The sequence below is a fragment of the Longimicrobium sp. genome (assembly GCA_036389795.1).
In the GTDB taxonomy this organism is placed as follows: domain Bacteria; phylum Gemmatimonadota; class Gemmatimonadetes; order Longimicrobiales; family Longimicrobiaceae; genus Longimicrobium.
Genome location: DASVWD010000139.1, coordinates 56,891 through 100,882, shown reverse-complemented (window position 1 = coordinate 100,882; position 43,992 = coordinate 56,891). Strand labels below are relative to the sequence as shown.

Sequence of the window (43,992 nt, the reverse complement as noted above, 5' to 3'; positions counted from 1 at the left end):
TTCGTTCGATAAGGCGGTAGCTCAAGTCGGAGCGCGGCTCGAACGCGCCGGCGTACCGCTCCAGTGCGAAACCCTGCCCGCGCTGGGGCAGCGGACGACCGTCGCCAAGGCTGTCTTGCATCCCTGATAATCTCTAGTTATTAGACTTTCCGACGGCGGGGCTCGTGGTGGGAGGAATTTAAAGATGTCGTCTAGATCACGCTACAGGCGACACCGAAGTACGTATCGGATTACTCCGGCAGCGGAAATTGTCGCCGCGGAGGCTTGCTCCTCAGGAGGCGTCTCTGCGCTTCGGACGACAGACGAGTATATAGTTCCGTCGTCCGGATCGAGCGGTGTCCGAGCAGGATCTGGCGGATGTCCACGCTTTCCTCGAGGAGAAGCGTGGCCACGATGTGCCGGATCATGTGCGGAGTCACGGACTCGCGGAGCCCGGCTTCCGTCGCGGAGCGTTTCAGGATCGAGCGAGCCAACTCTTCACGGTCGCGATCGTGCTGTACTGCGGCGCCACCGACCATGGCGCCGGGGCCGAGCTCTGGGTCACCAATCGATCCCTGCGGCCCGGGCGGTAGCGCGTGACAGCGGGCGCGCCCGGCCGCGGACGGGGAGGCCGGACGAAGACATCCGCTGGATCCTGGCATTCGTCGCAGCGGCCACATGGGTGGGTCCTCGAGTTCGCGCGCCCGGCACGGTTGCTAGCGGCTCAGCGCAGGCGGGCGCTGTCGGGGATCGAACTGCCCAGGTACCGCTCGCACCCGATGCGGTCGCCGTCGGCGTCCAACCGATAGGGATCGGGGCCGTCGACTCAGACGGCGTAGCCCAGGTCGCGGCAGTCGACGTCGCTGCCGCCGAGCGCGGGGTAGCGGCCCAGCGGCAGGGAAGACGGAGCGTCGCGAGCTGGACCGTCCTCCCGGTCCCCGACGCGACCGTAGACGGCCAGCAGCAGGGCCGCCGCACAACCGAGCACCAGGCTTCGCACGGTCCAGGAACGGCGTGTCTTCGAGTGCATCGCCCACCTCTGCGCGGGGCCGTCATCGGGCATGTCCGGATGGATTTTCATCTCGATGATGGGCCTTCTGGAGTTTTACTCCCCCCGCCGCCCGCGCGCCGGGTCCGGAGTGGCCGCTTCATCCTCATCCCCGGCGAGCGCCCCGACCCGGAGCACCAGGTCGCCCGAAGCTCCCTCCGTGAGCCCGTCGACCAATCCGGCCGCCACCTCCGGCTCCCGGAACGTCCGCCGCGCGGCCGAGAGCCGGGCGACGAAGTCGTCCCATCGCCGCGGTATGCGTTGCAGCGGACGTTCGGCGAGCAGGTCCAGCGCGTAGACCGCGAACAGCGCCGCCTCGGTTTCCCGGCTCGCGGGCGTTCCCGCGGCCTGGGCTGGATGGGGCGGAAGGCGCCCCAGGCGATCCAGTGGGGGGATGTCGGCCGGCGCGGCGCGGTAGGGCCTGCCGAGCAGCGTACCCAGGGGGGCGGCCAGCGCCACCGCGTGCAGCGCGCCGGGCGACCCGGGCGGCCCCCCGGCCACGCGATACCCGATGGTCGCGGGGTGGTACATCCCCAGGCCGAGTCCAAGCACCGAGAGCTCGCGCCACAGCCGCGCCGCCGCGGCGACCAGCGCGCGGGGATCCTGGTCGCGCCACGCCCGCAGCGAGGCGGACGACGCGAGGGGCAGGGCCACGGGCGGCGCGTAGAGATAGCCCGGCTCCCGTGCGGGGCGGCCCAGGCACCGCGGCGAGCGCCCCGTGGTCCGCGTTTCCAGCGCGCGGAAGAAGGCGTGCTCGTGCTGCACCGCGCGCTCTCCGGCTTCGGTGGAGGCGGTGCGCAGCCAGCCGTGCGTCAGGTCGCGCAGGGGGAGCGGAACCACCCGCGTCTCCCAGCCGAACGCCTGCTCGGTGCGGACGGGCTCTCCGGTCGCGAGCACCGCGTCGCAGGCGACCGCGCCGGCGGGAGCGAGGATGCGGACCGACGTCCGCGACCGCCGCGGCAGGCGCTCCCAGGCGGGGGTCGCTCCCGCCCGCAGGGTGCCCCGCGCCACCACCTCGGCCAGCCACCGGTCGGCGGAGATGCGGGCAAAGGGGACGACGACGGCCGGGGTGCCGGTTTCCAGCCAGCGGCCCCCCGGGTCGGCCGGAAGGTCGAAGAGCGGCCCCGCCCAGGCCCCGGGGTCCACGCTCACCGCGTCGGCCCCCGGAGGGACGGCGGCCACGCACTCGGCCCGCACGCCGCAACGCACCCCGCGCCCCCGCACCTGCACCGGCCAGCCGTCGCCCCTCCGGATGAGGACGTAGGGACCGAAGAGCGGGACCACGTACAGGGTGGCTGCGGGGGCCGCCGCGCGAGGCTCCGCCGCCGGTGCGGGAGCAGGGGAGGGAGCCCGGTTGCGCGACGCGTGGCGGAGGAGGACGCCCCACGCGTCGAGGTCGGCGCCGGCGGGCGCGAGTCCCGCGTCCACCACCGCCACCGACTCGCGGGCGGCGATCTCGTCGAGCGCGCGGACCGGGCGTGCCGCTCCCGGGCGTCCGCGCAGGCGCGCCAGGTGCCGCGCGGCAAGGCTCCGCAGCGCCTCGGCCCGGCCGGGCGACGCGCCCGCCGCGCGGGACGGGTCGGCCTCTTCCACCGCCGCCGCGAGCTCCGCGCGCGATACCGCGTCGGGCCAGCGCTTCGCCTCCAGCGGCTCGTCCACGCGCGCGGGAAGCCGGCGCTCGGCTGCGGCGAGCTCCTCCTCCACCCGCTCCAGCCGCGCGCGGCGGGCCCGCAGCCACGCGGATTCGCGGGTGCGGAGCGAGCCCTCGTCCACGCCGGCCACCTCCAGCGCGCGCGCCAGGTGCCAGGGGAGCCGCTCGGAGAACCGGTCGCGGAGGCGGCGCAGCACGCGTTCCACCTCCACCGCCGCGTCGTGGCGCTGGATCGCGCGGGTGGCGCGCCCCCGGACCGCGTTCCAGGCGTGGTCGAGCGACCTGCGGGCCAGCCCCCCCGCGTCGAGGTCGGCGCCCCGCCGCCCGAAGGCGCGCAGCAGCGGGCTCTTCGCGCCGTCCAGGAAGCGCGCGAGGTCGGCGGCCGACGCGGCCAGCGCCGGGTTATCGCCGCCGGCCCGGCGCGCGTCGATCCCGGCCAGGAGCTCGCGGGCCTCGCCCTCCACCCGGACCAGGTGCCGGCGCGCCTCGTCGGACACGTCGAGGCGGCCGCGCAGGGCGGCGGCCGAGCGGGGGGCGGCGGTGCTCACCGGCGGCCTTCGACACAGGCCTCGCGCCGGTGCCGCTGCACGGTGTCGCCCGGGAGCCGCGGGCGGATTTCCAGCTCGATGCGGCGGTCGGCGGGGTTGGCCCCCGCGCCCGCCCGGGCGAGGTCGGGACGCACCGGGTAGTAGTGGCTGCGCCCCAGCGCCGACACGCGGCAGGCGGGGACGCCGGCGCTGTCGATCAGGAAGAGCGCCACGGTCGCGGCGCGCGCCGCGCTCAGCACCCAGTTGCGCTCGTCGCTCCCCTCGCTGCTGGTGTGGCCGACCACCTGCACCTGGTCGATCTCGTCCACCAGCCCCCCGGAGAGGAAGCGCCCGAAGTCGTGCAGGATCTTCTTCCCCTCGGGCTTCAGGCGGGCGAGGGCGTGCTCGTTCCTGGGAAAGGTGGCCTCCTCGGCGATGCGCACCAGCACGTAGTCTCCCACGCGCTGCACGCTCACGCGGCGGTCGGCGGCCCCGGCGAGCACGGAGTCGATCCGCGCCAGGTTCGACGCCTGGGCGTCGGCCTGGTGGGCGCGCTGGATGGCCGGCACGGCGAGCGCCGCGAACAGGATCAGGAAGAGGAGGGTGGTGGCGGCCAGCAGGTCGGCGAACGCCGGCCACGGCCCGCCGCCGCCCTCCTCGTCTCCCACGCCGGACCGCATCGCTCCTAGCTCCCGAGGCCGAGGAGCGGGAGCAGGGCCCGGCCGGCCAGGTACAGGCCGTATCCAAGCCCCAGCCCGGCGAGCGTGCCGGCGGCCTGCGCCGCCGCCAGCTGCCCCGGCGTGGGCCCGCGCTCCCCCTCCAGCGCCGCGGCGATGCGGCGCAGGAGGGCGCTCACCTCGGGGTCGCGCGGCGCCCCGTCGTGCGCCGCCGCGAGTGTCGGCGCCGCGGCGCGGGCGCCGGCCGCCTTCAGCGCCTCGACGGCCGCGGACAGGCGGCCGTTCACGCTCTCCGCCGCCTGGGCCCACGCGGCCGCGGCGCGCTCGTCCACGCTGGAGACGCGCTCGGCCACCCGCTGCAGCATCACGTCGACCGTGTCGATGGCCGGCTGCGCGCGTCCCACCGCGTCGGCCACAGCCTCCATCCGCGCGACCACCGCCTCGCTCCCCTCCCTGAGCGCGGCGAGCGTCTGCTGGACCCCCGCGGCGGTGCGCTCGGCGCCTGCCTGGTAGCCGCCCAGGGAGCGGAGCGCGTCGTGCAGCGCGAGGGCGCTCTGCCGCATCAGGTCGATGGCCTGCTCCGAGGCCTGGGAGCGCTCCTGCACCGTGTCGACGATCCCGTGGTAGGCCCGGGCGACGCTCTCGACCATCTCGGCGAGCGTGCCCACCCGGCGCTGCAGCTCGCGCAGCTCGCTCCCGGTCTTCTCGTGCAGCGCCTCGTCCTGCTGCGCGGCGAGCTCCACCAGCCGCTCGTTCAGCCGCTCGAACGCCTCGTGGAAGCTTTCCGACAGCCCGTTCATCCCGGACTCGAGCCCCTCGATGGCGCGCCCCGTGTCGCGGACCGACGCCGCGGTCTCGCGCAGCTCGCGGACGGCCTCGGTGAGCGGATCGACCGAGCCGCCGGCGTGCAGGCCGCCGTAGAGGAACTCGGTGGAAACGAGCTCCAGCCGCTCCAGCAGGTTCCGCCGCCCGGTAGCCAGCCCCTGCGCCATCAGCCCCACGGCGATGGCGCCCACCAGCGCCAGGGCGTTGCCGCCGAAGGCGTCGGCCACGGCGCGCAGCGGCGCGGCGATGTCGGCGGCGCCCGGCTGCGTCCCGCCCGTCCGCGACACCGCGTCGATCAGCCCGGGGAGCGCCGTCTTCACCCCGGCGAAGGTGCCCAGCACGGCCAGGAGGAGGAGGAGCGACGAGGCGTAGCGGGCGAACACGCCGTAGCGCGCGGTGCGCGTCTCCGCGATCCCCCGTAGCTCTTCGGGCGAGACGCGGAGGTAGGGATCGCGGGCCTTCTCCAGGATCCGCCGGACGCGGTCGTCGATCAGCGTCTCGACGCGGCCGCCCGCCTCGGCGTCGTACTCGCGGGCGCCCTCGCGGAAGAGCGCCTCGCGCTGCGCCGCGGGGGCGAACACCAGCCCCAGCCCCTCGCGCCCGTGCCGGTTGACCCACTCCACGTCCTCTTCCTCGGCGGCCATCTCGGCCCGGTCCTGGCGCACGCTCCACCAGGCCCGCAGCACCAGCATGAATCCCAGCACGATCAGGCCGGTGAGGGCGAAGTTGGGCTCGTGGCCCAGCCCCACCAGCCCGAGCACCGCCGCCGCCGTCGCGCCCTCCTCGCGCGCGAGCAGCACGCCGAACAGGGCCGCGCTCGCGACCAGGTAGAAGAGCACCCCGAGCCACTCGTAGACCGCGGCCGACCGGCTCCCGCGCGGCGGGAGGGCCAGGCGCCCGAGGGTCTTCGGCGCGGCCGGGCGCGGCGGCGGGGCCGGGGCGGCGTGGGGCGGGGGCGCGGGCGTCGACTCACTCATAGCGGCCTCGCCACGCCCTTGCGCAGCACGCTGCCGCCGCTGGCGGACCACGTCACCACCGCGGGCCGGTCGGCCTGGTACCGGGCGCCCGGCTCCCGCCGCTCCCAGTCGAAGAAGGTGCTCCAGCGCTGCAGCGCCGGGTCGGTGAGCGCCACCCGCGGGTTCAGCCACACCTCGCCTTCACCCCCCCTGCGCTCCAGCCACGCCTCGGGCGGGTGGCGCACGCTGGGAACCACGGCGTCGTTGCTGGCCTCCACGGACACCGCGTCGGGCGAGGGCTCACGCGGCTGCGCGAAGGTGTGTGCGGACCAGGCTGCGGCGCCGGGGATCGGCGAGGGTTCTGGCGAGGTCTCCCGGACCGGCTCCCGGAACGCGTCGCGCGTCGATCCATCCGCCGGCTCCGGCCGCGACGCGATCACGCGCGTTCGCTGGAACGCCATCGTTTCCTCGAGGAGCCGCTCGAGCAGGCCGGCGATGTGCCTGAGGTCGCCGCGGACGACGTGCAGGCCCTGGATGTCGTCGCGGATCGCCCTGAGATCGTCGTGGGCGAGGCGCACGCGCCCCCCGTCGGCGGCACCCGGCTCGTTCTCCGGCCGTCGGCGCCCGAAGGGGACCAGGCCGCTGCGGACCAGCACCAGCGCGGCGCCCAGGCCGACCAGGGCGCCCGCCGCGGCCCACGCGAGAGGGCTCATCCCTCACCTCGCGCGTACGAGGCGAAGAACGCGTCCATCAGGTGGTCGAGTACGGCCGCGGCCTCGACCATGAACAGGGAGCCGGGAGCGCCGTGGGTCTCCCGCAGCAGCCTCTCCAGCCGTCCGCGCGTGGCCTGCTGGATCCCCTCGGTGCCCATCCCCCGCAGCGCCTGCTCCAGGTGGTCGGGGAAGGCGGGCCACGGTCCGCCCACCCCCGCCAGGCGCTCGCGGGCGGCCGCGGCGAGCGCGGCGTGGAAGCGGTCGATCTCCATCGGGCCGCTCTCCCAGCGGATGCCGCTGATGGTGTCGGGGGTGGCCTTCAGGTGCGACGCGATGCGCGAGGTCGCGGCGTAGCGCACCGGCTCGCCGCCGGGACGCTCGATGCGCACCGACTCGCCCACCACCGAACCCCGGGCGTCGGCGGCCAGCGCGAGCTTCGTGGCGTCGACCCCGGCGACCAGCCCCAGCGCCACCTCGTGCTTGGGGGCGATGCTCGGCACCACGCGCGGCGCCCTGGCCTGCGGCACCCCGCGCGCGGCCGCCAGCACGGACAGCAGCACGTCGCGGAAGGGGTTGGAGACCGTCTCTCCCCACTCGCGCTGCAGCCACTCCAGGAAGCGGCTCCCGTTCCCCGCCAGCACCACCGCGTCCAGGCGCAGGTCGGGGTGCGCGGCGTCGAGCGCGCGCAGCAGCAGCCCGGTGTGGTGGAAGGCGGCCGCGAAGAAGTACAGCACCACGCCGCGGAAGGCGCCGTACTCCGGGCTCTCGCGGAAGCGGAGCGCGCCGTCGGCGCGGTACCAGGGGCTGCGCAGCAGGTAGCCCAGCGCCAGGGCGTCGTGCCCCTCCTTCTCGAACTTTCGCAGCGGCTCCAGCTGCGAGCCGGGGAGCCCGTTCAGCTCGGCCCACCCGGCGAACGCGCGCACGAAGGGGTTGGTGAATCCCGTCACGCCGGCCTGGCGCACCCGCGCGCTCACCAGGTCGCGTCCGCCCCAGCGCAGCGAGTCGAGCACGAGGGCGGTGCCGCGCGCGTACACGGCCAGGTCGGTCGTTCCCCCGCCCACATCCATGATCACCGACGCGTCACCGGTTACGGCCACCGATCCGCGGCCCAGGAAGTACTGGAGCGCGCTCTGCCCCTCGTCGAGCGGGGCGGCGAGCCGCGGCGAGCCGGGTGCGCCCGCGCCGTCGGACGCGCCCAGCACCCCGCGCCAGCGGGCCTGCAGGTCGCTCAGCCGGTCGGTCTCGAAGGCGCGGGGGTAGGCGTACGCGAAGGTGACGTTCTCCGGCCGCACCCCGGCCTCGCGGGCGCTCGCGAGCGCCAGCGCGGCCACGTTGCGGAGGAACACCGCGGCCAGGAACTCCTCGCGGTCGTTGGTGGACCACTTCAGGTCGTCGGCCACGCGGTTGCGCGCGTCGTCCTTCACCCACCCGGCGAAGGGAACGTTCACCCGCAGCGCGACCGGCTCGCGGCCCGGCGCGTTGAACGACGGGAGGGCGCTCACGTGCACCACCGCGCTGTTGAACGGCTCGGGCGAGATCTTCTCGGGGAAGAAGAACGAGTCGGTGTAGAAGGGCAGGTCGGCCCCCGCCCGCGTGATCGGGAGGAGGAGCCGCTCGTGCTGGAGCACCGCCGGCTCCTGCACGCCGTCCCTGCGCATGGCCACCACGGTGTTCGAGGTGCCGAAGTCCACCCCCACCGTCCAGCGGTCGGCGGAGGGCGGCGGGGCGGCGCGGTAGCGGGGAAGGAGCACGCCCAGCGCCTGCGGCGGCAGCCCGGGCCCGCTGTCGGTCTCGAAGGCGAGCACCGTGGGGGCGCGGCCGAAGGCGTACGTTGACGCCTCGCCCGAGCGTTGCGCCTGCCCGTCCTCGGGGAGCTCCGCGCCGTCGGCGAACGCCTTCAGCCGGAGCGTGGTGGAGGGGTGGATCGGCCCCGGGGCGGGGTCGAGGCGGAAGACCGCGTAGTGGGGCCAGTCGTCGGCCAGGAAGGCGGGCCACACCACCACCTCGGGCCCTCCCTGGTCCTGCCGGATCTGGGCCGCGGTGTAGCGCAGGGTGACGCGGAGCTCCTCGGGGTGCTCGCTCCCCACCGGGATGGTGAGCGTCACGCGCACCTCGCCGGGGCGCGGCACGTCGATCCTCAGCCACCGCTCCACCTCGGCCGGCTGGAACCAGCGGAAGAAGTCGGGCTTGAGCGGAAGGGCGATCTGCGGCTGCGCGAACGGCGCCTGGGTCACCGAGGAGTCGGGGTGATAGCACCCGTGCCCGTACGCCCCCTCGGGGTCCAGGGGATAGCTCAGGATCACCAGCGCGTCGGCCAGCCAGTCCGTCTCGGGAAGCACCCAGCGGCGCCGGTGCGAGGTGCCGGGAAGGACCTCGCGGTCGCGGATCCGCTCCAGCCCCGCCGGTAGCTCCACCCGGGGCAGCCCTTCGCCGTACACGCCGTCGAAGGTGCCGGGAACCAGCACCAGGGGCCGCGGCTCGGGGCCGGCGGTGGCCCGCAGCGTCCACCGGCTGGGGAGGTGCCCCGGCGCGCCGGTGTACAGGGTGACTCCCGCGAAGGCGTGCTCGCCGGCGTGGCGCAGGGACAGCCTGCGAACCTGCGCCTCGATGCTCTCGGGGGTGGCCAGCTCGCCCTGCCGCGGCCCGGCGGCCCGCCGCGCGTCGGCCACCGCATCGGCCAGCCAGTTGGCCACCCCCCGGCGCACGGCGTCGCCGTCCACGTGCTCCGAGGGCGCGGGGCGGGGCGCCAGCATCTGCGGGAGCACCACCGTGGCCACGTAGCGCTGGAACGAGAACTCGCGCTCGCGCAGGGGGCGGGCGGGCTGCCCCGCGGCGTAGCGGAAGAGGTAGGGATAGTCTTCGTGGGCGGCGTCTTCGGCGGTGAAGAGCACGGTGTACGGCGAGGAGGCGAAGACCGGCCGCCCGTCGACCGTGGCGAGGGTGATCACGGGGAGCGCGCTGGCCTCGCGGGTCTCGTGCTGCGCCGTCCGCGGCGCCAGGTCGACCAGCGCCGACGCGTAGTCGCGCACCCGCGCGGTCACCTCGCTCCCCACCAGGTCGGGGACGCGCACCTGCGCCGTCTCCAGCCGCAGCGACTGGGGCCCGGACACCCAGGCCAGCTCCAGCGCGTCGAGGAGTTCGTTCTCCACCAGCGCCCGGGCCGGGTGGTTGGGGTCGAGCATGGCGTCGCGGAAGAGGAAGAGCCGCGCCCACGGGCTGGGGACCGACTGGACGCGCGTGCGGAACGCCCCGCTGTCGTCGTCGCGGGGCACCTCCAGCTTGCCCAGCTCGGCGGGAGCCTCCACCACGCTCCAGCGGCCGGGGGGAAGGTCGGGAACGTTGGTCTGCGGACGGAAGCGCGGCAGCAGCCGGCGGGCGCGTGCGGGCGTGGCCATCTCAGTCCTCCTCCTGGCCGGGCTGTTCGGCTTCGGGGAAACGGTCTTCGGCAAAGCGCTCGCTCCCGGCGCGCAGCACCTCCACGAAGGCGCCGAACCCGCCGTTCCTGCGGCGCGCGGCCTCGGTGTTCCAGGCGCGGAACACGCTGAACACGTCGTCGGGGCGCCGCCCCCGCTGGCCGCCGCGCCCGAAGCCTTCGATCAGCGCGTGGGTGGGCACCCGGGTGGGCTGGTCGGTGGTGGCGGCGGCCAGGCGCAGCGCGGGGGTGGAGCGCCGCAGCTCGCGGAGCCACTCCCAGGTGCTCATCCAGCTCTGCCCCACGGCGTCGAGCGCGTCGGAGCGGTCGGACCAGGTGGTGGGGGGCAGGCGCAGGAGCCCCGCCCAGGTCACGCCGTGCAGCGCCGCCGCGAGGTCCTCCGGCGAGCCGCCGTTGGGACGGAAGAAGGAGAGGAAGGTGTGCAGGGCGACCAGCGCCCCCTTGAGCGCGCGCCGGGTCCCCCGGTCCACCGGGAGGTCGCCCCACCCCGGCTCGTCGCTCCCCACGCCGGTGGCCCGGTAGATGGGGAGCCGGTCCTCGCGCTCCTCGCCCCCGCGCGCGGTGAAGTCGAGCGCGGCCAGCGCCGCGAAGAGCTCCACGTAGTGCGCCGCGTTGGCCTGCGCGTCGCCGCCCAGCTCGTTGCGCGCCTGCTCGCGCGGGAGGCTGTCGCCCACCAGGTAGTACGCCCCGTAGCCGGGGTCGCGCTCGCGATCCAGGTACGTGGGGAGGGCGCCCGCCGCGTTGTGCGCGAAGAGCGCGTTCTCGGGGCGGGGCCCTCCGTCGGCCGGGGCGCCGCCCGGGGTGGGAAGGGTGAAGTAGGGGAGGAGGAGCGCCGCGCCCAGCCGGGCGCGCGCGGCGCCGCGGATGGCCGACGCGCCGGGCCGCGGCTGCACCCCGTCGCGCAGCGCCCGGCCGACCACGGGAAGCGCGGCCGCGCCGGTGCCGCCGAACACCGACCCGGCGGCGAAGAACACGGTGGCGCCCGCGGCTCCGTGGTACTGCGAGAGGAGCTGCGCGAAGAACGCCTCGTCGCGCAGGCGGTTCATGAACACGGTACCCACCGAGGGAACGCCGCGGAACCCCATCGCCAGGTCCATCTCCCGCACCCGGCGCGAGTTGAGCAGGTCGAACAGCACGCCCAGCTCGGGCGCGTCGGCGTCCATCACCTGCCGGTCCACCCCCGCGGCGAAGCGCGTGTCGGGCATGTAGCCGTCGTCGGCGATGGGCGACCACACGCGCGACTCGGGGAGCACGTCCACCACCTCGGTGCGGAAGAAGCTGCTCGCGGCGCCGGCGTCGGCCAGCCGCTCGCGCGCGGCGCGGTACTGGTCCAGCACGCGGCCCACGCGGGTGATCGCGGCGTTCCCCTGGTCGGGGTCGACCAGGAGCACCCGGAGCTGCGCCGGCCCCAGCCCCAGCGCGCACAGGTGCAGCAGCGGCTCCAGCGCGCGGGCGCCGCTGCCGCCCAGGGCCAGGTACACCAGGGTGCGCCGGCGGTAGTCGGCGGAGAGGAGGTTGGCGCTCATGGCTCACCCCTGGCCCGGGTTCCACCGCGGCCACGGGCAGCCGCGGTAGTGGAAGAAGCCGCCCGCGCCGGACCACCGCCCCAGGAGCCAGGTCGCGAGCAGCGAGGCGGCGGCGAACGCGAGGAGCCCCCACACCAGCCCCGCGAGCATCCGGGGGAACAGCAGGTCGAACGGGAGGTCGACCAGGTACGCCGCGGGGCGCGTGCTGCAGCTGCCGGCGCGCGCGTGCACGGGCGCGTACATTCCCACCGCGAGCGGGACGAACAGGCACAGCCCTCCCGACACGGCCAGGGTGACCCACCAGCGGACCACGAAGCCGCGGTTCAGGCTGGCGCGCGGGAGGAGGTAGCAGCCCAGCAGGAGCAGCGCGACCAGGGCGATCGAGACGCCCGCCATCATCTGCCAGCGGGCCGCGATCTCGGCCGCGTCGTAGAGGCCGCCGGGGTCGGGCGGATCGCCCGCGTGCGGAGGAGGGCATTCGAGGTGGGCGTCGACCGGCGGCTGCGCCCAGAGGTGGAGGAGCCAGAGCAACATGGCGGTCTCGTGGCGGTGGGAGTGGATGCCGGCCGCTTCCACGGCGCGGCGACGACGGAAGCAGGCGCCCGGGTCAACGGACGAGCAGATAGGTCCTGGCCAGCGGCGGCGCGGTGGCCGCCAGCGGGAGGAACGGCTCGAACAGCCGCCCCAGCCCAAAGGTGCGCTCCGCGTCGGCCGCCTCGCGCGCCTCGAAGCGGGCGAGCCACGGAGGAGCGCCCGGCGCGCGCGCCTCGATGCGGTAGAGGGTGCCGCAGGGCTCGCCCTGGCCGACGGAGACGCAGTCGTCGCCGCCGGGGCTGAACACGTCGACGCCCGTTCCGCCCGCTCCGGCGCGCACGGGACCCGTGCCGCCGTCCTGGCGCTTCCACGGCGGGGCGGCGGAGTCGGCCGTAACCGGCCGGGCGAAGAGCTCCAGGCGCGCGCCGTCGGCGAGCAGCCGGGCCAGGAGCCTCCCCGCCGGAGCGGAGGTGTCGGCCGCGACCAGGCTCGCGTGGAAGGGGCGGGTGGCGGGTGACTCCGCCGCGAGCCTGGGGACCGGCGGGGAGTCGGAGAGCCAGGCGGCGTCGTATTCCACGCCCGGGTCCGGCGCCGCCCCGCCCGGCCGCAGCACGACGGCGTCGAGCGGAGCGGTGGGGAGGGGATGGCCCCACACGTGCTCGAAGAGGCCGGCGAGCTCGGCCGCGATCCGAACCCCATCCCCCGGCGCGGCGAAGACGAAGGCATAGAGGGGACACTGGCGAGCGGAGTCGCCCTGCTCGCCCGCCGAGGCGGCGTGGCAGCCGGACGGGTCTCCCTGGACGGGCCGAAACGGCGCGCGCGAGACCGCGACGAGGAAAGTCCCCCGTGCCCGGCTCCACCGCAGCGCCAGCTCGCGCATCCTGATGAACTGGCGGTGGGCCAGGTCGGGGTCGCTGCGGCGCGCGTCGCCGATCACCACGTGGCTCCAGGCGAGCAGCGTGTCGCGGGCGACGCTGTCGAGCGCCTCCTCCATCTCGGTGTCGCCGTCGCCGTAGAACTCGCGGCTCCCGAGCACGTCGAGCCCGGCGTTCGGCTCCAAGCGGATGCTGCTCCCGAACCCGTACACGCGGCGAGGCGCCAGCCGGGCCTGCAGCCCGTCGATCACCGAGCGGTAGTCGACGCGCGTGGGGTACGCCGGATCGAGGAAGCCGCGCATGCTGCGGCTGCGGTCGGCGTAGACGGCCACGGGATGCGCCAGCGCACCCGTCCGCCACCCGGCGCTGTCCGGCGCTTCGACCCAGGTGCGGACCACGTCCTGGGTGCGCGCTTCGCGATCGGCCGGGGGCGGGCACGCGGCCAGCGCCACCACGCCGGCGAGGAGCGCTTTCCTGGCGCGAGGAGACAGGCGCGAGTCGGGGAGGCGGGAGAGGTCCATGTTCATACGGAACATGACTGCAATGTCGGAGAAGACACGTTCACCATTGCGTGACGTGGGAGCCCTACCGGGGCGGTCGAGACGGGCCGATCGATCCAGGGATCCGGTCGACGCTTGCCGGCCCGAACGAATGTCGGGGCGCGGCGGCCTAATCGGCGGACCGCTGCTCTGTCGTGGCGTTTCTTTGGCACTGCCGCGCGAGGTCGCTGCAAGACCCATCCGCGTGCGCGATGCGAAGCCGGCACTCGCGTAACGCCGCTGCCGGCGCCGCGTTCTGCCCCGCCGAGATCCTTTGTCGGCCCCGTCTCCCCGTTTTCCCCGGACCCTCCCGCCAGGGTTTCGGACGGGACGGCCCATTGCACCTGACGGGTTGCCGAATGCGTTCGCGCAGACCAACTTCAAGGTCGCCGCAAGCCCCTCCGCCGCAGTCGGCCACCCGCTGGTCTCCGGCCGCAAAGACCGCCTCCGCATCTGCGGAACCGATCGGAACCTTGAACTCGCCGTCGTTTGCCCAGCACGGCGGCAGGGTGTCGCACCGCGTCTCGAATCACCGGATGGATCATCATGGAAAAGGTCAAAATCCTCTTCTTTTCCGCCGACCCGAATTCCGCCCCGCCTCACGGCCGCAATCGAAGGCTTCTGCTGGACGAGGAGGTGCGGGAGATCCATGAGAAGGTGCGCAAGGCCAGGTACCGCGACGACCTGGACCTCGATACGCGCTGGGCCACGCGCGCGGGCGACCTGCTGCCGGCCCTGAACGAGGCCAGTCCGCAGGTGGTGCACTTCAGCGGGCACGGCGGGGATGGCGGCCTGGTGCTGGTGGGTTCGGACCCGTCGCGCGCGCACGCGGTGGACGCGGCGCAGCTCGCACGGCTGTTCGAGGTTTTCCGCGGCGACATCCGCCTGGTCGTGCTGAACGCCTGCTTTTCCCTTCCGCAGGCGGAGGCGGTCGCCGCGGTCGTGGGGTGCGCCATCGGCACGCGCACCGGGATTTCGGACGCGGCTGCCATCATCTTCAGCTCCTGGTTCTACTGGGCGATCGCATCCGGCTGCTCGGTCGGGGCGGCATTCGAACAGGCTCGTATGGAGCTGGAATGGGATCTGGAGCACCGCGAGGAACGGGATTGTCTGCAGCTGGTGTCCGGGCCAGGCGTGGACCCCGCGGAGCTGTACCTGATTCCGCAGGGAGGCTCGGGCGCGGGCGAAAGACAGACGGGTGAGGGTCAGGTGGGGGATACGGATGCGGGACGGCGCTCGACGAAGGGGCCGAGGCGGGCGTGGATCACGGCCGGCGGGCTCGCACTCGTCGGCATGGTGGCGGTCGCGCTGCAGCTGAGTGAACGGCCTCCCACCGCCGGGACAGCACTCTGCGATTCGGCCGGAGCACCCCACGCGCTCATGGCACCGGCCGGGTTTTCGACAGCGGGCGCGTCAGGAGTACGGTCGGATCTCGATCGAGCGAAGGTGGACTACGAGGCGGGGCGGTATGCCGCGGCGTTGCCCCGCTTCAGGCGGTTTGCGCAGAGCGGGAACCCCGAGGCAATGGGATATCTCGGAATCATGTTCTTGCGCGGACGGGGAACGAGGGCAGAGCCCGACTCGGGGATCTACTGGCTGCGCAAGGCGGCATACAAGCGCGATCCAGAAGCCATGACCGAGCTGGCCTCCGCATACCAGTACGGCGACGGAGTGGACCGCAGCCCGGGCCTGGCTCGTGAGTGGTACCACAAGGCCGCAGACAAGGGCTCGGCGGAGGCGATGCGCAGGCTGGGGACGCTCCATCGCGACGAGAAAGACCACGCCACCGCGCTCACCTGGTTCCAGAATGCCGTGAAGGCGGGATCGCTCGAGGCCCGCATCGATGCCGGCGAGCTGTACGAGCAGGGCCGGGGGACCCCTCAGGACCTGAAGGCGGCATTCTGCCTCTATCGCACGGCCGCGGAGGCAGGTTCGCCTCGCGGGATGCTCACGATGGGCCGGATCTACCAGGACGGGATCGGCGTGCCTCGTCGAGACTACGACAGGGCGGCGGAGTGGTACCGGAAAGCCGCGGCCAAAGGCTCTCCCGAAGGGATGCGCGCGCTGGGCGAGCTGTACCTGGACGGCCTGGGCGTGCCGCGCGACACCGCCCGGGCGGAGCTGTGGTTCGGAAGGGCGAGGGACGCGGGTCGGCGCATCGCGGACGCCGGCCCCGTCGCCCCGGGCGCAGACTGATCGTCCGTCGCCGGGTGCGTTCCGGCGCCCGGCGCGGCCTTTCACCCGCACCGGCGCCGGTTCACCACGTCCGCGCTGGAGCCAGCGCGTCCGGCGAGGCTTCGCTGGCGGACAGCGTGGAGCCGTCCGCCAGCACCAGCCACGTCTCTCCATACCGGCAGAGGATGCCGTATCCCGGCCTGCAGGTACGGTACCTCTCCCGTAGCGCCCGCAGGCCCTCCGCCAGCCCCTCTTCCTTGGCGGCGCGGTATACGTACCGGGAGCAGCTCTCGCGGTAGAGGCAGCTGCGCCTCCACCGTGCCGGCCAGACGGCCCAGTAGATCCGGATGCCGAGGATCAGCGCCCATCTCACTGCCGGAACACCGCCATCGACAGGGAGCGGGTGAACGGGGGCGTTGCGCCGATCCCGAAGCAGCCGCTGGTCCCGGCGACGTGGGTTTCCACCTGTTCCAGCCGCACGTACTCCCAGCCCTCGGCCGCGAGCGACGCGATCATGTGCTGCAGCTGGCCCGCGGCCGTGTCTGCGCCTTCGCTGCTGCCGATGTTGGCGGTGAACGGAATGACGCGGTATTGCATGGTCGTCCTCCCCTGATGAAGTGATGGATGAGCCGCGGGACACCGCGGCCGAACGTGCAGCCGGGCGCCGACGGTCGTGCGGCCGTCCGGCTCCCCGGACCGGTCACACCCGCACCGACGCGGCGAAGGCGCGCATCCCGCGGTCGTCGCCGGTGAACTCGGGCCTGGCGAGCAGGTTCAGCAGGGGATCGCGCAGGACGCCCTCGTGGGTGCGCGCCAGGGCTTCGAAGAGGCTCCGCATAGCGGCGGCGTGCTCGGGAACCGGGAGCGCGTCGCGCACCCAGTCCGCCAGGTGTGCCTGCAGGCTCTCCAGGCAGTAGCGCTGCAGGTGCGGCGAGGCCGCGAACGGCGTCCGCAGGCTCTCGTACAGCTCGCCGAGGAAGCGCGACGTCTGCCGGACCTCGGCCTCCCCCTCGGCCAGGCACGCCACCAGCGGGTTGCACGACGCGGCGGCACCGCCGGCGGCGGCGCCGGTCTCCACGCGCGACTCCTTGAGCTGCTCGGCGATCCCGCGCGAGTCCAGGAACATCAGCGCCACGACCACCCCCGCCGTCCACCCGCCCTCGACGATCCACCTGCGCAGCTCCGTGAGAACGGGCACCGGGCTGCGCGTGACGCACAGCGACGCCACGGAGAACTGCACCCCCAGGAACGCGCCGCCGTGGTCGGCGTAGACGTGCTCCACCACGTCGCGCAGCATCGCGTGGCACGAGCGCAGCACCGCCGCTCCGCGCGCGGACGGCTTCTGCCCGGCGGCGCGCTCCACCTGCCCGAGCAGGCGCTGGATCTCCTGCATGTCCGCGATCATCGGGGCCAGGCGCTCGCGCGCGATGGCGCCCAGCTCGCGCATGGCGAAAGGGAGGTCGTGGTCGCCCACCCACGACCAGGCCGCGATCACGGCCGGCAGGTGCGCGTCGGGGTCCTCGCCCGACGACGCGGCGCGCTGCAGCGCCTGCAGGTGGCGCAGGCACGCGTCCCGGTAGCGCTCGGCCCGGCTGGCCAGCACCCCGTCGAGCAGCGGGCCCAGGGCGGCCTCGCGGTGCTCGCTTCCGGAGTGCGCCCACCGGTCCATCAGGGGAAGCGTGATGCGGGCCGCGTCCATCTCGCCGATGCGGCCCAGGATGCGCGCGGCGAGCACGCGCAGCGTCTGCAGCTCCTGGTCGCCCCGCTCGGCCAGGCCGCGCAGCCCGGGGACCACGGTGAGCAGCGCGCGGCGGTGGCGGGCGAACATCGCCTTCCACATCCCTTCCAGCGGCGCGCCGTCGCGGAAGCGCACGGTGTGCGACGGCGCGCCCGTGTCCACCTCGGCGTGGGCGCGCTTGAGCAGGCGCGTGTCGGAGAACTCCAGCCGCGTGTCGGCGTCGGCGCAGGCGTCCACGTCGGCGCCCGGCGCGTCGGCGTAGCGCAGGTTCAGGTCGCGCCGCAGCCACTGGCGCACGTGCCGGTGCAGCCGGTCCACGTCGACCCACGCCACCCCGCCCGCCTCGCCCCCGCACTGCGCCAGCGCCAGGGTGAACGCGAAGCTCCACCCCTCGAAGTCGCCGTCCAGGTCCTGGAGGATCCGCCCGTCGGCGTTCTCCATGCGGCGGCGCGCCTCCTCCAGCCCCAGCCCGGCGATCCCCATCTCCACGTACCGGTCGATGAACTCGACCACCTGCGGCGCGTAGCGGAAGGCGTCGAGCATCCAGGCGCGTCCGGCCCGCAGCGTCTCCAGCAGCTCGGGCTCGGCGCCGTCGACGCCCTCCATCGCCTCCAGCTTGCGCTCCAGCTCGCCGGCCAGCAGGTCGGGCGGGTGCGGACAGAGCCGGCGGTGCACGCCCTGCAGCCCCTCCATCGGCCCTGCGTCGGCCGGATCGGTGAACACCAGGTAGGCGCCGCGCGCGCGGAGCTGCTCGGCCAGCGCCTGCCAGCCGGACCGGCCGGTGGTCTCGAACAGGCGCGTGACCTCGGGGTCGGCCCGCGAGAAGGCGTTGGGAAAGATCACGAGCCGGTTCTTGAGGCCCGGGTCGCGGGCGGCGAGGTGGCGCACGTCGATCCGGACCCTGCGGTCCAGCGGCTCCGCGAGCAGCGTCGCGTCCACGCAGCGCCCTTTCTGGCGCAGGTGCCAGCCCAGGTACAGCGCCACGCGCACCTTGCCGGCGCCGCGCTCCGCCGTGAGCAGGAGCACGCGCCGCTCCTCCAGGTGCTCGAGGAGCGCGTCGACCTCCGCGTCGGCCCCGCGGAAGCCGAGCGCGCTCTCCTGCTCCCACCGCGGCGGCACCCGCTGCCCCTCTTCGCAGGAGAAGCGCTGGATGGCCGCGCGGGCCTGGTAGAGCTGGACGATCTGGCTTTCGACGTTGACGCCGATGCTGCGCTGGTCGAAGGTGGGATCCTCCAGCTTCGTTTCGCCATTGAAGTGGTTGATCAGGGTCGGGCCGCCGGAGGCCCGGCTGCCGTCGCCTTCCGCCGCCCCTCCCGCCCCGGCGGACGAGGAGAGCGAGGAAGCGGAAGCGGAGGTGTCCGCCGCGGCGGTGGACGAATCGGACATCGTGGGGATCTCCATCCTGTGGGGGGAGCGCGGCCGGCCTCATCCGCGCAGCGACCGTTCGAGCTCCACCGGGTCGGACAGGGCGCGCAGGGCGTCGAGCTCGTGCGGCACGAGGGTGCGCTCCAGCGACGCGGAGAGCTGGCGCGCGCGCTCGGCGTACCGCGCGCGGACCGCCGGCTCGCCCAGGTCTTCGAGGAGCACCTCGGCGACCAGGTGCAGCAGCGCCGAGCGCAGCTCCAGGCGCCTTCCCGAGCCGCTGACGTTCTGCGTGGCCGAGACGACCTGCTGCAGCAGCGCCCACAGCCCGCCGGCTCCCGCCGTGAGCGCGGCGGCGGGCGAAGCGCCGGGCCCGGGGAGGATGCCGGGCGTCGCGCCGGGGGCGCCCCCGGGGTGGATGCGTCCCGGGAACATCGCCCTGAGCTCATCGGGGGTGGTGACCTGCCCTCCGACCGTCTTGACCGCGTCGATATACGTGTCCACCGTGGCGGCGCGGACGCGTGCGGCGTCGCGCACACTCTGTGCGGCCTCGTCCATCTCGGCGCCGCCGAGGGTGTGCAGGTTCTCCGCGTCGCCGATGCGCCGCGCGGATTCCATCCTCGCCATCCCGACCCGCTCGTCGCGGCTGATCCGGTCGAGGTCCGCCTCGGTCTGGCGCGCGCCCCTGGTGGCCTCTTCGGGAAGCAGCCTCCCGATCTCCACCGACCGGAGGGCGATCCCGTACCCGACGGCGAAGGCCCTCAGCTCCGGCAGCCTGTGCCGCAGAACCTCCTGCGCGCAGGCCGCGAATCCGAACACGATCTCGGTCCACTGCAGCTGCTTCACGTCGCGGCCGATCACCTGGCGCGCGCGCTCGGCGACCTGTCCGAGCGGATCGCGGTTGCGGAGGCTGGCCAGCAGGTGCGGGTCGCCCACCGAGTAGTACAGGTCCAGGAGGAGGTCGAAGCGGTGCGCCTCCTCGTCTTCGAGCACCACGTGCTGGCCGACGTCCAGGTGCAGGTCCGGCGACGCGTCCACGGCGACGGCGAAGAACCGCCCCTGCGGCCAGAGCCGCTCCAGCAGCCCCCGTTTCAGCGGCGTGCCGGGGGGAAGGATGGTCCGGAACTTCTCGCCCGACTCGCCCACCCGCTCGAACACCACCACGTTGTGCCCCTCCAGCGGCTCGGCGGGGTGATCCCTCACCAGGCGCTCCTCGAAGGTCAGATTGCTCATCGTCTTCTTCGGTGGATGAAGTCAGTGGACGCCTCTCGAACGGCCCTCGCTCCCTCCAGTCCCGGGAGGCGCCCCCGCGTCCAGCAGGGCGAGCGCGCGGTCCACGCGGTCGCGCTGCGCGGCCACCCGGCGCATCCCCGCCTCCACCCGCGAGCGCCAGAGCGCGGCGGTGGCCGACGCCCACGCCTCCGGGCCCGCCGCCGCCCCGCGCAGCACGGCGTCGTCGCCGGGGCCCAGGGCGCCGGCGCGGCGCAGCTCGCGGTGCAGCCGGCCGCGCGCCGCCAGCGAGAACGCCAGCTCGTCGGCCATCCGCTCCGCCAGCGCGACGAGGCCGTCGCGCGCGAGCGCCGCCACCCGGTCCAGGCTGCCGTCCGCCGCGGGATCGGCCTCGTCCGCGCCCGCCAGGGCCCGCGTGTCGGCGCAGAGCGAGCGGACCCCGCCGATGCGCGCCTCCAGCGCCTCCCGGCGCGGGGCCGCCGCGCGCTCGCGCCGCTCGAGCGGCGAGGATTCGGCGAGCGACGCGCCCGCCAGGTACCCGGCCTGGGCGTAGCGCTTCCCCGCCATGCGCGCGCGGGCCGCCGCCAGCAGCTCCGCGGGTGCCTGGACGCAGGGAAGGACGCGCAGCCGGGGCGTCCGCGCGTGGTCGTGCAGCCTCCCCACGGCCTCGGCCGCCCGGTCGATCTTCGCGGCCGCCCGTACCAGCGCCCGCATGGCCGCCAGCGTCCTGCGCCCGCGGAGGATCTCGTCCAGCGCGGCGCGGAAGCGCTCGCCGCGGAGCGCGTCGTCGGCGCGGGCGCGGAACGCGTCGCGGGCGGCCAGCAGCGCCGGGTCGTGCCGGCGCACCGCGAGCGCGCCGGGCTCCAGCGCGGCGAAGTCGCGGGTGGCGCGCAGGTACGCCGCCCGGAAGAGCCGCTTGATCCGGCGGTCGGACAGGTGCCCGTACTCGAAGCGCCAGAGCGCGCGGCGCAGCGCGGTGTCGTCCGTGCGCGCCTCCGCGGCCACGCTCACGGCGCGCCCCGCGCGGCGGGGAGGCGGCCGGAGAAGTAGATGCGGAGCTCGATGCGCCGGTTGCGGCTGCGCCGCTCGCTCACCGGGCGGTTCTGGGCGTAGCCGTTCACCGACATCCGCCGCTCCTCCAGCGGCCGGGCGCCGCGCGTCAGGAAGCGCATGACGGCGGTGGCGCGCGCGGTGGAGAGCTCCCAGTTGTCGCGCGGGTAGGCGGGGCGCCGGAAGGGGAGGTCGTCGGTGTGGCCCTCGATCTGGACCTGCTCGTACAGGAGGCCGGCCCCCCGGCCGTCCACCCGGTGGAACACGTCGCGCAGCCGCCGCAGCAGCGCGGCTCCGCGCGGGTGCAGCCGGTAGCTGCCGGGCTCGAACAGCACCCCGTCGCCGAAGCGGATCTGCAGCAGGTTCAGGTCGGCGGAATCGGCCACCTGCCCCGCCGCGATCTCGGCCGCGAACTCCTGGTGCAGCACGGACACGAACAGCGCCTGCTTCTGCCGGGCGATCGCCAGCTGCGCGCTCGCCGAGCCGAAGTTGCTCTCCACGAAGTAGACGAGCAGGAAGAACATCAGCATCGACGTGAGCATGTCGATGAGGCCCGGCCAGTAGTGGACGCGGGTGTTCACCAGGCTCGCCGCGGGCGCGCGCTTCATCGCCGGCGCTCCGGGTCAGAAGAGGAGGACGAACAGGGCCGCCAGCGCCCCCGCGCCCACGAGCGCGGAGAGCGGGTTGCGCCGCACGATGGAGAGCCCGTCGTCGACCCACGCGCCCACGGTGGCGTCGCGGCGCGCGAGCGCGGCGGCCTCGTGCCGCTGCTGCACGGCGCGCGTCGCCACCGACTCGGCCACCTTCACCAGCGCGTCGTTGGCGTCGGCCAGCTGCTTCACCAGGCCGGTGAGCGCGCCCGCCGCCTCCTCCGCGGGGCCGCGGGCCGACTGCTGCGTGATCGCGCGGATGCTGCCGACGATCGCAGCGAAGGCGTCCTGCATCTCCTGCAGCCGCTCGAGGTTCCCCGCCTGGTGCTCCGACAGGCTGCCCAGGCTGGCGAAGGTGTCGCTCAGCTGCAGCGACAGCTTCTCCATCGCCGTCTCGTCCTCCACCGCGGCCAGGGTGGCGGGGAGGAGCTCCTCGGTGGTGAAGCGCTCCAGCGCGTCGTAGCACGCCGACTGCGCGCGGGCGAGGAGGAAGTTCAGGAACGAGACGGCGATGGCGCACGAGAGCCCCACCAGGGTGGTGACGAACGCCGTCTTCTTGCTGGCGATGATCCCGCCCAGGCTCTCGGCCGCCTCGGCGAACCCGCCCGCCGCCGGCACGCCCGAGGCGCTGGGGAGCACCCCCTGCATCTGCAGCAGCATCAGGCACAGCCCCACGAAGGTGCCCAGCATCCCCAGCATCACCGCCAGGTCCGCCGCGTAGCCGGGGAACGCGAGTCCCGGGCTGGCGTTCTCGCGCAGCAGGGTGATCTGCTGCAGCGCCTCGACGTTCACCTTCACGCGCGCCTGCTTCATCCGCGCGAGGGCGGCGAGGCGGTCGCCGATCAGGGTGCCGGGAGGCACGTTCTCGCGCAGCTCGGCCAGGTCCACCGGCGGCGGCACGGCGGGGCGGCTTCCCTCCGGCTGCTCGCCTTCCTCGCGGGCGCGGATGCCGCGCAGCCTGGACCGCACGCCGTCGAGCGCGCGCATCTCGGCGCCGCGGTAGCGGCGCAGGTGCTGGATCGCCGCGGCCGCCGCGGTGGCGCCGAGGGCGAGCAGCAGCAGCAGGATCAGCCGGCCGATGCCGGTGTTCTGCTGCCAGAGCAGGCCGAGGAGGCCGTGGCCGGGCGTCATGGCGGGATGCGGCGCGGGATGCGGATGGAGGGGGTCATCGAGCTCGGCCGGTCCGGAAGGTCCAGTGGTTTCCGGAGGCGTCGCCGAAGCGGTTCTCCTGCTTCTCGTTCCCGGAGCCGGGAAGGACCTCGAAGACCGTGTGGTCTCCGCGGAACCTTTCGAAGACGTCCACCATGCTGGCGTCGGCCGGCTTCGCGGCCCCGGCAGGGGAAGCAGGGGATTCCTCGGCCGGGCGGGGGACGAGCGGCACGGTCGGGTCCACGCCGGGGCGGACGCGCAGCACGGGGGTGGTCTCGGCGTGTCCCTCGATCTCCAACTGGATCACGCCGAGGTCGAAGGACTCCTTCACGGTGCGCCCCATCGCCAGCGCGCCGTAGAAGGCCCGGGCGAAGACGATGGCGGGCGGATCGGTGAGGGCCCGGTTCATCCCGATGGCGTAGTCCACCACCTCGCCCAGCACCTCGACCGTGGGGACGGTGTCGCACCCGTTCAGCACCACGACCTTGATCCACTCCTGCAGGATGCCGAACAGCTTGCCCAGGGCCTCCTTCGTCACCTGGCGCGGCCGCCCGTGCTCGTCGCCCAGGTAGAGGACGCCGCCATCGCCTCCGTGCCCGGCGAAGTGCACGATCTGCGGGTCGTGCCGCAGCAGCGCGTCCTGCAGGTCGCGCGTGCGCGTGGCGAAGTGGGGGATGAGCTTCACCCCCTCGTGCGCGCGGCCCTTGCGGAGCGCGTGGTCGATGGCCCGCACCTCCTCGTCGAGCCGCAGCGGCGCCCGGTCGCGGAACGGGTCCGACGCCAGGAACAGCACCTTGATCGCGTTTTCCATGCGTCTCTTCTCTCGAAATGGCTTGAACGGCGCTGAGGGGAGACGGTTCGTCCGTCGGGTGCTGGAGCGCGGGGCTCCGTCCGGACCCGCCCCTACCCGCGCATCGCCAGGTTCAGGTGAAACGCCACCTCCAGCGGGAAGTGGGGGTCGGGCGTCCCCAGCATCGCGATCTGCGGCTCCTGCCCCGGGTTGTCGTGCCGCACGCGTTCGCACAGCCGCCGGTGCAGCGCGAAGAAGCTGTCGCGGAACGCCCCGCCCTCCCAGAGCTCCAGCAGGTGGCGCATGTAGAGCCCCTCCTGCGCCTTCCGGCTTTCGGCCGCGCCCGCCATCATCAGCACGCTGGCCCGGATGCCGTCGTCGTGACTGGGCACGCGCAGGATGCACGACGACCCGGGCTGCACGAACGGCCTCACTCCCCGCGCCACGCGTTCGGCGGAGCGGTAGACCGGCGGGTCGAAGGCGGGCGACAGGTCGGGATACCCGGCCAGCACGTCGTCGCCGTAGCGCCGCATCCCGCCGCCGAAGCAGCTCTCGGATACCACCAGCACGCGCGTCCCGGCCGCCGCCCGCCTCCAGATCTCGGCCAGCTCGTCGTCGACGAGGTCGGCGTCGTGCAGGCACCACGTCTCGTCCCGCCCATCCCACTCGTCGCCGTCCGCGTCGGGCACGTGCGAGCCGTGGCCCGAGAAGGAGACGAAGAGGGTCTGCCGGGGCTCCAGCGCTTCCGCGGCGGCGGTGAGGAGCTCGCGGACCGCGTCCCGGGTGGCGTCGGCGCCGCGCAGCACGTGGATGGCGCCGTAGCCCGCCTGGTACGCGAGCTCCGCCATCTTCCAGGCGTTCGCCTCGCTCAGCGACAACCGGCACTCGCTGGTCGAGGCCGGGTGGTTCACTCCGATGTGGATCGAGGTGCCGCGCGCCATGGCCGGTCTCCGGCGTGGGGGAGGGGCGCCGCCGCGGACGCGGCGGCGCCGGACGTCGATGCGCGGGTCAGCCGCCGCCCCCGCCCACGCCGGCGACCATGCACATGTACGGCATGCCTCCCATGTCGGGCGGAAGGGCCTGGCACGGGTTCGCGAGCGGGGGACAGTCGTCCAGCGGCCCCCAGTACCGCGGCAGCACGGTGGCCGCGGGACTGTCGAACAGGGTGTAGTAGGCGCTGAAGTGGTGCGGGGTGAAGCCGCGCTCGGGCACCGGCTGCCGCGCCAACGGCAGGGGGTCCGGCGGCAGGTCTTGCGTGGTCTCGTGGTGCAGGACCAAGTTTACCCGGCCGTTCATGGGGAACAGCGTGCCCAGCGCCTTCTGCTCACCGCCGCCGCCGATGGGCTCGGAAACCAGGGTCAGCGAGTCGCCGTCCACGTCGGGGATCTCCCATTCCACCCGGTTCGCGATGGGGCGAAGCTCGCCCGGGTTCCACTCCCAGCACACGCCCGGCGACACCCGGGTGATCCCTCCCGCCCCCAGCGTCGCTCGCGCCATCAGCCTCTTCTTCGTGTCGGCGCCCAGGTGGTCGGGGTCCACGGGGCGCCGGGTGACCGGGCGCAGGTCCACGATGTGGTCGCACATGGCCAGGTTCGCCGCTTCGCCGGCCACCGGCGTGAACTGCTGGCCGGTGAGCGGGGCCATCGCGGTGATGCCGGTGGGCGCGCCCCCCTCCACCAGGTGCCCGGTATCGTACGCCAGCGCGGCGACGTGCCGGTCCGCCCCGCAGTGGTCGCCGAACATGCCGGGCATCAGCACGTGCATCCGGCCGGTGGTTCCGCCGCCGGCGGGCTCGGGGACGAAGAGGCAGAGTCCCGAGAACGTGATCCGAAGGGTGAATGCCATCGTCTTTGCAGCCCCGTCTGAGGGTGGTCGTTCCGTTCCGCGGCCCGCGGGCCCCGGCCGTCTTCCGGGTGCGGCATATTCGTCGGACGGGCCTGCCGTGATTCCCCTCCGCCGTCCTCGGGGGTACTCTCCCGCCGGGCCCCGGGCGGGATCCAGCGCTCCGCGCGAGGCCGGCGGCCGCGCGGGCCCGCGCCCGGGCGCACTCGAGGAGCACCGTCTCCGCGCGGCCGCAGATGCTTGACCGCGAGGCCGCCGAGGCGCTCTTCCTGAAGCACCTCGGCTGGATCGACAAGGTCGCCTCCATGGCCTGCAGCAACCACGGCGTCTGGGGTGACGACGCCGAAGACTTCGCCGCCTGGGTGCGAATGAAGCTGATGGAGGACGACTACGCCGTGGTGCGCCGCTTCCTCGGCAATTCCGAGCTCAAGACGTACCTGGCCTCCGTGGTCATGCGCCACTTCGTCAACTTCGACCGCGCGCAGCGGGGCCGCTGGCGTCCCTCGGCGGCGGCGGAGCGGCTGGGCGCGCCGGCGGTGGACGTGGAGAGGCTGGTGCGCCGCGACGGCTACACCCTGCAGCAGGCGGGGGAGAAGCTGCGCACCGCGGGCCGCACCACGCTCTCCGACGCCGAGCTCGCGCGCCTGCTCGACCAGGTCCCCGAGCGCCCGCCGCTGCGCCCCGTAATGGGAGAGCCGGCCACGGGGCTGGATGCCGCGCCGGGCGCCTCGCGCGCGGACGACCGGGTGCTCGAGGCCGAGGCCGACAGCCGGCGCGCGGAGATGCTGGGCGTGCTCGGGACGGCCATGGAGCAGCTGGAGCTGGAGGAGCAGCTGATCGTGCAGCTGCACTTCGCGGAGGGTCAGACCGTGGCCGACGTGGCCCGTGCCCTGCGCCTGGAGCAGAAGCCGCTGTACCGGCGCGTCGAGCGCCTGCGCGCCCGCCTGCGCGCGCTCCTGGAAGGCGCGGGGCTGGGCGGAGACGACGTGCGCGGCCTCCTCTACGAGGTCGACGCACCATGAGCGGGCGAAGTCGCGGGCTGCGAGGGCCCCTGGCAGGAGGCTGCCGGTGAGCGATCACGAGAGCGACGACGAGCGGGTGGCCGCTTTCCTGGACGGCCGGATGGACGCGCGCCGCCGGGAAGAGATGCTGGCCCACCTGACCAGGAGCCGCGAGGACCGCGCGGTGCTCGCCGGCACCGCGCAGATCCTGCGCCAGCTGGAAGAGGCGGGCGCAATCGCGCCCGGGGAGGCGTCCGCACCCGCGGCGGGCCAGGAGGCCGCGGACACGGCCATGGCGGAGGGCGTGATCCCCCTGGACACGCGCCGCCCCCCGCGGCCCGGGCCGCGTGTCCTCCGGTGGCTGGCGCTCGCGGCGGTGCTGGCGGGCATCGCGCTGGTCACCGGCCGTGTGCTGCGCCCGCGCTCATCGATCGGCGATGAGCCGGTGCGCCTCGCCGCGCGGCTGGAGCACGGCGCCGAAGGGCTGCCCGCGGGGTGGACCGACGATCCGCCGTGGACGCCCGCGCGCGGAGACGACCTCGGCGGCGTCCTGACACCAGAAGAGCGGTTCGCGCGGGCGGCGCAGGCGGGCGCGATGTTGCTGGACCTCTCGGTGGCGGTAGAGGCTCACGATGCCGCGGCAACGCACCGGCTCGCAACCCAAATCGGCCGCTTCGATCCACGGGGAGGACGCAGCGGCGGCGCGCTTCGCAAGATCATCGACGGCGCCGGAGGAAGCCCGGAGCGGCTGCAGCCGCTGGTCGGCGAGGCCACGGAACGGATCGCGAAGCGGCTGGACCCGGACGCGTTGCGGCTGGGCGCCTGGACCGAGGCAGCGAGGCTGGCCGCCGCGTACCAGGATACGGCCTTCTTCCGCGGCGGTGAGGCGCGGGAGATGCTCAATCAGGCCGCCGCGGCCGATCCGCCCGCCCGCGCGGCAGTGCAGCAAGTCCGGCCTCTCCTGAGGGAGGAGCCCCTGCAGTGGGACGCGCTCGGTGCCGCACTCTATAACTTGGCCAACGAGCTCGCGAGCGAGTGAATCCGAAGCCGCGGATTGCTGCGCGCTCCCGGACACGCCGCGGTGGTGTCCGGGAGCGTCGTTTTCACGCTCAGCTCCCGATGTAGCGGAATCCAGCCCACGTCGCGAGGGAGCTCCGCGTGGGGTCGCTTGAGCGGAGCATCTCCAGCTGGGCCTCGCGCAACGCCGCGGCCGGGTCGTCCGGGTGGTGTGCGTAGGCGCGGTGGAACGCCAGCATAAACGGCTGCGTGAGCCGGTCGTTGGTATCCCACAGCCTCCCCACCACCCCACCCGCGCCCGCCGCCAGCAACGCCCCCGAGAACCCCGCCAGCCCGCCCGAGCGCCCCTCGCGCGCGCGCGCCGTGCGGCAGGCGGCGAGCACCACCAGGCGCACGCCGCGAAGCTGGAGCGCGTTCACCGCTTCCGCGGTGAGGCGGCCCGTGGTGTCGGCGCCCGCCAGCACCAGCGCCGACCGCTCCGGGCGCGTGTCGTCGAACAACGCATGCCCTGCGTAATGGATAATACCCGCGCGTGTTGCTGCCTGGATCACGGCTGGGCGGGTGGCGGCGGCGCCTTCGAGCACCTGGTTCGAGGGATACAGCGCTTTCAGCGAGTCCACCTCTGCCCGAGCGCCCTTCAACGGGTCGAGCGTGGGGTACTGCTCTACGTCGAACGCGGGATCGGCTATGAACAGCGCGTGGGCGGAGCGGTCTGCCGCGGGCGCGGGGCGGGCTGCCTCAGCGAGGGTGGCGGCGAAGCGAAGCGGGTGGTCCTCCACGAGGTAGCGGCGGCTGCTGGAATCCCGCAGCGCCTCGAACGGCACGCCGATCACCTCGCCGTCGGCCAGGATCACCAGCGGCGTCCCGGACGGGCCGAGGTGGTGCTCGACCGGGCGGATCAGCGAGTCATAGAGGCGTTCGAGGTCCGGCAGGGCGGATTCCGCCCGGCGCGACTCCAGCCCCGCGACCACTCGCTCGATTCTCCGAAGGAAGTCGCCGCGGTCCAGGGTGTGGCGCACGACGCGGACGTCGTTCCCGCGGACGGTCCACGTGAGCAGCGTGTCGCCGATGAGCGCGTACTCCACGGCGACCTGCCCAGGCGGCGCCGCCAAGCGGCCCTGTACCACGGTGGAGGTGTCGTACCCGGGCGTGAACGAGACGCGGCTTCGCTCCACCGCCTGCAGCGCAGCGATCGTGTCGCCGGCGCGCAGGTGCAGCGTCACCAGCTGGTCGAACCGGCTGCGCGCCTGCTCCAGCATCGCAACGCGCAACGCTGCGTCGGCCTGTTTCTGAGACAGCCCTCTGATGCGCGAGGTGGCGTATGTGAGGTCGGAGCTCGCAGCCCCGATTTTCCCCTGCGCCAGATGCACGTCCGCGCGTCGGAGGAGCGCTGGCAATAGCCAGATCGGGGCGTTGATACTATCGAAATAGGCGACGGCGGAATCCAGGCCTACTGTTGAACCAGTGTCGGTGCCGATGAGCGCGCGCGAGTAGCGCGCGGTATGCCCGAGGAACTCGCGGGGTTCCCGAGCGCGAATCTTCTCCATGAACGATTCGGCGTGATCCAAGTCTCGGCCGGCATCTTCTCGCCGTCCTGCGGCCGCGTGGACACGCGCACGGCCGAGCAGCGCTTCCACTCGGTTTGGGAGCTCCTCCTTCACTCTCATAGAGACGCTGAAATTTTCATCCTGAATGACCGCCGCGGCCCGGGGCATCCCGTCGACGCTGGCACAGTTCGCCAGTACAAGGAGCGCACTCGCTAGCCAGGGCGACCCACGGTAAGCGCGAAGCGACGTGATCCCTCTGTGAATCGACCGGTATGCCGCGAGCGTGTCGCGCTGGTTGTAGGCCGCCTCTCCTTCCATCGACAATGTCGCGCCGGCGTACTCCGTTTCGCTCGCGCGCGCGAACAGCCGCGCGGCGGCTCGGTACGAAGCGCGGGCCGGGGCGGGTTGGCCGTTTTTTAGCTGCACCGTACCCCGGATCCAAAGGGCGCGCGCTGCCAGCGCCGGGTACCGCACGGAGTCGATCCGAAGCAGCAGCGCTCGGAGCTTGGAGTCCGCACCCGAGAAGTCGTCGCCGTATGCGAGCGCGCTGGCGTGAAATACTTCCGCCGAGCGCACCAGCACGGGCGAAGGCGGTCGCACACTCACCACGCGAGCGAACGAGTCTCCGGCAGCGACCTGTTCCAAACGCCAGTACATGGCTTGGCCCGCCGTGTACATCCGGTGCGCCTGGGCCAGGGTGCGGATTGCCGCGGGATCGTCCCGGGCGGCGCGGATGACACCCACCTCGTCCATGAGCGAGAGATCTCGCAGCGCGATTCCGAGATCTTCAGCCAGTTGGAGCAGTTTCGCGGCCCGCGCCGTGTCTCCCGCTTCTAGGGCACGTCCCCACCGGCCGAGCACGCTGTCCGTCCCGAGCAGTCTCGCCTCCTGCGGATTTTGGGTGGCGAACGCGCGCACCTCCGCCTCGGGAGCTCCGGGCCGGGGCTCCTGGGCCATCGGAGGGTGGCGAAGGAAGCTGCGTCGCTTCCGCGCCTCGTCAGCCCACTTGCTCGTCGAGTCGAGGCTCAGATAGTCTGTCCAGGCGATCTCGGCCTGCTCATCCAGCCCCAGCGTCTGCATCGCGAGCGCGGCGTTGAAGCGCGCTTCGAGGTTCTGGGGCTCGGCCTCGACGGCTTCGAGTGCGTAGTCCAACCCTTTCAGCAGGTCGAGCGAGTTCTGGGTGCGCTGGGCGCGGACGAGGTGCGCGCCCGACAGATCGACCAGCAGCGGCACCCGCCGGGGCGAGAGCCGCAGCGCCCTGGACAGCCGGGTGATCGCCGCGTCGGCCGCTTGCTCCGTGTCGTCGTCGCCGATGATCGCCACCAGCGCGGACGCCTGAAGCGAGTCCGGGTCGGAGCTCTCACCCGCATCGTCCAGGGCCTCGAAGCGAGCCAGCCGGCCATCGTCGGCTCCGCACGACTCGCGGGGCACCGTTTCGTCCGCCGCCTCTGCCGGAAGGACGAAGCACGGGTGGTATTCGACCGGGATGGAGAAGCGCGGCGAGAGAACGCGGGAGGGCCGGGCGGCGGCGAGCTCATCCAGGACCGTGGCGTGGGAGGACCAGCGGCGGGTGCCGATCGTCATCACCGCGAGGGCGGTGGCGCCGCCCAGCAGCAGAAGCGGCCAGCGCTTCAGCGCTGCGCGCGGCGAGAGGCGTAATGAGGACTGCGACATGTGTGCACCACCGATGTGGGGAACGTGAGGAAATGGGAAATGATGCAGAGGAAAGAAACGGCAGATCCAGCACGAACCGGAGCGGCTGGGATGGGGAACCGCGCCGCTCGCTTCTCAGGAATTGTCTCACGTTGCACCCGCAGAGTCAACAGACGGCGGGAGGACGTTAGCTCCCGTGCGCCGTCGATTGGGGGGCGTTTCCCGGTAACGTACGGCCGTGCAGTGAGTTTGCCCGAGCCGGAAGACCGGCGGAACTCTGCCGATCTCGTACACCTGCATTACTTCTGTAAAGGGTTGCCCCCGGTTCGTTCACACAGGCTGCGCAACGCAGCCGTCGCGCTCGGCAACCGGGGCTCGTCCGACGCGGTGTCGGCGCTCGCCATAGCGCTGGACGACGAGGAGCCGCTGGTGCGGGGGCACGCGCGTGGGCGCTGGGGCGCACCGGCACGGAGGCGGCGCGGCAGGCGCTGCGGGGGAGCGCCCGGCGTTGGTCACCGTGTGGAATTCGATGAGAGAGGCATAGTTGCGTCTCTGCAAGATCTTTAAAAGACACCGGATGAAGTGTCTTCGAACCGGAGGCATGGAGTAAATTCAGCCGTTTACCCCGGATCGATCTCGCGTGTAAGTTGAATGCGCGTCGAGGTATTTCCGATTATAAAAGAGAATGCAAGCTGTAATCGGCCATGAGAGAGGCTTGTTTTCTCCGGTGATAAAATCCGTGGTGGCAGAAATTGGAAGATTTCTCCCCTTGCGCCACAACCGTATGACGCATATAATTTGCGACCCCCCCAAACGTTTCCCCAACATCCACCCCTCCAGGAGGCCCATGAAGTACACGAGATCCGTTCCCGCCGCCGTTCTCGCTGTGCTGGTCACCGCCGCATGCGACACGACCGAGCTGGTCAACCCCGATGCGGGAGGCCTGACGCCCCGCCTGGCCGCCGCCCCGCAGGCGCAGATCCGGACGCAGGACGACGAGCACGCGCGCGTGGCGCGGGCGGAAGTCCCCGGTTTCGCCGGCTTCTACCTCCAGGAAGACGGCACCCCCGTGGTGCGCCTGGTCGACCCCTCGCAGCGCGGGGCCGCGCAGCGCTACCTGGCGCAGGAGCTCACCCGTGACCACGGGCGCGGCGCCAACGCGCCCACGGAGCCGGTCTTCCTGAGCGCGGCGTACGACTTCGCGCAGCTGAAGGGCTGGGCCGGGCAGGTGGAGACGCTGCTGACGCGCAGCGACGTGTTCCTGGTGGACGTGGACGAGGTGAACAACCGCGTGCACGTGGGCGTGGCGGACAACACGGCCGCCGGCGTGGTGCGCTCGGAGGCTGCCCGGATGGGGATCCCGGCGGCCGCGCTCTTCGTGCAGACGCAGCCGAAGCCCGAGATGCGCGCCACGCTCCGTGACCGCCTCGCGACCATCGTGGGCGGGACCCAGATCGCGTTCAGCGTATACGTGTGCACCCTGGGCTGGAACGCGCGCCAGGTCTCGACGGGGGCGAACATCTACGTCACCAACGCGCACTGCACCCGGAGGCGGTTCTCCAGCGACGGGATCGCCATCTTCCAGCCCACCAAGGTGTCGGGGAACGAGATCGGCGTAGAGATCGCCGACCGCGGGATGTGGGCCTGTGCCGGGGCCGGCACCTCCTGCCGCCTTTCCGACGCCGCCTACATCAGCAACAACGGCACGCGCGGCGTGGGCCAGGGCGGGATCCTGCGCACCGCGCTCGCGACGGGCGCCAACGCCGGGATCACCGTCATCGGCGAGTACGACATCGTGGCCCGCTACACCGGCACCGTCCCGGTGGGCACCCTCCTGGACAAGACGGGGCGCACCAGCGGCTCCACCCGCGGCCTGGTCACCAACTCGTGCGTGACCATCGGCGAGCTGCGCTGCCAGGACATCTCCAAGGTGTGGTCGGAGGGCGGCGACAGCGGCTCGCCGATGTACGTCGCCCTCGTCGGGACCGGCGACGCCGAGAACGACGTGCAGCTCTACGGGATCCTGTGGGGCGGCCCGAACGGCGACTGGAACACCACCTACTCCAGCCGCCTCTCGGGGATCGAGCAGGACCTGGGGGCGCTGACCAACCTGTGCCGCCCCGGCTACGGCTGCTGAGCGGGGCTCTCCCCGGGCGAGCGGCCCGCGCCCATGGATGACGCGGGCCCGACCCTGGCGGGCGTGATCGCGGCGGTGGCCCCCGGCCCCGCCGCGATCGGCGTTACCGTCGACGTCGCGCCGGGGGCGGAGCCCGGGCGGATCGTCCTCCTCGTGTCGCCCGAAACGGAGATCGAGGTCGGGCGGGCGGACGGCACGGCGACGCGCGGGGGCGCGGCCGACCTGGTGGCGGGCGCGCGGGTCGTGGCGCGGCACACGGGCGCGGAGCTGCGCTCGCTTCCGCCGCAGTACCACGCGACGCACGTCCGGGTCGTCCCCGGCCCCTGATCGCGGTCCGGTAGACGAGCCGGGCCTCGCGCGGAGTGCGCGGAGGACGCGGAGAAGGCTTCTCCGCGTCCTCCGCGTTTTCGTGCCGTCGGTGGATCATGGGCAGGCTCGATTCCTCTGCTCACGTGCGGATGCAGGCTCCGCCGGGGCATCAGGGCGCAGCCGGAGAGAGTCGCGGGACCGGCCTCGCGCCGGATGCGTGCGTTCCCCGGGTCCCTCGTTCCGTGCCTGCCCTCGTCATGGCGCGAGCGGCCGGGCTTGCCGCATGCGGAGCAGGTAGTCGATGAGCGCGCGGAGTGCCGGCGATGCCTGCCGCCTCTGGGGATAGTACAGGTAGTAGCCGGGGAACGGCGGGCAGTACTCCTCGAGCACGGGAACGACCTCGCCGCGGTCGACGTACGGCTGGACCCCATCCCCCATCCCGATCGTCAGCCCGAGACCGGCGGTCACGAGCCGCATCATGAGGGAGAAGTCGTTGGCCACGACCCGGGCCGGGACCGCGACGGAGAAGTCTTCGCCGCCGGGCTCGGTGAACTCCCAGCGGTACGGCGCGGCATCCGGGCCGGGCCGCCAGTTGATGCACGCGTGCTCCCGGAGATCGCGGGGGTGCCCCGGCGCCGGGTGTGCCGCGAAGTACGCCGGGGAGCCGACCACGACGAGCCGCTGCGGGCCGGACGCGGGGACGGCGACCATGTCCTGCTCGATCACCTCGCCCAGGCGCACGGCGGCGTCGTAGCCGGCCGCCACGATGTCGCCCACGTCCTCGTCGACGATGATGTCGAGCTGGACGTCGGGGTACGCGCGCAGGAACCCCTCCAGGGCCGCTCCCCGCAGGAACCCCTCCGCTCCGGCCGAGACGTTGAGCCGCACGATCCCCCGCGGCCGGTCGGCCAGCTCTCCCACCGCGCCCGCGGCCGCCTCCAGTCCGTCCATCGCCTGGCGGGCCGCCGCGTAGAAGCGCTCCCCCGCCTCCGTGAGCCGCACGCTCCGCGTGGTCCGCTGCAGGAGCGTGACGCCGAGCCGCTGCTCGAGACGGCGCAGCGTCTTGCTCAGCGCCGTCCCGCTCACGCCCAGCCGCCGGCCCGCCGCGCGGAAGCCCTTCGCCTCCACCACCGCCACGAACTCCGCCACGCCGTCCAGGACGTCCGCCATTGTCAACCTGCAGGCATCAGGGCGTGAACCGCTGCCGCGTTTATCCGCCCTAATCTCTCGCCTATCTTCCTATCCCGACAGAGGCGCATCGGACGCTCCGGACCAGGTTCATCGCGGGAGGACGAGATGAGCACTCCTCCCGATGCAGCCGTTCATGGATCCTGGCGGAGATGCGGCCCGGCGACGCGGTGTGGCTCGAGCCGGGCGAGAAGCACTGGCACGGCGCGTCGCCCGCCACGGCGATGACCCGCATCGCCGTCCAGGAGGCGCTGGACGGGAAGGCGGTGGAGTGGATGGAGCACGTCACCGGCGAGCAGTACCGGTCGACCAGGTGAACGCCGACGCCGGTCCATCGCCGGCGACAAGGAGATAGACGATGCGAGGAGCTGTTCTCCACGGACCGGGCGACGTGCGCTTCGAGGAGCGCGACGACCCGGAGATCATCGAGCCCACGGACGCGATCCTCCGGATCTCGGCCACCTGCGTGTGCGGGTCCGACCTGTGGCCCTACCGCGGCACCGAGCCGATCGCCCAGCCGACGCCGATGGGCCACGAGTACTGCGGCATCGTCGAGGAGGTCGGCAGCGGGGTCCGGAACGTCAGGCCGGGCCAGTTCGTCGTCGGCTCGTTCTTCGCCTCCGACAACACCTGCCCGATCTGTCACGCGGGCTACCAGAGCCGGTGCGTCGACGCGCGGCCCATGGGTGCGCTGGGCGCGCAGGCGCCGTACCTGCGCGTCCCGCTCGCCGACGGCACCCTCGTCGCCACGCCGGAGCTCCCGTCCAGCGACCTCGTCCCGAGCCTGCTGGCGGCCTCCGACGTCCTGGGCACCGGCTGGTTCGCCGCCGACGCGGCCGCCGCGGGGCCCGGGAAGACGGTCGCGGTCGTCGGCGACGGCGCGGTCGGGCTCCTGGGCGTGCTCTCCGCGAAGCAGATGGGCGCCGAGCGCATCATCGTCATGAGCCGTCACGAGCCGCGGCAGAAGCTCGCCCTCGAGTTCGGCGCGACCGACATCGTGACCGAGCGCGGGGACGAGGGGGTCGCTCGCATCAAGGACATGACCGGCGGGCTCGGCGCGCACTCGGTGATCGAGGCGGTCGGCACGCAGGAGTCGATGATGCAGGCGATCCGCTCCACCCGCCCCGGCGGGCACGTCGGCTTCGTCGGGGTCGCCCACGGAGTCGAGATCCCGGGGCTGGAGCTGTTCTTCGCCGAGGTCCACCTGCACGGCGGCCCTGCCCCGGTGCGGCGCTACCTCCCCGAGCTGATCGACCTGATCTGGACCGGGAAGATCGATCCCGGCAAGGTGTTCGACCTGACCCTGCCGCTCGACCAGGTGGCGGAGGGCTACCGCGCGATGGACGAGCGCCGCGCCATCAAGACACTGCTCACGGTCTGAGGGCCGATGAGGCGCGCGTGAGGCGCCGAGGCCATGCGGAGCCGTCGGAACGGCCTCCCGCCGATGGTCGGCGAGCGCACGCGGGCCGCGATGGTGAGGATCACGCCGCGCGAGCCGCAGGAACGCACGCGTGCGGGCGAAGGCGATCACGACTCGGTACAATCGTCAAGGAAACACGATGGAATACAAGCATCTCGGCCGCACCGGCCTGCAGGTCAGCCGGCTCGCTCTCGCCACCATGAACTTCGGCTGGACCGCGGACGAGGCCGCGGGCTTCCAGATCATGGACGCAGCGCTGGACGCCGGCATCAACCTCGACGGCCTCGCCGTCGAGCGGCTGGAGCACGTCGGGGCCGAGCCGTACGCGCCTGACGCACAGGGCCCGCCGGGCCGGGCCGCCATCGTGCGTCGGGCGCCGGTCGAGGCGCCGACCGCATCGTGAACGAGGAGACTGAGCATGGAAATCAAGCGCGTGGGCTCGCAGCCCTCCGCCAGGGGACCGGCCGACTGGTTCACCGGTACGGTCCGCATCGACCCGCTCTTCAGTGCCCCCGCGCCGGCTCGCGTCGCTGGCGCCGCGGTGACCTTCGAGCCCGGCGCGCGCACGGCGTGGCACACCCATCCGCTGGGCCAGACGCTGATCGTCACCAGCGGGTGCGGCTGGGCGCAGCGCGAGGGCGGGCCGGTCGAGGTGATCCGTCCCGGCGACGTGGTGTGGTTCGCGCCGGGGGAGAGGCACTGGCACGGCGCCACCGCCACCACGGCGATGACCCACGTCGCCATCCAGGAGGCGCTCGACGGCAAGGCCGTCGAGTGGATGGAGCACGTCGGCGACGAACAGTACCAGGCCGGGCCGGGCGAGCCCGGGTCCGGTCCGGAGGTGGGCCGATGACGAGCGTGGGATCGCGGCGCCCGCGGGTGATCTGCCACATGCTGGCATCGGTGGACGGGCGCATCGTCGTCGACCGCTGGCCGGTGTCTCCCGAGGGGCGGCGGCAGTACGAGCTGGTGCACGCGGGCTACGAGCCCGACGGCTGGATCTGCGGCCGCGTGACGATGGAGCCGTTCGCCGGGGGCGTGCGCCCCGAGGCCGAGGTCGCGCGCGAGCACGCGGGCGGCGCGCCGCGCGAGGACTTCCGCGCGCCGGGCGAGCACGACTCCTTCGCCTTCGCGGTCGACCCGGGCGGCCGGCTCGCCTGGGAGTCGGGCGACGTCGACGGCGACCACGTCGTCGCGATCCTCTCCGAGCGCGTCTCCGACGAGTATCTCGCGTTCCTGCGCGGGCGCGGCGTGTCGTACCTCCTGGCCGGGGCGCGCGACGTCGACCTGGCCGCGGCGCTGGAGAAGATCGGCGAGCGCTTCGGCGTGCGCACGCTGATGCTCGAGGGCGGCGGGCGGATCAACGGAGGGATGCTGCGCGCGGGGCTGGTCGACGAGGTGAGCCTGCTCGTGGCCCCGGTGGCGGACGGGCGCATCGGGACGCCCGCGCTCTTCGACGTCGACGGCGACGACGTGGCGCCGCGCCGGCTCGCGCTCGAGGCGGTGGAGCGGCGCGCGGACGACGTGCTGTGGCTGCGCTACCGCGTCGAGCCCGGGGAGGAGTCCTGACAGCCATGCACGACACCCCGCCCGCCACCGTCCGCCCCGCGGCGCCCACGGACCTCCCGGCCCTCGGCCGGCTCGGCGCGCTCCTGGTCCGGACGCACCACGACTTCGACCCCGAGCGCTTCATCGCGGCCGCGCCGCAGACCGAGCAGGCGTACGCCGCGTTCCTCGGGCGGCAGCTCGGGGAGCCGGACGCCGTCGTCCTGGTCGCCGCGCGGGGCGGCGAGGTGCTCGGCTACACCTATGCCGGCGTGGAGGGGAACGACTACATGGCGCTGCGCGGGCCGGCGGGCGTGCTGCACGACATCGTCGTGGATCCCGCCCAGCGCGGGCAGGGCGTCGGCCGCATGCTGCTCGACGCCACCCTGGCGGCGCTCCGCGAGCGGGGCGCCCCGCGGTGCGTCCTCGCGACGGCGGAGCGGAACGAGTCCGCGCAGCGCCTGTTCGCCCGCGCCGGGTTCCGGCGGACGATGGTGGAGATGACGCGCGAGCTGAACAGCGAGACGTGAAGCGGCTCCCCGGCTCCCCGGCCTGTACACTCGCTACGTGACCAGCTGCCGGGAGCCCTCGTGGAAGCAGCCTGACGAGGACGTCGACCGTCGAGAGGGGTTTTAGCTTCGATCGCAACGTCCGCCGTCCAGCCGAGAGCTCGCGCGCGGAACGCGCCGGGCCCGACGCGCGGCGCCGCAGCCTCCGCCCGCGAGCGCCTCCACGCACCCCGCCCGGCGCGGCCGCGTCTTGCCGGACCGCCGCCCGGGACGCTATGCTCCGGGGGCTGTCCCATCCCGCCTCACTGCGCATCCTCCCGCCATCCTCGATGACTCCCGACGAAGTCGGCGCCCTGGTCGCCGTGATCGGGCTCCTGAGCCAGTCCGCCGGCGCTCTCCTCCTGGTGTGCCTCTTCGCGGCGCTGCTGCGTAGCCATCCGCGCCCGCAGTCGTATTTCCGGCAGTGGGCGCGGGGGTGGGTGGCGCTCGTCGTCGCGCTGGCGGGCGTGGGGGCGCAGTACGCCTTCCCCCGGATCATGGCCGCCGAGCCGCTGGCTCCCCGCGCGGCGAACCTGGTCTACCAGGCGGGGAAGCTCCTCTTCGTCTCCTTCCTGCTAGCCGGCACGCTCAACTACGCGCGTGGGAGCCGGCCGCGCGCCTTCCTCCGCCGGGCGGTCCCGGCCGCGCTCGCGTACGCCCTGGTCAGCGCCGTCTTCTCGGGACCCTTCCTGAACGCGGTGATGGTCTTCCAGACGCCGCTGGTGGTGGGTCCGTTCCTGGCCTGCGCCTGGCTCCTGCTCCGCCTCCCCGGCTCGCGCCGCACCCTGGGGAGCCGCACCACGGGGATCGTCTTCGTGACCATCGCGGCGCTCTGGGTCCTCTACGCCCTCGCTTTCGCGTTCGAGGGGGTCCCGGCGTGGCGCCCTCCGGACGGCCCCCTCTACTTCCTCCTCAGGTACAACAGCTTCTTCGACCTCCTCCTGCAGATGCTGCTGGGGTACGGGATGGTCGTGCTCCTCCTGGAGGACGTGGGGCGCGAGAGCGCGGACGCGCGGAGCCAGCTCGCCCTGGCGCACGACCGCCTGAGGCAGGTCTCCCTGTACGACCCGGTGACCGGGGCGCTCAACCGGCGCGCCTACGAGGAGGGCGCGGCGCTGGAGGCGCTCGGCGCCCGGTACGGCACGGCGCTCATGCTGGACATGGACAACCTCAAGGTGGTGAACGACACCCTCGGCCACGCCGCCGGCGACGAGCTGCTCCGGCGCCTGGTGGAGACGGTGCGCCGCTGCGTCCGCCCGCTGGACCGGGTCTATCGGTGGGGGGGCGACGAGTTCCTCCTCCTCTTCCCCGCCGCGCTCCCGGAGGAGGTGGCCCCGCGGGTGCGCGACGCGATCCGCGCGGCGGAGCTGGAGGTGAGCCTCGGCGCCGCCCGGTTCTCGGGGACGGAGGACCTCCCGGCCGCCATCGAGCGGGCCGACCGCGCGATGTACGGAGAGAAGACTCGCAACCGGGCGGGGAGGGCGCGCGGCGCGGAGCGGGAGCTGGCGGCGCGCGCTCCGCGGCCGTGAGCCCGCGGGCGCGGCCCCGGATCGGCCGCGGGACTGCTCACCCCCGCTCGCCGAACAGCGGGCGCAGCTTCTCGACCGCGTCGCCCAGGCGGGCGCAGGCTTCGTCGTCGCGGGACTGGACGTACCGGTCGGCCGCTTCCCACAGCTCGCACAGGGAATCTCCCGCGTTGAACAGGAGGAGGCCGAGGTCGAACCTGGTGACGCTCCGCCTGGTGAGCCTGGAATCCTGCTTCAGCTTCCCGGACAGCTCGCGATAGAGGCTGCTCACGCCTTTCCTCCTTCCCCGGGGCTCGCCTGTTCCCCCGCCGCCTGGTAGACCCTGACGGGCACGTGGTGGAAGTCGTTCCCCCGCAGGTACTCCCATCGTCCGGCCGTGATCGGGCCGGGAACGACCTCCCGCAGCCGGGCGACGAGCTCGCCCAGCAGCCCCGCCGGGAGCGCCTCGCCGTCCGGCAGGAAGACTCGCGTGTCGGTCGCTTCGGGCGGCAGCGCGTGCGTGCGGGTGATGTCGATCCGCTCGCCCGACATCGTGCCGGTCACCCACTCCCAGTAGTCCTCCGCGTCTTCCTCGACGTCCTCCAGCCGGAGGCCCTCCGCGAGCGCCGCGAGCGGCAGCGCCGAGCGGAACCAGACGTCGGTGATGCGGTCGTCCATCGATCTCCCGGCCGTTGCGTGCGCGCCACCGCGCGCCACCCTGGATCCCCGATCCCCCTCCAGCCGCTCCGCCGGCACCGCGCGCGGGCTCACGCCGGCGGGTCCCGCAGCAGCCCGGGGAGGACGATACCGTCCGGCGCCGCGAAGGGGATGCCGAGGAGCGCGGCGACGGTGGGGGCGACGCACTCGATCGGCAGGAGGGGCGCGGCGGCGCCGTGGCGGAAGCCCGCGCCGGCGCCCACGAAGCCGGTGCGCATCTCGGGCTCGTCGGGGTGGTAGCCGTGCGTGGCGCCGTGCACGGGCCGCACGTCGGGCGGCGTCGGCACGTCCGAGAACTCGACTCCCGGCACGGCCGCCAGCGCGAACGGGGCCTCCGGGTCGGCGCCGAGCGCGTCCAGCTCCGCGCGCTCGACCACGCGGAAGAGGCGCCGCACGCCCGGCGGCCGCGCGTCGAGGACGCGGCGGACGGCGGCGGCCGCGTCTTCGTCCGCCCGGTCGCGGAGGCGCAGGAACGCGGAGCCGCCGTCGGCGTGGAAGGCCGCGCGCCAGTCGCCGCGGTCGTCGCGGTCCGCCATCATCCCCGCCGCCGCCAGCCAGGCGTTGGGGCGCAGCTGCGTGTGGCGGTTGATGGAGCCGTGGTCGCCGACCACCACGAACGCCACGCGGTCGCGCACGCCTAAGCGCTCCACCGTCTCCACCACCTGGCCGACGGCGCGGTCCGCGGCGCCGACCGCGCGGCGCGTCAGGGGGTTGTTGCGCCCGCGCTCGTGCTGCATGTGGTCGGTGCCGATCAGGTGCATCAGCAGCAGCGTGGGCCGGTGCCGCTCGAAGAGGTACGACGCGATGCTCCCCACGCGGTCCTCGCGCGCCAGCCACCCCAGGCCGAAGTTCTCGCCGCGCAGCCGCCCGGTGGCCTCCTTCTCCAGCTCCTCGAACAGCCCCGGCGGCGTGGTGGCCGCGCGCACCGGGGCGATGAAGTCCGCCTGCGCGTAGTGCTCGGGCCACACGTCGGGCACGTTCCAGTCGATCGCCGCCCCCACCGTCACCGGCCACCCCACCGAGGCCGTGGTCCCGCCCGCCGCGCGCACCGCGTCCCACAGCGTGGGCACGCGGATGTGCGAGGCTTCCCAGAGCCACGCCTCGGTCCGCCCCTCCGGGAGGAAGGGGCGGTTGGACCAGACGCCGTGCCGCGCCGGGAGCGCGCCGGTGACGAGCGTGGTGTGCGCGGGGTAGGTGAGCGCGGGGAAGACGGTGCGCACGCCGTCGGCGCGCACGCCCTCGAAGGCGAGCTGCTGCAGCGTGGGGGCGGGCCAGGTCTCGTCGGCGTAGAACTCCGGCCGCAGCGCGTCGACCGACGCGACGATCACGTGGTCGGCCCGCCGCCCCGGCGCGCGCCTCCCCGCCGCCCGCAGGATCTCGTCCGCCTCGATGCGGTGCCCCTCTCCTCCTCGCATTCCCGCTCCCCCGACCGGACGCATCCCCGCGGGGTCGGCGAGAGCCCCGCGGGCCGTCGTCGTTGTCGCCCGGCCAGAACCAGGCCACCGGCGCGCGCGGCGTCAGCCCGCGACCGCTGCGCATCCCGCGGGATCCCCACACGTACGGCCTCCATCCCGGACGGTGCCTTAGAACGAAAACTGTTGACATAGGGGGAGGGGGTATATAGACTTGCGTCGGCGCCGGGGAGCAGGAGGACCTGGCGTCGCCCCGGAGCCTGGCTGGATCCGGGTCCGGCGTCACTCCGTTCCGCACGAGGAGAGACCATGAGCACGGGTGTCGAGCCCAGCGGCCATTCGCGCCGGAGACGGATTCCCGCGAAGCGGCTTCTCCTCCTGCCCGGCTCCGTTCTCGTGGCGCTCCTCGCGGTCGTCGCCGTGCGTACGGCCAGCTTCAAGGCGGCCGAGCCCGCGGTGGCGCCGGCGCCCGTGGCGACGGTCCCCGCGGGCGCGGCCGAGCGGCTCGCCGGCGCGATCCGCATCCCGACCATCTCGCACGAGAACCCCGCGGCGTTCGACGCGGCGGCGTTCCGGGCCCTGCACGCCTACCTCCAGGCGCAGTTCCCCCGGGTCCACTCCCGGCTGCGGCGCGAGACGGTCGCCACGCACAGCCTCCTGTACACCTGGCAGGGGAGCGACCCCTCCCTCGCGCCGATCCTGCTGATGGGCCACCTGGACGTGGTCCCGGTGGAGCCGGGCACCGAGGGGAAGTGGCGGGAGAGCCCCTTCGGCGGGCGGATCGCGGACGGCTTCGTCTGGGGCCGGGGCGCCATCGACAACAAGATGACCGTGCTGGGGACGCTCGAGGCCGTGGAGATGCTCCTGGGCGAGGGGTTCCGCCCGGCGCGCACCGTCTACCTCGCGTACGGCCACGACGAGGAGGTCGGCGGCACGCGGGGCGCCCGGCAGGTCGCCGCCCTGCTGCGGAGCCGCGGCGTGCGGCTGGAGATGGTGCTCGACGAAGGGGGCGTGATCGGCGACGGGATCCTCCCCGGCGTCTCCGCGCCCACCGCGCTGGTGGGGATCGCCGAGAAGGGGTTCGTGAGCGTGGAGCTGAGCACCCGCGCGGCCGGCGGGCACTCCTCGCTGCCGCCCCGGCGGAGCGCGATCGGGATCCTGGGCGCGGCGGTGGCGCGGCTGGAGGAGAACCCGATGCCCGCGCGGATCGACGGGCCCACGCGGCAGCTCTTCGAGCGGGTCGGCCCGCGCTTTCCGCTGGCGCAGCGCGCGGCGTTCGCGAACCTCTGGCTCACCCGGCCGCTGGTGGTGGGGAAGCTCGAAGACACCCCCACCACCAACGCCATGGTGCGCACCACCGCCGCGGCGACGATCTTCCAGGCCGGGACCAAGGAGAACGTGCTGGCGAGCCGCGCGCGGGCGGTGGTCAACTTCCGCATCCTCCCGGGCGACAGCGTGGCCGGCGTGGTGGAGCACGTCCGGCGCGCGGTCGACGACCCGCGCGTCGAGATCCGGCGCGGGGGCGGCTTCTCCGCCGAGCCGTCTCCCGTGTCCGCCACCGGCTCCGCGAGCTTCCGGACGCTGGAGCGGACCATCCGGAGCGTCTTCCCCGAGGCGGTGGTGGCGCCGTACCTGGTGGTGGTGGTGACGGACTCGCGCTTCTTCGGCGACCTGAGCCCGAACGTCTTCCGCTTCCTCCCGGTCCGCCTCGCGCCCGCCGACCTCCAGCGCATGCACGGCACCAACGAGCGAATCGCGGTCGCCGACTACGAGCGGGCGATCCGCATCTACCGCCAGCTCATCCTGAACGCCGCCGGACGCTGAGGACGGCGCACGGCGAGGCGCGCATCGAGAACGTTGACCCAAGGACCGGCGCAGAGCACGATTGGACGATCGTCCGCTCCCCCGGTGAAGACCACCCCATCCATCAGGCTTCACATGCGATCCGACACACAGCACGACCACGCCGGACACGGCCATGGCCACGATCACCACCACGGCGCCGCGGGGCACATGGTGCACGAGCCCTCGGGCGAGACCCTCGCGGCGTACCGGGCGGCGCTCGACGCGGCCCGGCCCGCGCCCGGCGGGAAGGTCGTCACGGTGGAACTCGACGCGCGGGAGACGGAGTGGGAGTTCGTCCCGGGGCGCCCGACGCGCGCCTGGGGGTACAACGGGCAGGTGCCCGGCCCCGTGATCGAGGCGAGCGTGGGCGACGTGCTGGAGGTGCGCCTCTGCAACTCGCTCCCCGAGCCCACCATGATCCACTGGCACGGGCTCCGGCTCCCCCCGCCGATGGACGGCACCGAGAACGTCCAGCGCCCGGTGGCGCCCGGCGAGACGTTCACGTACCGCTTCGTGCTCCCCGACGCGGGCACCTTCTGGTACCACCCCCACCTGAACGAGACCGTGCAGCTGGAGCGCGGGCTCTACGGCGCGCTGGTGGTGCGCGGCCCCGGCGAGCCGGAGCTCGACGCGGAGCGGGTGCTCGTGCTGGACGACGTGGCGCTGGACCGCGCGGGGCGGATCGAGCCGCCGGGCGGGTGGATCGAGCGGCACGACGGCCGGCAGGGGGGCGTGCGCCTGGTGAACGGCAGGAGCGAGCCCGAGCTCGCCATGGCCGCCGGCCAGGTGGAGCGCTGGCGGATCGTGAACGCCGCGAGCGCGCGCTACGTGCGGCTGTCCATCGGCGGCGCGCCCTTCCGCATCCTCGGCACCGACGGC

At 73.6% G+C, this 43,992-nt stretch carries 39 protein-coding genes (1 of these 39 running past the window's edge); 15 read left to right on the top strand and 24 right to left on the bottom strand.

Translation table 11 applies throughout. The features are described 5' to 3' along the window. Positions 1–335: 335 nt before the first annotated feature. The gene (locus VF746_18615; protein ID HEX8694442.1) at positions 336–572 is read left to right on the top strand and encodes a hypothetical protein; all 237 of its coding nucleotides are present in this window, start codon (positions 336–338) and stop codon (positions 570–572) included. Positions 573–805: 233 nt separating this feature from the next. Here the strand turns inward: VF746_18615 and VF746_18610 are convergent, their stop codons facing one another. The 9 genes from VF746_18610 to VF746_18570 form a co-directional block, all read right to left on the bottom strand. Then, a complete protein-coding gene (locus VF746_18610; GenBank protein ID HEX8694441.1) occupies positions 806–1,009 on the bottom strand; it encodes a hypothetical protein in 204 nt (67 codons plus the stop codon). 75 nt (positions 1,010–1,084) lie between these two features. Next, on the bottom strand, positions 1,085–3,226 hold the full coding sequence (locus VF746_18605) for a hypothetical protein (GenBank protein ID HEX8694440.1): 2,142 nt from the start codon (positions 3,224–3,226) through the stop codon (positions 1,085–1,087). Next, positions 3,223–3,885 carry an OmpA family protein gene (locus tag VF746_18600; GenBank protein HEX8694439.1) on the bottom strand — a complete coding sequence of 221 codons (663 nt, stop codon included), beginning with the start codon at positions 3,883–3,885 and terminating at the stop codon, positions 3,223–3,225. Before VF746_18600 ends, VF746_18605 begins: the two co-directional genes overlap by 4 nt. Before the next feature lie 5 nt (positions 3,886–3,890). After that, a complete protein-coding gene (locus tag VF746_18595; GenBank protein ID HEX8694438.1) occupies positions 3,891–5,684 on the bottom strand; it encodes a hypothetical protein in 1,794 nt (597 codons plus the stop codon). Continuing rightward, entirely contained in the window at positions 5,681–6,376 is a 696-nt protein-coding gene (locus VF746_18590) for a hypothetical protein (GenBank protein HEX8694437.1), read from the bottom strand. The genes VF746_18595 and VF746_18590 overlap by 4 nt, the downstream gene beginning before the upstream one ends. Beyond that, on the bottom strand, positions 6,373–9,771 hold the full coding sequence (locus tag VF746_18585) for a hypothetical protein (GenBank protein HEX8694436.1): 3,399 nt from the start codon (positions 9,769–9,771) through the stop codon (positions 6,373–6,375). Before VF746_18585 ends, VF746_18590 begins: the two co-directional genes overlap by 4 nt. 1 nt (position 9,772) lies before the next feature. Continuing rightward, positions 9,773–11,335, bottom strand: a complete 1,563-nt coding sequence (locus VF746_18580) for a hypothetical protein (protein ID HEX8694435.1) — start codon at positions 11,333–11,335, stop codon at positions 9,773–9,775. 3 nt (positions 11,336–11,338) lie between these two features. Next, positions 11,339–11,869: a hypothetical protein gene (locus VF746_18575; GenBank protein HEX8694434.1), complete on the bottom strand. Its 531-nt coding sequence runs from the start codon at positions 11,867–11,869 to the stop codon at positions 11,339–11,341. Positions 11,870–11,942: 73 nt separating this feature from the next. Next, a complete protein-coding gene (locus VF746_18570; protein HEX8694433.1) occupies positions 11,943–13,280 on the bottom strand; it encodes a hypothetical protein in 1,338 nt (445 codons plus the stop codon). Positions 13,281–13,829: 549 nt separating this feature from the next. Here VF746_18570 and VF746_18565 point away from each other — a divergent pair. Then, on the top strand, positions 13,830–15,479 hold the full coding sequence (locus VF746_18565) for a CHAT domain-containing protein (protein HEX8694432.1): 1,650 nt from the start codon (positions 13,830–13,832) through the stop codon (positions 15,477–15,479). A gap of 61 nt (positions 15,480–15,540) precedes the next feature. Here the strand turns inward: VF746_18565 and yidD are convergent, their stop codons facing one another. The 10 genes from yidD to VF746_18515 form a co-directional block, all read right to left on the bottom strand. Next, a complete protein-coding gene (yidD, locus tag VF746_18560) occupies positions 15,541–15,831 on the bottom strand; it encodes a membrane protein insertion efficiency factor YidD (GenBank protein ID HEX8694431.1) in 291 nt (96 codons plus the stop codon). After that, positions 15,828–16,055, bottom strand: coding sequence for a hypothetical protein (locus VF746_18555; GenBank protein HEX8694430.1), 228 nt, complete (start codon positions 16,053–16,055; stop codon positions 15,828–15,830). Before VF746_18555 ends, yidD begins: the two co-directional genes overlap by 4 nt. Before the next feature lie 103 nt (positions 16,056–16,158). Beyond that, positions 16,159–18,582 (bottom strand): hypothetical protein, encoded by a 2,424-nt coding sequence (locus tag VF746_18550; protein ID HEX8694429.1) that lies wholly within the window; start codon positions 18,580–18,582, stop codon positions 16,159–16,161. Between the two features lie 39 nt (positions 18,583–18,621). Continuing rightward, positions 18,622–19,791 (bottom strand): hypothetical protein, encoded by a 1,170-nt coding sequence (locus tag VF746_18545; protein HEX8694428.1) that lies wholly within the window; start codon positions 19,789–19,791, stop codon positions 18,622–18,624. 21 nt (positions 19,792–19,812) lie between these two features. Beyond that, positions 19,813–20,799 (bottom strand): hypothetical protein, encoded by a 987-nt coding sequence (locus tag VF746_18540; GenBank protein HEX8694427.1) that lies wholly within the window; start codon positions 20,797–20,799, stop codon positions 19,813–19,815. Then, a complete protein-coding gene (locus VF746_18535; GenBank protein ID HEX8694426.1) occupies positions 20,796–21,446 on the bottom strand; it encodes an OmpA family protein in 651 nt (216 codons plus the stop codon). Before VF746_18535 ends, VF746_18540 begins: the two co-directional genes overlap by 4 nt. A 15-nt stretch (positions 21,447–21,461) precedes the next feature. Then, positions 21,462–22,619 (bottom strand): MotA/TolQ/ExbB proton channel family protein, encoded by a 1,158-nt coding sequence (locus VF746_18530; GenBank protein HEX8694425.1) that lies wholly within the window; start codon positions 22,617–22,619, stop codon positions 21,462–21,464. A 34-nt stretch (positions 22,620–22,653) separates the two neighbouring features. Beyond that, positions 22,654–23,448 carry a hypothetical protein gene (locus tag VF746_18525; protein HEX8694424.1) on the bottom strand — a complete coding sequence of 265 codons (795 nt, stop codon included), beginning with the start codon at positions 23,446–23,448 and terminating at the stop codon, positions 22,654–22,656. Between the two features lie 92 nt (positions 23,449–23,540). Beyond that, positions 23,541–24,368, bottom strand: coding sequence for a caspase family protein (locus VF746_18520; protein ID HEX8694423.1), 828 nt, complete (start codon positions 24,366–24,368; stop codon positions 23,541–23,543). 67 nt (positions 24,369–24,435) lie between these two features. Then, positions 24,436–25,272, bottom strand: coding sequence for a hypothetical protein (locus tag VF746_18515; GenBank protein ID HEX8694422.1), 837 nt, complete (start codon positions 25,270–25,272; stop codon positions 24,436–24,438). Positions 25,273–25,505: 233 nt separating this feature from the next. Here VF746_18515 and VF746_18510 point away from each other — a divergent pair, with 233 nt between their 5' ends. After that, entirely contained in the window at positions 25,506–26,291 is a 786-nt protein-coding gene (locus tag VF746_18510) for a sigma-70 family RNA polymerase sigma factor (GenBank protein ID HEX8694421.1), read from the top strand. 46 nt (positions 26,292–26,337) lie between these two features. Further along, positions 26,338–27,309 carry a hypothetical protein gene (locus VF746_18505; protein ID HEX8694420.1) on the top strand — a complete coding sequence of 324 codons (972 nt, stop codon included), beginning with the start codon at positions 26,338–26,340 and terminating at the stop codon, positions 27,307–27,309. A 70-nt stretch (positions 27,310–27,379) separates the two neighbouring features. Here the strand turns inward: VF746_18505 and VF746_18500 are convergent, their stop codons facing one another. Then, positions 27,380–30,508, bottom strand: a complete 3,129-nt coding sequence (locus tag VF746_18500) for a CHAT domain-containing protein (GenBank protein ID HEX8694419.1) — start codon at positions 30,506–30,508, stop codon at positions 27,380–27,382. A gap of 826 nt (positions 30,509–31,334) precedes the next feature. On the opposite strand from VF746_18500, the gene VF746_18495 reads away from it, so the two are divergent. Both VF746_18495 and VF746_18490 read left to right on the top strand, forming a co-directional pair. Further along, positions 31,335–32,624, top strand: a complete 1,290-nt coding sequence (locus VF746_18495) for a hypothetical protein (GenBank protein HEX8694418.1) — start codon at positions 31,335–31,337, stop codon at positions 32,622–32,624. Positions 32,625–32,657: 33 nt separating this feature from the next. Then, the gene (locus VF746_18490; GenBank protein HEX8694417.1) at positions 32,658–32,951 is read left to right on the top strand and encodes a hypothetical protein; all 294 of its coding nucleotides are present in this window, start codon (positions 32,658–32,660) and stop codon (positions 32,949–32,951) included. 237 nt (positions 32,952–33,188) lie between these two features. On the opposite strand, the gene VF746_18485 is transcribed toward VF746_18490, so the two are convergent. Further along, positions 33,189–34,103 (bottom strand): LysR family transcriptional regulator, encoded by a 915-nt coding sequence (locus tag VF746_18485; protein ID HEX8694416.1) that lies wholly within the window; start codon positions 34,101–34,103, stop codon positions 33,189–33,191. Between the two features lie 170 nt (positions 34,104–34,273). Between VF746_18485 and VF746_18480 the strand changes: the two genes are divergently transcribed. From VF746_18480 to VF746_18450, 7 genes are all read left to right on the top strand, one after another. After that, on the top strand, positions 34,274–34,438 hold the full coding sequence (locus VF746_18480) for a hypothetical protein (GenBank protein HEX8694415.1): 165 nt from the start codon (positions 34,274–34,276) through the stop codon (positions 34,436–34,438). A gap of 41 nt (positions 34,439–34,479) precedes the next feature. Then, complete coding sequence (locus VF746_18475) at positions 34,480–35,502, top strand: zinc-dependent alcohol dehydrogenase family protein (protein ID HEX8694414.1); 1,023 nt, start codon at positions 34,480–34,482, stop codon at positions 35,500–35,502. 178 nt (positions 35,503–35,680) lie between these two features. After that, positions 35,681–35,944 (top strand): hypothetical protein, encoded by a 264-nt coding sequence (locus VF746_18470; protein HEX8694413.1) that lies wholly within the window; start codon positions 35,681–35,683, stop codon positions 35,942–35,944. 15 nt (positions 35,945–35,959) lie between these two features. Next, positions 35,960–36,394 carry a cupin domain-containing protein gene (locus tag VF746_18465; protein HEX8694412.1) on the top strand — a complete coding sequence of 145 codons (435 nt, stop codon included), beginning with the start codon at positions 35,960–35,962 and terminating at the stop codon, positions 36,392–36,394. Continuing rightward, a complete protein-coding gene (locus VF746_18460) occupies positions 36,391–37,110 on the top strand; it encodes a RibD family protein (protein ID HEX8694411.1) in 720 nt (239 codons plus the stop codon). Before VF746_18465 ends, VF746_18460 begins: the two co-directional genes overlap by 4 nt. A 5-nt stretch (positions 37,111–37,115) precedes the next feature. After that, positions 37,116–37,616, top strand: coding sequence for a GNAT family N-acetyltransferase (locus VF746_18455; protein ID HEX8694410.1), 501 nt, complete (start codon positions 37,116–37,118; stop codon positions 37,614–37,616). 308 nt (positions 37,617–37,924) lie between these two features. Next, positions 37,925–39,163: a GGDEF domain-containing protein gene (locus tag VF746_18450; GenBank protein HEX8694409.1), complete on the top strand. Its 1,239-nt coding sequence runs from the start codon at positions 37,925–37,927 to the stop codon at positions 39,161–39,163. A gap of 37 nt (positions 39,164–39,200) precedes the next feature. Here the strand turns inward: VF746_18450 and VF746_18445 are convergent, their stop codons facing one another. The 3 genes from VF746_18445 to VF746_18435 all read right to left on the bottom strand — a co-directional run bounded on the left by VF746_18445 (position 39,201) and on the right by VF746_18435 (position 41,271). Then, positions 39,201–39,431, bottom strand: a complete 231-nt coding sequence (locus tag VF746_18445; protein HEX8694408.1) for a hypothetical protein — start codon at positions 39,429–39,431, stop codon at positions 39,201–39,203. Next, a complete protein-coding gene (locus tag VF746_18440; GenBank protein HEX8694407.1) occupies positions 39,428–39,817 on the bottom strand; it encodes a hypothetical protein in 390 nt (129 codons plus the stop codon). Before VF746_18440 ends, VF746_18445 begins: the two co-directional genes overlap by 4 nt. Before the next feature lie 89 nt (positions 39,818–39,906). Beyond that, positions 39,907–41,271, bottom strand: coding sequence for an ectonucleotide pyrophosphatase/phosphodiesterase (locus tag VF746_18435; GenBank protein ID HEX8694406.1), 1,365 nt, complete (start codon positions 41,269–41,271; stop codon positions 39,907–39,909). A 306-nt stretch (positions 41,272–41,577) separates the two neighbouring features. Here VF746_18435 and VF746_18430 point away from each other — a divergent pair, with 306 nt between their 5' ends. Further along, positions 41,578–43,092 (top strand): M20 family peptidase, encoded by a 1,515-nt coding sequence (locus VF746_18430; GenBank protein ID HEX8694405.1) that lies wholly within the window; start codon positions 41,578–41,580, stop codon positions 43,090–43,092. Between the two features lie 114 nt (positions 43,093–43,206). Further along, a protein-coding gene (locus tag VF746_18425; protein HEX8694404.1) for a multicopper oxidase family protein crosses the window boundary here: on the top strand, positions 43,207–43,992 show its 5' portion. 621 nt of this gene lie beyond the right edge of the window; the window shows 786 of its 1,407 coding nt (coding positions 1–786); the start codon lies at positions 43,207–43,209; the stop codon falls past the right edge of the window.

What these genes read in the sequence shown, in the direction of transcription:
- VF746_18480 (HEX8694415.1), top strand. Translation starts at nt 34,274, where the DNA reads ATGCGGCCCGGCGACGCGGTGTGGCTCGAGCCGGGCGAGAAGCACTGG.
- VF746_18450 (HEX8694409.1), top strand. Translation starts at nt 37,925, where the DNA reads ATGACTCCCGACGAAGTCGGCGCCCTGGTCGCCGTGATCGGGCTCCTG.
- VF746_18590 (HEX8694437.1), bottom strand. Translation starts at nt 6,376, where the DNA reads ATGAGCCCTCTCGCGTGGGCCGCGGCGGGCGCCCTGGTCGGCCTGGGC.
- VF746_18435 (HEX8694406.1), bottom strand. Translation starts at nt 41,271, where the DNA reads ATGCGAGGAGGAGAGGGGCACCGCATCGAGGCGGACGAGATCCTGCGG.
- VF746_18585 (HEX8694436.1), bottom strand. Translation starts at nt 9,771, where the DNA reads ATGGCCACGCCCGCACGCGCCCGCCGGCTGCTGCCGCGCTTCCGTCCG.
- VF746_18440 (HEX8694407.1), bottom strand. Translation starts at nt 39,817, where the DNA reads ATGGACGACCGCATCACCGACGTCTGGTTCCGCTCGGCGCTGCCGCTC.
- VF746_18550 (HEX8694429.1), bottom strand. Translation starts at nt 18,582, where the DNA reads ATGTCCGATTCGTCCACCGCCGCGGCGGACACCTCCGCTTCCGCTTCC.
- VF746_18510 (HEX8694421.1), top strand. Translation starts at nt 25,506, where the DNA reads ATGCTTGACCGCGAGGCCGCCGAGGCGCTCTTCCTGAAGCACCTCGGC.
- VF746_18610 (HEX8694441.1), bottom strand. Translation starts at nt 1,009, where the DNA reads ATGCACTCGAAGACACGCCGTTCCTGGACCGTGCGAAGCCTGGTGCTC.
- VF746_18545 (HEX8694428.1), bottom strand. Translation starts at nt 19,791, where the DNA reads ATGAGCAATCTGACCTTCGAGGAGCGCCTGGTGAGGGATCACCCCGCC.
- VF746_18430 (HEX8694405.1), top strand. Translation starts at nt 41,578, where the DNA reads ATGAGCACGGGTGTCGAGCCCAGCGGCCATTCGCGCCGGAGACGGATT.
- VF746_18575 (HEX8694434.1), bottom strand. Translation starts at nt 11,869, where the DNA reads ATGTTGCTCTGGCTCCTCCACCTCTGGGCGCAGCCGCCGGTCGACGCC.
- VF746_18535 (HEX8694426.1), bottom strand. Translation starts at nt 21,446, where the DNA reads ATGAAGCGCGCGCCCGCGGCGAGCCTGGTGAACACCCGCGTCCACTAC.
- VF746_18460 (HEX8694411.1), top strand. Translation starts at nt 36,391, where the DNA reads ATGACGAGCGTGGGATCGCGGCGCCCGCGGGTGATCTGCCACATGCTG.
- VF746_18570 (HEX8694433.1), bottom strand. Translation starts at nt 13,280, where the DNA reads ATGTTCCGTATGAACATGGACCTCTCCCGCCTCCCCGACTCGCGCCTG.
- VF746_18515 (HEX8694422.1), bottom strand. Translation starts at nt 25,272, where the DNA reads ATGGCATTCACCCTTCGGATCACGTTCTCGGGACTCTGCCTCTTCGTC.
- VF746_18495 (HEX8694418.1), top strand. Translation starts at nt 31,335, where the DNA reads ATGAAGTACACGAGATCCGTTCCCGCCGCCGTTCTCGCTGTGCTGGTC.
- VF746_18465 (HEX8694412.1), top strand. Translation starts at nt 35,960, where the DNA reads ATGGAAATCAAGCGCGTGGGCTCGCAGCCCTCCGCCAGGGGACCGGCC.
- VF746_18475 (HEX8694414.1), top strand. Translation starts at nt 34,480, where the DNA reads ATGCGAGGAGCTGTTCTCCACGGACCGGGCGACGTGCGCTTCGAGGAG.
- VF746_18485 (HEX8694416.1), bottom strand. Translation starts at nt 34,103, where the DNA reads ATGGCGGACGTCCTGGACGGCGTGGCGGAGTTCGTGGCGGTGGTGGAG.
- VF746_18470 (HEX8694413.1), top strand. Translation starts at nt 35,681, where the DNA reads ATGGAATACAAGCATCTCGGCCGCACCGGCCTGCAGGTCAGCCGGCTC.
- VF746_18530 (HEX8694425.1), bottom strand. Translation starts at nt 22,619, where the DNA reads ATGACGCCCGGCCACGGCCTCCTCGGCCTGCTCTGGCAGCAGAACACC.
- VF746_18525 (HEX8694424.1), bottom strand. Translation starts at nt 23,448, where the DNA reads ATGGAAAACGCGATCAAGGTGCTGTTCCTGGCGTCGGACCCGTTCCGC.
- VF746_18600 (HEX8694439.1), bottom strand. Translation starts at nt 3,885, where the DNA reads ATGCGGTCCGGCGTGGGAGACGAGGAGGGCGGCGGCGGGCCGTGGCCG.
- VF746_18520 (HEX8694423.1), bottom strand. Translation starts at nt 24,368, where the DNA reads ATGGCGCGCGGCACCTCGATCCACATCGGAGTGAACCACCCGGCCTCG.
- VF746_18565 (HEX8694432.1), top strand. Translation starts at nt 13,830, where the DNA reads ATGGAAAAGGTCAAAATCCTCTTCTTTTCCGCCGACCCGAATTCCGCC.
- VF746_18500 (HEX8694419.1), bottom strand. Translation starts at nt 30,508, where the DNA reads ATGTCGCAGTCCTCATTACGCCTCTCGCCGCGCGCAGCGCTGAAGCGC.
- VF746_18580 (HEX8694435.1), bottom strand. Translation starts at nt 11,335, where the DNA reads ATGAGCGCCAACCTCCTCTCCGCCGACTACCGCCGGCGCACCCTGGTG.
- VF746_18595 (HEX8694438.1), bottom strand. Translation starts at nt 5,684, where the DNA reads ATGAGTGAGTCGACGCCCGCGCCCCCGCCCCACGCCGCCCCGGCCCCG.
- VF746_18455 (HEX8694410.1), top strand. Translation starts at nt 37,116, where the DNA reads ATGCACGACACCCCGCCCGCCACCGTCCGCCCCGCGGCGCCCACGGAC.
- VF746_18490 (HEX8694417.1), top strand. Translation starts at nt 32,658, where the DNA reads ATGGATGACGCGGGCCCGACCCTGGCGGGCGTGATCGCGGCGGTGGCC.
- VF746_18555 (HEX8694430.1), bottom strand. Translation starts at nt 16,055, where the DNA reads ATGCAATACCGCGTCATTCCGTTCACCGCCAACATCGGCAGCAGCGAA.